Here is a 57,671-nt window from a genome sequence, read left to right as displayed (position 1 = left end):
ATACCTTGCTGCAGTTGGGCACCACCACGAACCGGATCAACCTTAAGCAATATGTGCAAACTATCATCTACAATTATGCCTAGCATCATGCCCATTACCACCGCACTGCCTAAGCTTAAGTGTTGGCCAAAAAGTTGCCATAGAGCAAATACCCATAATAGCGGAATGGCGTTAGCCAGCAGTGCTAGCACCATTAGATATCCACTGCGTTTTAACACTAGTACCACCAAGGCCACTAACAAAAACGCCAAGCTAAAAGACAGCAACATTGCTTGGCCATTAGCTTGGTTAAACTTAGCAAAAATGAGGTTGCTGCTATAAGCCGGTGATAATTGGATTTGCTCAGCCGCCGCCCACTGTGCAACACGCTGCTCAAATTCAATAAGCTGGCGATTGCTTAAAGGCTGTAACCATACCGTGAGTAACTCTGCCTGTTTAGCTAGATCAAGCCCACTTTGCTGCACCGTAGACATACTCATAATTGCTGTTGGGTCTTGCGCAAACCAATCTAACCAATCATGTTTGCTATTTACTTGGCGAACTTCAGCTTGCTGATTTAAGTAGCCTTGCAATCGGCTTAATGGCTCTGAGCGAGCCAATGGATCATCGCTTTGTTCGCTGAGCTGATAACGCACACTATGTAAACCTAAAAACTGTTGCTGCAGTTTATCTCGGCTCAAAGAGAAGGCGTTCTCGGCTTTAAAGTAGTTCAAGGGGTCATCATCAAAGCGCAGCTGACTTACCGCCCCCCCCGCCACTAAGCTCACAACAAGTGCGGCCAGCAAAATAACGCGTCGATACTTAAGCAAAAGAGAAAAGTTAACGAATTTAGCGGGATGTTTTGTGTTTATATTTTCTGAACATGTAATGCCTTTTAGCCACCAAGGCAGCAGGGAGCAACAGGCCAAGCCATTAACTAACACTGAAAATGCCACCATTAAGCCAAAATCAGCAATCGGTGGTGAAGGGCTTAGATTCAATAATAAGAAACCTGCAGCGGTGGTTAACGCTCCCCAAAGCAAAGGCGAGAACTTGTGCTCTAAAGCGCCCAATATAGCCTGATAGCTATCATTGCTCTCTACTAACTGTTCTCGCCATGCAAAATATAAATGGCTGCAATAGGCCATGATGAGACTAATGATCACCAAGGGAATAAAAGCACTAATTGCCGCCAATTTTAAACCCAACCAACCACTTAGCCCCAAAGTAAGCAGCAAGCTAAATAGGGCGCAGCTGGCCATGGCAGCTAACCACCGCAGATTGCGAATAACCAAAGTAAATAGCAAGGTAAAACTGATGATCAGCGCAGGAGCAAACCAGCTCAAATCATGCTTCAATACTTTAAGATATTGCTGACTTAGCGCTAGCTCTCCAGCGTATTGATAAGAGATCCCTTCAGCTGCAAACTCTTGCAGCACAGTATCAAGCTGCGAGAAAAGCTCTGGTACAAGCTTCGCCTGTTCCGCAATATTTGGCGCTACATTTAAGCTAAGCAATACACTTAAGCCATCTTCGCTAACTAGCTGTTTTACTAGTGTGGGAGGTAAGGCCGATTGCAAGGCTAGATCGGTAGTTGGGCTAACAGCTTCGACTCCCTTAAGCAGCAGTAACTGCTGACTAATACTCTGAAGTAAAGCGAGTTGATTTGGGCTGGTCCAGCTTTGAGAGCCGATGAGCAAAACTTGAAGATTAGCAACAGCACCAAACTGCTGTTCAAATTTACTTAGAGCAATAAGCTCTGGATCATTCTTAGAGAAATAGGCTTGAATGCTGGGTTGCAAGTTGAGTTTGGGTAAGCCCATTAAGGCAACGATTAGCAGCAACAGCCAGCCAAATTTCACCCAAGCATGTTGCATGCTTAGGATAAACATTGAGGCCTTGGTTTGTTGCATAGTCCGCCTTTTATTAACTAAAAAAATACTGCCTTTTTAACTAGACCAAGCAACACGCAATTTATTTTCAATAAAAATGAATCAGTTACAAAAAAATCTATTCCCAGCGCGCGTCTTGCTCAGACATTTCAAACGCTATCGCCTCTCCTTTGGCCGTTAATTGCAGCACAGCCTTAGGAGAGCCATCGCTATTTAGCTTAAGCAAACCAATGCCGGAAGCATTAAGTAAGCGCTCACCACGTGCAGCATTTTCTGGTCGATGAGGCACAATGCGCATTCGTCTTCGACGAGTAAACCAGTTAAGTGGTGAGCGAGGTGAATATAGCCAGCGATTAATCCGATCTAAGGTATTAAGCAAGCCTTCGGGAAATTGGTTTTTTATGCCGCTGCTAGTGATTTGCCAAATATCGGGCCCCCCTTCTCTGCCACGCAGTTGAATTTGATAAGCAAAAGAGTAATGCACATCACCAGACAAAATCACAAAGTGCTGTGGCGTTTTCGGGTGACGAAATAAGTTTAATAACGCGTTTGCCGAACCTGGATGCGCCATCCAGTTTTCTGCATCTACCAGCAGTGGTTTTCCTGCCAAGGTAAATAGGCGCTGAATCACTTCAATAAGCTTTACCCCAAACATCGGAGCAGGGGAAACTAATATAACGGCATCTAGCCCAATCAATTGCTGCTGTAAATCGGTAAGGGCTTCCCAATCCATCAAACCCGACGGTGAATTAAGGTTACGCTCCGAGCGCCAGCGGTGAGTTCTAGTATCCAACACCAGTAACTTAGGTTCGGTATCCCAATGGTAATGCCACTGGGGGTAGCTAAGTAGTGTATCGATCAGCGCTATGTGTTGCTGACCACCAGGAGCCAACAAGCTCGCTTGTAGTTCGCCCATCAACTTCGCTGAAAAGTTGTCTGGTGCATTGCCCCAGCCTTGGCACAGAAAGTAGGCCGCTAAAGCGTTGCCAATAATACGTTTAGAAAACGGATGACCGTAGGCACTTTGCTCCCAAGCTGCGGTTAAATTCCAATCGTCGGTGACATCATGGTCATCAAACATCATTGCGCAAGGCAAATGCGCCATTAAGCGCTGCACTTTAGCTAAACCTGCAACAAAGCCTTCAAGGGTTTCGCGCTGCTTAACAAACTCGTCCAGTTGCTCCAAACCTAATGAGTCTGGCGGGCTCATATCCAGTTTCGACCAAGCGCTGGGTGACCACACTAACAAGTACATGGCAAGCATTTCGGCTAAAGAGATTAAATGATTGTTAGCATGATCAGAGGTGAAAATAGGTTTCTTTACCGCGCTAAATAAGGCTTTATTGGCTGCCAGTTCTACTCCCTCTTTAGGCAATAGCTCTTGGCGAGACAAATAATGCCCTTGAGCATGAAGCTGTTCACTAGCGGCTAGTTTACTGTCTTGAAAAGGCTCATTCGCCAAACCTAAACGGGCAACTAACTGGTGAATAGCGACTAGCATGGGAGTAGCAACGTCGTCGGCATATACTTGATCGCCACTTAGCATTAGCAAACTTGGCCAGTTATCTAACCCTTGTTCCGCTAGCCAAGCATCTGCTCTTACCAAACCATCGCCACTAGCAAAGTGCGGTTTACGGCATGAGCCATGTAGCATTTGCTTTACCTTATTAGGAACCACAAAGCCTGGTAAATTGTGCGGTGGATACACCAATTCAGGTGCCCAATCTCGCCACGTTAAAGGCTCCGATTCACCAGCTTTAATAAGACCTAAATCGTAGCTAACCCAAGTATCGACGGGCAAAGCCGATTTAAGCTCTAGATCTATTAAGTAATAATAAAGATGCTCACCAGCACAAATGCATTGGCTAGTTTGCATGATTTGCTGATGATCAAACAACTGTGGCGGCTTGCCCTTCGCTTGCAAGGTAAGTTGTAGTTCTACAGCTTGCGAGGTGGCAATCCACATGCTCAGCTTAGTAGTGCTGATTTGTCTTAAGATTGGGCCGGCTAATACCAGTGCTAAATTTTCTTCACTCATATCAAAAGTATACAAGCGCTTAGAGAAAAGACCATTACGCTTTATTTAGATATTTTATTGGTTTCCAAGTGAGCATATTAAGGCTAGCTTTAAAACCAACAAGGAAAACAAGTTTTGAGGCATTATGGCAGCGTATTTGTTGGGACAAGTTAACATTAAAGACCCTACTCTTTGGCAACAATATGTTAAGGCTGTGGGCGAGTCGTTAACTCCTTATAAAGCCAAGGTATTGCTACGCGGTCAATGGCATAAGCAACTGGTGGGTTCTAGCCAATTTGAGCAAAGCGTGGTGATCGAATTTGACAGTGTTGAACAACTAGAGAGTTGGTACCATTCGCCTACTTATCAATCGCTTGTACCTCTGCGCGATAGAGCCGCAGAGGTACATATTAGTAGTTACAGCAACTAAGGTTTAGGCAAACATATCCGACAGTGAAGCTATGTCATTAGACTTTTTAGCAAGCTCGCTACTACTGCTTTTAAGTTCACTCGCATGATGTTTGGTTTCTTGACTGAGTTGGCTGATTTTAGCTACATTTTCCGAAATATTGGCACTCACCACAGACTGTTGCTCGGCAGCCACAGATATAGTGGCAGAAACGTCATGCACCTCATTCATCATGTTAGAAATGTCAGCCACCAATTCTGAACTACGACTTGCGGTTAGCAAGCACTGCTCAGCTTGGCCACTACTCTGCGTCATTCTGTCTTCCCAAGATGCTAAGCTATTTTGCATTTTATCCACCGATTGCTCGATTAAACTTGTGGCTTGATGGGTGCGATTAGAGAGCGCCCTTACCTCATCGGCAACCACCGAAAAACCTCTGCCCTTCTCCCCCGCTCTTGCCGCTTCAATGGCTGCATTTAAAGCTAGCAGGTTAGTTTGATAAGCAATGCCTTGGATTTCTTCCATCACCTTAGCAATACCATCGGCATCATCGGTTAGCTCTTTGGCTAAGTTTGCCGCTTGTTTTACATCCTCAGACAAGGTTTCTACCTGCTGACGCGTTTCACTCATATTGATTTGAGTTTGCTCGCAGTGTTTTTGAGTTTCACCCACTTTATCAGTAGCGGTTACCGTGGAATTACTGATCTCTGACGCGGTCATCGACATTTGATGAATGGCCGCAGATAACTGCTCTAATTCTACAGTTTCAATATCGACAGCCTTACTGGTGGTGATAGAAATGGTAGCGAGCTCTTTGGAAAGGATCTGTAAACGCTTGGTTGAATCTGCCGTGCGACCAAGTATGGTTTTAATTCTTGCTTCCAATAAACCAATATGGAAACGAGCGACATCGAACAGTTCGGTGCCTTCATAGATATAACGGCTAGGGCTATCAAACGACTGCTTAAGCTTATTGAGCTTCCATGGCGTTGTGACTAACTCATTAAAATTAAGAAAAAATAAACTGGCCACAAACAGCAATTCTAGCAAAGCATAACGACTGTCTATATTCATAGACACCCAAAGTAAGCCCATCAGCAAAATAATGGCAGACGCCCATACCCTTGTTACCCTGCCACTCCATAGTGGTTCAATATGTTTACCATTATTTAGCTTATGGTAAATCATCTCTGCTCGCTGTTTGTGTTCTGAATTTGGCGACACTCTCACCGATTGGTAACCAATATGCTGGCCTTCCTCATAGAGCGGCGTAACGTAAGCATCTACCCAATAATAGCGACCGTCTTTGCAGCGGTTCTTTACCATGCCTCGCCACGCTTCACCCGCTTTAAGCTTCTTCCATAAATCGGCAAAAGCGGCCTTGGGCATATCTGGGTGGCGAACAATATTGTGGTGTTGCCCCAACAACTCTTCATATGAGTAACCGGCCACCTCACAAAAGGCCTCGTTTGCATAAGTGATATCACCTTGAAGGTCAGTTGTTGAGACCAGTTGCAGCGATTTATCAAAAGTAACTTCTTGATTAAGTGTTGCCATAGCACTATTACCAAAATTAACTATAGATAATATAAATAATAGCTGTATTACTTAATCCTAGCGCTAAAAAGCCAGCATTAACTCACCTTTAAGTAACATATAGATCAATTAGACATTTGCATTCAATAACTTAAAAACCACAAAAATCTTTAGAAAAATTGCCGAACAAGCCGCTAAAGCCAAACAAGACTGCTGTCTTCGAGTAAAGTGGCCAATAATCAAACAAAGTTAAAAAATATTGTATAACTACCACTTTATGGTTGCTTATCTGGTTTAAGTAAAAACTCTGATTAATCAGCGGAATATAAGCGATCGATTGAAGAAACAGCCAAAATGAAATCCTTTTCAATCACAAAACTAAGATATTTACTTGATGAATACCTCAATTTATTCACTTTAAAGACTATTTTTTATTCGAGCGGCGTTATGGTCGCGCAACAAATGACCAATAAGAGTCATTTAACATTGGCTAACAGCTTGATATGCCTATGGCTATCACAATATAAACTCGAATAAGGAAATGACATGAACAAGGTAGTACTCCTTGGTTTGTTAACGGCCTCCCTTTCTGCTCAAGCAGAATGGGAGTTCCGTGGCACGCCAAATGGCTGGCAAACCACCGCCATGGATCAGGTATCTAGTACAGAATTTCAAACCTGCCAAACCTTTGGCAATAACGACCCACGTTTTAAAATTGACCGTTGGGGCAATTGGCAAGAAGCCTACCCTAACCAAGACTACCGCGTATCGGCCGGTAGCCACCAGATTACTTTTTACAGCGACAGCAAAAATATCGACGTAGTATCGGTAGCAAACTGTGATAGTAACCAAGCGCCAACTGCTGTTATCTCACCAGCAAATGCGCAAACTGTAGATGCTGGCACTAGCATCACCTTCTCGGCCAGTGGCTCTAGCGACAGCGATGGAAGCATTGCTAGCTACTCGTGGAGCACTGGTGAAACCACTGAAACAATTAGTGTTACCTTTACCCAGAGCGACACCGTTACCTTACAAGTAACCGACAACCAAGGTGCAGTGAGCAATACCGCCAGTGTAGACATTACCGTTGCAGGCGAAGAGCCGCCGGTATGGTGTTTCCGCGGCACGCCAAATGGTTGGGGCCAAACAGCAATGGTACGCGACGCGGCCAGCGGCTTATACACACTGACTCAAGCCTTTACGGGAGAAGAAAGCCCAGCACGCTTTAAAGTTGCCGCTTGTTCAGATAACGGTAGCTGGGGTGAAAACTACCCTAACCAAGATTTCCAAGTAGATGACAATACTAACTACAACATCAGTTTTGATGCTTCAAGCAAAGCCATCACCGCTGACGTAGTGATTATTGAAACTAAGCCTGAGTTAACGGTAAGCCCTAACAGCAGCGATTTTAGCACCGACACACTAGCGGTAACATTAAGCTACAAAGGTGAAAACGTTACTGATAGCACCTACCAACTAAGCACTACTGGTGGCACCCAAGGTGTAAGCTTTAACAATGGCGACATCATCAATATTGGTGGCGAGCTGGCTGTGGGTGAATCCCTTGAGTTACAAGTATTTGTAGCCAATGCTCAAGGTTCGGTTAGTCAAACTTATACCTACAACAAGATTGCAGCGCCTGAAACTGGCTTTACCGTTTATCTAAACACGCCAGCAGAATGGACGCCGTCTATTCACCACTGGGATGCACTTCCAGCTGGTTCTGAGCCAGATACTGGCTGGCCTGGTGATGCAATGACTGCTCTAGGTGAAAACTGGCATGAGTTTAAGTTTGAGAACAGCGATTCAAGCAAACTAATCTTTAGCAACCAAGGCAATAGCCAAACGGAAGATCTATTCCGCGATAAAGATGGCTGTTACACCATTAGCACTCAGAGTTGGACAGATACCTGTGACTTACCAAGCAATGATGCCAACGTAAGCATAGATCCTGCAGTAAGCACTTTCTGGACTAACGAAGTAAGCATTACCTTAGGTGCTACTGGTGATGATGTTACCGGTGGTTTATACACTACCGATGGTAGCGATCCGGTAAACGGTATTGCGTATAGTGATGGCGAAACCATTTCGGTAGGCAGCAACTTAGCCATTGGTGAGTCTCTACAACTATGTTTATATGCAGAGAACGCTAACAGCAACGCTAACAAATGTTTCACTATTACTAAAGTTGAGCAGCCTACAGCATCTGATTTCACATGGGACAACGCCAACGTTTACTTCGTTATTACCGACCGTTTTAACGATGGTAACTCAAGCAATAACAACTCTTATGGTCGCCCAAGTGTTGATGCCACAGGCAAAAACATTGGTACTTTCCATGGTGGTGATATTGCCGGCTTAACCGCTAAATTGGATGAAGGCTACTTCACCGATCTTGGTATTAACGCCATTTGGTTAACTGCACCTTACGAACAAGCTCATGGCTTTGTAGGCGGCGGCAGCGACGGAGACTTTGCTCACTACGCTTACCACGGTTACTACGTGCAAGATTACACCAACCTTGATGCCAATATGGGAACACCTGCAGAGTTTAAAGCCTTTGTAGATAAAGCGCATAGCCAAGGCATTCGTGTTGTTATGGATGTGGTAATGAACCACGCAGGTTACAACACCCTAAAAGACATGGATGAGTTTAACTACGGCTCTGATACTGCCGGTCCAAATTGGACACCAAGCAATGGTCAAAACTGGTTCGGCTACCATGATTTCATCAACTACGATGGCGATGAGAACCTATGGTTGAACTGGTGGGGTAAAGATTGGATACGTGTAGGTTTACCTGGCTACGACGGTTGTGGCGGTGACGACTTAACGAAGTGTTTAGCCTTCTTGCCAGACTTTAAAACCGAGTCAACTCAACAAGTGGGTATTCCTCCGTTCTTAGCCAACAAATCTACCTTTGGTCAAGGCTACCTAAGTAACTACCAAGCCCAAGGTACTAAGCGTGTTCGCGATTGGATTACTGAGTGGTTAGTGCAATATGTACGTGACTACGGTATTGATGGTTTCCGTGTAGATACCGCTAAACACGTAACTAACGACCACTGGGCTTACTTAATCAGCGAGTCAAAAGCTGCATTAAGCGAGTGGCGTGCTAACAACCCAGATGCACCGGGTGCAGATTGGAACGATGAGTTTTGGGCAACTGCTGAAGTATTTGGCCATGGCTTTAACCAGTCTAACTACCATACCGATGGTGGCTTCGATTCTGTGATTAACTTTAGTTTCAAAAACACAGTTAATGGCATGATTTCTAGCACCGACACCATGCTAAGTGAGTTTGCAAACTACGCTAGTCAAGTTAACAGCTCTAGCGATTGGAACTCACTAAGCTACATCTCTAGCCACGATACTGGCGCGGTGTTCTACAACGGCGACGACAACCGCCAGAAACGTGCGGGTACTGCATTGTTGCTACTACCTGGTGGTGTGCAAGTGTTCTACGGTGATGAACTTGGCCGAGTAAATGGCGATGGTGGCTCAGATGCCGACCAAGGCAGCCGTTCAAGTATTGATTGGAACAAAGCGGGTAACAGCGTTCACCAACACTGGCAAAAAGTGGGTCAATTCCGTCGTGACAACCCAGCAGTAGGTGCCGGCCAACACATTGCTGTTAGTCAGTCTAACGGCAAAGCTTTTGCACGTACTTGGACTAACCCAGTATCGGGTGAAAGCAACAATGTTGTTGTAGTGGTAGATGGCTCAGGCACAGTGTCTGTAAATGTTGCTGGCTACTTCGACAACGGCAGCAGCGTGCGCAACGCTTACACTGGCTCTATTGCCACCGTAAGTAATGGCACTGTTAGCTTTGATGCGGGCAGCGAAGGGCTGATCTTAATCGAAGCAATGTAATCCAATAGCCTTTTATATCCTTTGCCGCTCAAGCAATTGAGCGGCCTTTTTGTTTCTGCGGCTGGGTATAATATGCTCATCAATCAAAGCTAGCCTCTTAAAAGCACTCAATACGTTTCCATAAAAAATTAACTGCTTTACCAAATCAACATCATTATGGACAAAAATGACCATAATAATTGGAGAGTTCGCCACTGTTTCTTCAAATCAGATCCTCGTAAGATGCGCCTATCTAAACAAGCTTAGCGAGGACTAACCCCATGTCTCACCCAATTATTAACGATTTAAATAGCCGCTACACCGCTAAAAAATATGATGCATCAAAGCGTATTTCAGCCGAAGACATGACGGTAATTAAAGAAGCCATTCGTTTATCGGCTTCTTCAATTAACTCTCAGCCTTGGAAGTTTATTGTTATAGAAAGCGACGCTGCTAAGCAGCGCTTCCACGATAGTTTTGCCAACATGCATCAGTTTAATCAACCACATGCAAAAGAAGCGTCTCATATCATTTTGTTTGCTCACAATCCCAACTTCACCAAAGATGATTACCGTAAAGTTGTAGACGTAGAAGTAAGCTCTGGTCACTTGCCCGCCGACATGTATGATGCCATGCTTAATGGAGGATTCAGCTTTGCCGAAGCCAATACTGATGAAACCGGCTTTAACGGCAATTGGACCAAGGCACAAACTTACATTGCGTTAGGCAACACCTTGCATGTTTTGGCGCGTTTAGGCATAGCTTCAACCCCAATGGAGGGCGTGGACTCGGCGCTAATTGGCGAGATATTCGAGCAAGAGCTTGATGGCCATGTTTGCCACTTTGCCTTAGCGCTGGGCTACCACCTAGACGGCGAAGACTACAACTACGGCTTACCAAAGGCACGCCTGCCAGAACAAGATGTAATTACCGTTTTATAATGTTTGGCTGGGGAAGCACAAAGCGTGCTTCCCCAATTTGACAGACACTAAGCTTTACCACTACATTTGCCCTCTCAAGCTAAACAGTATTTATAGTAAATGCTGTTTAGCCATCAATAGCGACACATTTAGAGGACATCTCATGCCAAGAGCAAGCGCACGCCACATTCTGGTAGATACCGAGCAACAATGTTTAGATCTAAAAGCACAAATTGAAGGCGGAGCCGCATTTACCGATATCGCCAAGCAGCATTCTAACTGCCCATCTGGCGCAAATGGCGGCGAGTTAGGTGAGTTTAATAAAGGCGATATGGTGCCAGAGTTTGATACAGTGGTGTTTAATGAAGCGCTAAATACTGTGCATGGCCCTGTGAAAACGCAGTTTGGTTATCACTTGCTAGAAGTCACTAGCCGTAGTTAATGTGCGCTAGTTAGGCACTGTAAGTTAGTGCCTAACTTTATTACTTCCAACCTTGCTGCCAATGGCTGCGATCTTTTAACTCTCGCCAATCAATCTCAAAATCTTGCTGGTTGTAAACCGCTTGAATCACGCAGCGCTGCACCGTTTGTAAGTCATCAAACTCTAGCTCTGTCACAATAAAGTGTTTTTGCTTGTTCACTACCGCTTGTTTAGTCCATTTACTATTCAGTAAGCGTTTCGGATTTATTTGATTTTTCATACTCGGTCCCACCATTCCTTACATCTCCGGCTCCAATCCAATATTAATGCTTACTAGGCAGGTGATGATTTAGATCATCAAGGGGTGACTTTTCAGTTTTCAAGCACTGCAACTAAAGCCTCATTTGCTGATATACTTAGTCCAACTAAGTTTTATCGTGAGAGCCACCATGTTAGATAATTTAAACATTCCAGAAGGCATCGAAAAAGAGCCTGAACTTCCAGTTCCATCAATGGAAGAGCAAAAGCTTATTGTAGCGGAGCTAAAGCGCCTAGAAGAAGCCGGTGAATTGACCCCAGAAATTCTAGAAGAATTTATGACAGGTAAGCGCAAGCCTGAATAAAACACATCTAAGGTAGAGCATTGCTCTACCTTTATTATTTACTTACCAATGGCGTAATTTGCCAAATGGAACTCTAAAACCAAAGGAAGCGATCCAATTATCCGGGGTAACCACAGTCTCGGCGGTTAGTGCAAATCCAATATACCTACTGTTAAAGTACTTGGAAATTCGAACAGGAATGCCATAGCTATCACTTTCTAAGGTTTTCCAATTTTCACCATCGTAATGGTCGGTAGACACTGAGAGTTTAGCTAGTCCCGTTTCGACTAAAAACTCATACTTGCCTGGATAAAAAAACTTACCAATCATTAATCGAGTAGAACTGTAATTTTCTCCACCATCTTTTCGTTCACATATTAATTGACAGCCTTCATCATTACCGCCCAACACTCCTAAAGAAATAGTGTAATTAGAATGACTATAGTAAAGATCTGCAGCCACACTACTGCCAGGTCGTCCTAATGAAAACCCGGGCTCTAACCAAAGGTAATGCTGTTGCTCTACTGCGCTTTGTTCTTCTGCTTGTAGAGGATTTATTGCTACGCAAGACAATAAAGCCAAAAAACTTATTTTTTTCATCTCTTCCCTTAGCTGTACAACTAATCCTTTATTGGATTTTTATTAGCAAACTTGCAGGCGCATTAAATCATATAAAAAACATATGCATACAAAATAATATTGAGTTTGTGAACCAGCTATTGACAAATCAAACCATATGATAAAACTAAAAAATCCAGCAACATGGGCGTTGCTGGATTTTTGTTAATAGCATTAATTATGCCTTTGCTTGGACCTATGAGGAACTAAGGACTTAGCTCACCTTGTTAAAGCTTAATTGCATTCCAAACTTACACCCGGTTGCTTATAACTTAAGGCAAAACCTAACTTACCTAAGCGGCCTTTTTTCGAGCCGCAAACCAGCTGCTGTAGCGTTTTATCACTGTTATTGTCCCAGGCCGCCTTTTGCCCTAGCTGTTTAGCGGTTCTGCCGCTACTGGCAATAGCTTGTTCTGGGGCATACGCTAGCATTTGCTTAGCAACTTCTTCTATTTTGCTTAAATAGTATGCCTGCTCAAATAAGCGCTGTTCATCTACAGAGATGCTTTTAGCTAGCTCATAACCCCAATGAAACTCTAGAAAGTTAATCGCTTCGGCCTGCTTTTTCACCCAGCTAATATCACGCGCGAAATAAACTAGAGCTCTAAAAGCTTGGTTGGCTAAAGAATCCTGCCCGAGTGTAGTCGGCATGTTTAAATAAGAAATAGCTTCGCCAGTGGCGGTAAACTGCCAACTATTGTTAGTTTGTGCCAAGCGCTGCCAAAACAGCGACATAGCTTGCTCGATGGAATCACTCTCGCTCGCTGACCAATTTTCTTGAATTTTAATCAGCACCGGCATTTGTGCCCCACCATTCTCCATATCGATAAAAGTCGAGAAGGTATGGTGGCCATCGGTTAAATATAAGTGACCATCGGGTCCTACAATGGCGGTTTTCATCTCTGCAGCTTCGCTACCAATTGCCAAGGGGCAGTTAAAGCTTCCCGGCTTTAATGGAGAAGACTGCTCGCTCCACTTAACCTTTTTTTCACCAGCACCGTAAGACTCACAAATTTCTTCATACATCTTTTTGGGCTCAGCTTGGTAGCGGCCAAGTTTATAATTTACTTGGTCATAACCAATCAAAGCTTGGGTTGGGCGTAAATCTCCAACCTTTGCCCAACGAAGCTCACCCTTAGCAAAGGTTAAAGGGCTAGCATTAAGGTCACTGTTTATTGCACTTAAGTAATCAATATTTTCTGCTTGGGCAGAAAACCCTATTAGGCCAGCGGAAATACACAGCCCCAGAGCCGAGGTTTTAACTCTTTTTAAAGCTTTAAAAATCACTACACTTCCTCATTAAAACTGTTGAATTAATCCACGGAGCCACGCCATTGGCGCCCCGTGGCTAATGCTTATTTATTGATTAAGGCTAGCTCTACATCTTGCTGCGCAATCATCCACCAGCGTCCACCATATTGGCTGTCGTAGCCAACTAGGGGTTGGTCACTACAGCTGGTAATACGTGCCGGAGGGTTAGTTAAGTAGTCTTCATCCCATGGCAAATCGAGCACACACTCAGATGCCGCTACCGCTTGCCATTCACCGTCGGCTTTCCAAGCAAGGTTTAAGTTCTCTGCCTGTGCCAAGTTCTCGGTGGTGAACTCAATGCCATATGGATCAGCAATGATCTGTTCTACATCCCAAGCCTGAGTTGCATAACTTGGTAAATCGACCACTGGTTGCTTAGCCGTTCCATCGGGTTGCGAGCCGGGCTGGCCGGCTATGGTGCGAATATCAACTTCACCGCCGTAGGCATTTTGATAAACCCCACCATGCACTTGGGTACCACTCACTAGCAACACGTCAGAAACTGTAGCGGCCTCTTTCGGCATCCAACTCAAAGTGAGGTGTTTTTTCATGTCGATGGTGGTGGCAGGTAGCACTACATGGCCAGTTTCTGCGCCAGACTCATCAGGTTGAATTGAATCGTAATTAGGCACTACTCGGTTATTACCATTTAAATTTACATCCCAAGAAGAATGTTTGGTAAATAAGAACTGGTAGCTTAAACGCATCATGTCGTTCATGCTTTCGGCACGGTTAAAGCCTGCCGTATACCCCATGGTTCGTTCGGTGGTGTCTACCCGGTTAAAGGTATTGTTTGTGCCGCCTAACAGCTTGGCCGTACTTTGGTCATCAGCCACACAGGAAGCGGTTTTGTATTCAACAATATGGTTAAGAGTTGGGCGCTGATCATCGGGTATCGAGTTTGGATAGATCAATGACTCACAACGATTAGAGCTGCGGCTAAAGCTGTCCATTAAGGTCCAATTAGGCTCAAGCAATTCTTTAGGGCCATCACTGTTGGCCTTAATGGTATGAGGCGCCGAATAAGCGCGGTAATCGACTCTAGAACCATCAAAATGTAACATTGCGGCGTTGGCATCGTAATGCTCCGAGCCATTGCTCATGCTATCCATTTTGTGTTGAATCACATCTTGAATCAGCTCGCGTTCGCCATAACGGTATTCATAACCCTTGTAAGAAGCATTGCCACTGACAATTTGGGTATAAGATGGCATACGGTAATTACCACCACTAGGGGTAGATGCCAACGGTTCGGCATTGCGCCCACCAGGATCATTAGAACCTAATACCCGTGCATGCACTTGCGAGCGCTGATACATGTGCTCGTGTCCTTGCACCCAAATTACATCTTTTTCGGCAAATAACTCTCGGATCTCTTTATGAATATCAAACAGGCGATTGTCATCTTTAGTGCCCTGTACAATTTGCTCACGAGTTTGCCCATACTTAGCGCCAATTAAGCCGTCATGGCTAGCAATGACTACATGTTCAAACTCACCTTCATGCTCTGCAACTACATCTTTAATCCAACCAAAGGCAATCGGTAGGTTGTAATATGCAAGGCCAATTACCAATACGTTTTCACGAATAATGTAATAGTTAAGCCACTCGGCACTAGGCATGTGAACAGCGTCTTCAGGAATGTAGTGACGCATGTTTTCAATCCATTCTACCGTGTAAGCCCAGCTGGTTTCGTGATTGCCCATTACTGGCAAAAACTCCATGCCAGCTTCACGGTACTTCTCAGCAACCTCTCGCCACTCTGCCCATTCTTTGGTTGAACCGTGATTGGTTAAATCACCTACCGGAATAACCAAATCAACGCCATGTGCTTGGTGCTTAGCTAACACTGCTTCCATGGGGTGTTGCGCAACTTCCCAACCATTGCCTTGGGTATCAGGTAGCAGACCAATAGACAGCGGTGCCGGTACAATTGGGCTTGAAGTATCTTGGTCATTATTACTATCACTGTTACAAGCACTAAGTAGTACGCTCACTGCCGCAGCGCACAAAGTAGCGCGAAACACTGATTTAGTTGAATTTGGCATTAGATAATGTCCCCATATCGCCAGTTGTCTAGTTGATTTGGCGGAGGATACTGAATTCAAAATATGACATTAAGATTTCATTTTTATTAATTAAAGCAATTACTAAAATTAAGTGCTAGCCGTAATATTTATTTAATAATTGACCTCTATAACGCTGCCTTATTGTTATTAAAACCTCTTGTTAAAGGCTAATTACATGACCTTTCGCCAATTACTTTTAGTTACTTTTAGCGCAGGCCTAGCACTTACCGTCCAAGCCAAAGAGCTACCACCTCAAGCTGCAGAAATGATGTTTGAACTTAACGAAGCAGCAGCATGCATGGCAGCCGCAAAACACTTAAAAAACCACGCACGGGTGGCGGTACATCAACAAGATTACCAAGCTTTAGTGGCCGAATATCAAGTACCTAGTGAGCTAGCCAACTCTGTAAGGCAGTTAAACCATCGTCAATACTTAAACTTTAGTGAGCGTTACGACCAACGTTATCCAGACTTAGATAAGCATAAAGCCCTAACCTCTGCTTATACCCACCGCTGCTACTTTATGAATGAACATGAAACTCGCCGGGCCGCAGCCTTACATGCATTAAGCAACAACGATTAAGCTAACAGCCTGCCTAAGGTACTAATTTGCTTTAGGCTTTTTCTAGCTATGCCGCATTTAGCGCAATTTCTGCTCCTCAATTAATTGCCAAGTGCTTACACTTAAATAACTCAGTTATGCCCAAGCCAAATAGGCTGTAATATTTGACTAAGTGCTAAGGTCTAAATACTAGAACCAAACCACCAACAGATTTCATCAGCCACCAGTAATGTGGCGAAAGGATGCCGATGAGAAACATAGTCACTAGCCTAACTCTAATAGTTCTCAGCTTTTCGAGCCTTGCCAATTCAAGTTTTAGCTATCAGCTAAGTCTCAGTCAGCCCGACGGCAGCCCCGCTGCCAATGTGGTGGTTTATCTGGAGCCACAAGGCCATCAACTCAAGCAGATAAACCAGCAAACAGTGGTTATTGGCCAACGAGATAAAGCCTTTGTTCCCTATATCAGCGTTGCGCAACGTGGCAGCCAAGTCGATTTTAATAATGACGACAACATTACTCACCACATCTATTCTGCTGCCGGTGATAATAAGTTTTCATTTCAAATCAAGTCGGGGGAGACCCACCGCAAACATGACTTCGACCACAGCGGCGTGGTACCTATGGGCTGTAATATCCATGATTGGATGGGCGCATATTTGTTATTGGTTGATACGCCTTTGTTTAACAAAACCGATGCCCAAGGAATGGTTAAATTTACTGATGTGCCAGCGGGAGACTACCAACTGGTTGTGTGGCATCCAGAGCTTAAAACAGCTAACCAGCAACTTAGCCAAAAGCTAAACATTAATAACGATGGTAAGCTAGCACTTAGCTTGCCCAACGCTTTAGAAGATGAAGAACTAGAACAGCAAAATCCGGATGATTTTGATTTTCTCTCAGAGTACTAATTGGCAGGAGCGCCGATGAAAAGCATAAAGACCAAAATACTACTGCTGATAGTATCGCTATTGTTACTGCTTCAAGCGATCTCATTTTGGTCTACCTATGACTCCTTAAGGCTGAAAGAAAAATTAGCCATCGACTCGCAGCTAAGCAAAGCTAACGCTCTATTTCAAAGTGAGTTTAATCGCCGAGGATTTTACCTAAGCAGCTTTGCCGAAACCGTCACCAACGATTACGGATTAAAAAGTGTATTTGGTGAAGACAAACGCAGCGTAGCGATTGCCCTGCACAATCATGGTAAGCGCATCAATGCAGACCTCTCCATGGTAGTTACGCCTTCAGGCATGATTGAACTGCAATTGGTAAATAGCCAACAAGCAAATCAAAACCCTAAAGTAGTAAGAGGTGAACAACAAGGCCAAACTTTTGCCTTTATGCCGGCCTTACAACAAAACCAACTGCCTCCTTATTACGCTATTGGCAACCAACTTTACCAACTACACCTTTCAGCGATAAAAAGTGGTCCAGCGATTATTGGTTGGGTCGGTTTTGGTTACGAAATTGGCCCCTCCTTGGCAGAAAGCTTTTTAAGCCAAACCGGCTTGCAAACCGACTTTATCCTAGAGCAACAGCAAACATGGTCTTTGTTGGGCTCAAGTAATCCCGATGCCAATGTTGCTAGCGCTAAAGCCTTACTAAGCCAAACCGACAGTGATGTGATTGCTCTGCACCAACAATTTAGCGTAGCGGGTGAAGGTGCTTTTTATGTCGTGCTGCATAGCTCTAGAGACAACCTAGTGGCAGTGATTCAGCAAAGTTGGGTGCAAATTTTACTGCTAACGGCACTCACGCTGTTCTGTTCGATGATAGCGGCTTACCTGATTGCTGATGACATTACCCGGCCAATTAAACTGCTGGTGAAACAAGCTAAGCGGCTAGCCGCTGGTGATTATCAAACACCGGTATCGATAAACGACAGAACCGAGCTTGGCCAACTAGCCAGCGAATTTAATAACATGCAAGAACAGGTGCTCAGTCGTGAACAGGCCATTAACCATCGCTTAAACCACGATCCTCTTACCGAGTTACCCAATCGCAACTGGCTGGCCAATAAACTTACTCAACTTACAGCAGACAGCAAACAGTCCTTTGCTATGTTCCACTTAAACATTTGTCGCCTAAAACAAGTGAACGATACCTTAGGCCACCAAGCTGGCGACCAGCTGATTAAAGAAGCGGGCAAACGCCTAAGCGCACTAAAAAGTGAACACTACCTGTGCCACATCGGTGCCGACGAATTTATTGTATTACTGCCAAATGTAACCCGAGACAACGTACAACAACATTTGCAGCTTATTAGTATGCAAATGCACGAAGGCTGTAATTTTCAAGATATGCATCTACAGCTGCAAACGCATGTGGGTGTAGCCTTATTTCCAGAGCATGGCCAAAACCCGCAGGAGTTACTACAAAAAGCAGATGCGGCCTTAAATCACTGTCGAGAAGCGCGCAGCCATTGTTACATCTACGACCCAAGTGCCGATACCAATACCGTTGAACGTTTAAGCCTAATTAACGATCTTAAAAAGGCCATTCAAAATAACCAGCTCACCCTGCACTACCAGCCAAAGTTTAGCTTTGCCGCTAACAGAATCACCCATGTAGAAGCCTTAGTACGTTGGCAACACCCAGAGTTAGGCATGGTTCCACCCGATGCATTTATCGAAATTGCTGAACATACTGGGCAAATTAACCCGCTCACTCGCTGGGTCTTTCTAGAAGCCTTATCGCAAAGCTTGGCTTGGAAAGTTAAAGGTGTCGACGTCAACATAGCGATAAACATCTCTGGCGAAAACCTAAAAGACGATAGCTTTTATAGCTTCATTTGCCAGAATATCGAAAACAAACAACTAGCAGCGGAATCCTTCACGTTAGAAGTCACAGAGAGCGCGTTAGTTGACGACCCTGAAACGGCGATAGCCTTGCTGGCTCGTTTTAAAAAACGTGGCTTTAAATTGTCTATTGATGACTACGGCACCGGTTACTCGTCCCTTGCTCAGTTAAAACGCCTACCGGTGCATGAGCTCAAAATTGATAAATCTTTTGTACAAAAGCTCGCCATTGATGCCGACGATGCCATTATTGTGAAGTCGACCATTGAGCTAGCGCACAACATGGGCTTAAGTGTAGTAGCAGAGGGTATTGAAGATATCGAGAGCTTGCGTTGGCTGGAAAAAGCCAAGTGCAATTTAGCTCAAGGCTACTTTATTAGTCGCCCAAAACCCGCTAAAGAATTGTATGAATTACTCGCTCAGGAGAGCATCGAGTTTGCCGAATAAGGGAATTATTTTCAGCATCTGTTTGATGCTAACAGCTACGCTAAACACCACCAAGGCTGCGGAATATAGCGCCAGAGGGATCCTCGATTTACGCGCTAGCCATGTAGATAGTAGTGACAGCTATGTAAAAGGTGGCCATGGTAAATTTGGCTACTCTGATGGAAGCCAACTTTCTGTTGCTCAAGCAGGCTTAGATTTAAGCGCTCACTGGGATAACGGCTTCTCTGGCAAACTGGTTTTAAATGGCTGGCTCGATCATGAAGATAGTGCGCTAGGCTTTACTGAGGCTTTTTTTAGTTATAAAGGTCTACCCTCAGAGAGTGGCCTTCGCTGGTCGGGCCGAGCGGGCATTATGTATCCGAGTATTTCCTTAGAAAACACCGCCACCGCCTGGGCAACGCCTTATACTTTAAACGCCTCCACGCTTAACACTTGGGTTGGAGAAGAAATTCGCACCACCGGCATCGAAGCCAAACTAGAGCGCTTAGGTAAATTCTCTAACTCCCAACACAACTTGTCACTAAGCGGCATGCTGTTTGTGGCCAACGACCCAGCTGGAGCCTTATTAGCTTGGCACGGCTGGACCAGTAGCTCGAGACAAACCCTATGGGGGGGAACTCGCCCGTTCCCCGAACCATTGCAACCCGCATTAGCCGATCAAACCCGCCGTTCAAACCCATTTAAAGAAATAGATCATCGCCCCGGCTTTCATACTAACTTGGACTGGAGCATCAGACGCCATGCCCTGTTTAGAGTGGGATACTACGATAACCTGGCTAAACCTTACTTAATTGATGGTGGCGACTACGCGTGGCGAACCCGCTTTGCTCACTTAGGTGGAAAATGGCGGATAAACAAGCAGTGGCAACTATTGTGGCAATACATGAACGGCTCAACCTTGATGCAATCGCTCGATCGCCAAGATGCTGTAAAGATGGACTTTGCCAATGGTTTTGCCATGCTCACCCACAACTTTAAAAAGAAGCACCGAGTGAGCCTGCGGGCAGAAGCCTTTGAAAACATCGACCGCGACAACACTCCCTTGGATGACAATAACGAGCGCGGTAAAGGCCTTACCTTCGCCTACCAATATAGGTTAAACAAAAACTGGTTTATAGGTGGCGAATACCAATGGCTAAGCAGCCAACGGCCGCAGCGCGCCTTGCACGGGCTAGAAGCAGACACCAACGAACAACTATTCCAGTTAGCTGCCCGTTATTTCTTTAGTGCTATTTAGCCAGAGCAACTACGCACTTCTCACTGATTATCAAAAATAAATTGAAAGTGATTTAATCGCAGCTGTGTTTTTCCTATAGCTAAACTCTACTACACTGAGTTATCTGGATTTTCGCCCTAATGGAGCCACCAATGAAAGCTGTAGCCTACCAACAAGCGCTAGCAATTAGTGAAGACTTATCACTGCAAGATATTGAGCTGCCAAAGCCTAACGCCAGTGGCAAAGACTTATTAATAAAAGTTGAAGCCATCTCTGTAAACCCTGTTGATACTAAAATTCGCGCCAATGTCTCCGCCGAACAAGGCCAATGGAAAGTAATCGGTTGGGATGCAGTAGGCACTGTGGAGCAAGTTGGCGACCAAGCCCAGCTTTTCAAGGTAGGTGACAAAGTCTGGTATGCCGGTGACTTAACTCGCGCTGGCAGCAATGCAGAATACCAGCTGGTAGATGAGCGCATAGTTAGCTTAGCGCCAACTAGCATTCCAGCAGCAAATGCGGCCGCCTTGCCTCTCACTGCACTAACCGCGTGGGAAATGCTATTCGACCGCTTGCAAGTGAGCAAAACTGAGCCAAAGTCTATTTTAATCATTGGTGCCGCTGGCGGCGTAGGCTCAATCATGGTTCAACTGGTAAAACAGCTCACCAAGCTTAAGGTTATTGCCACCGCCTCTCGTCCCGAAACCCAGGCTTGGTTAAAAGAATTGGGGGCCGACCAAATTATTAATCACCGCAATCCTTTAAGTGAAGAGTTAGCCGAGCAAAACAACATCGACTACGTGGTGAGCTTAAACAATACCGACGAACATATGGCCGAGATTGTTAAGGTTATTAAGCCACAAGGAAAGTTTGGGTTAATTGATGACCCAGCTGAGTTAGATGTAAAACTGCTCAAGCTAAAAAGTATCTCGCTACATTGGGAGTTTATGTACACCCGCTCGATGTTCCAAACCGAGGACATGATTAAACAGCATGAGTTACTCAGCGAAGTGGCCACGCTCATTGATCAAGGGAAGATTAAAAGTACCTTAGGTGAACACTTTGGCCAAATAAATGCCGACAACCTCAAACAAGCTCACGCCTTTATCGAGTCGCAAAAAGCTAAAGGAAAAATTGTGTTGGAAGGGTTTTAGCCAATTCAACACCCAAGCTAGATGAACACCCTAGGTTTTTCATCTAGCTTGTTTTCCATTTATCACTTCTATACAAACAACGACTTTACACTTCTTTACCCTAGCTTTACCTAACTAAAGACTGGCCTTTTTATACTTGTTACCAAAGGATGAGTAAGGCCGAATCATGCGTAAAACAACTGCAACTATAATGCTGCTCTTAGCCGCCATTACCGGATTATGGCTACAAGCAGAACCCAACCTGTTTTCTTCAGATAACTTCTTTCAATGGCGTTCAGCGCTCATTCAGTACAGCGGCATGTTAGCCGTGGGCTTAATGAGTATTACCATGCTTTTGGCCTTACGCTTACCTTTTATCGAATGGCTGACCAAGGGCTTAGACAAATCCTACCGTTTGCACAAACACCTCGGCATCGCCTCGGTATTAGTAGCAGTGGTGCATTGGCTACTGGCGATTATTCCTAAGCAACTTGTAAGAGCGGGAATACTAGACAAACCCGTTAGAGGCACTGGTCCCAATAATTCCGATTCGCTATATGCGCTGGTGCGCCCTTTACGCGGACTGGCTGAACAAGTAGGCGAAGTAGCCTTTTACAGCTTTGTAGTGCTAGCAATTGTCGCTTTAGTGGGGGTGATTAGGTACAAAGGGTTTCGTTACTCGCACAAACTCATGTCGCTAGCATTTTTAGCCATTGCCTTTCACTCAGTGATTTTAATCAAACATAGCTATTGGCCTTACCCCATAACGTATGCCTGTTTAGCGTTAATTTGGGTGGGCAGTGTTGCTGCGGTATATAGTTTGTTTGGCCGTATTGGTAAAACTAAGCAGCACACCGCCACAGTGGCTAACTTTAGATTTCTACCCCAAGATAAAGTTGTTGATTTACGCCTAAGCGTGCCCAACTGGCATGGTCACAATAGTGGGCAATTTGCGTTTATTGGTTTTCCGGGTGAGGAACCACACCCCTTTACCATTGCATCAACTAATACCGGCACTGGTCACGTGCGCTTCCTGATAAAAGAGCTAGGTGATTTTACCGCCAACCTAAAAAGCCGCCTTAACATCGGCCAAGAGCTAAAAGTAGAAGGCCCCTACGGTAATTTTGATTTTGATGATTCGGCACCGCAATTATGGATTGCCGGAGGCATAGGTATAGCGGCTTTCACGGCCATTTTACAACAACGTCAAACCATGAATAATCCGCCTAAGGCGACCCTGTATTACTGCAGTGAAACCTTAGAACCCAAGTTAATTGAAGAGCTACAGCAGCTCTCTTCGAGCAGTCAGGTGGAGTTAAGAATTATCGACAACAGCCGCCAAGATTTATTAAGCGCAGAGCAATTGGTAAACGAAGTTGAAGACTTAATGCAACGTAAGATTTGGTTTTGTGGACCCGTTGCATTCTCTAGTAACTTACAACAACAACTGGCTCACTTCGGCTACCCACTTAAGCATTTTCACAGCGAACTGTTTGAACTACGCTAAGGCAACAATTTACAGCGTGATTACAGAAAGCTAGCTAAGCATTACCGAAGTAGCCCATCAACTGGGTTATAAACACCAAGCCAACTTTAGCCGAGCGATTAAAGACAAGCTAGGAGTAAGCCCTAAGGCACTTTGGGTTTTGGCCAAAAAGCCCAACCCCTAGCTTTGCTAATTTGCTTTAAAACCAAAAGCTGTATAAATAACCTGCGCCAATGGCCATACCAATAATTACCAGTAAGAACGCTGCAATCATCTGATTTTTAAAGATGGATTTAAGCAATATCACTTCGGTCAAACTTGCCCCAGCGCTGCCTATAATCAGCGCCATTACCGCCCCTAAACTCATGCCTTTTGCCGCTAAAGCGGCACTTAAAGGAATTACCGCTTCAGCACGAATGTACAAAGGAATACCAATAACAGCCGCTACAGGCACCGCTAATGGGTTATCTTTGCTAGCAAATTGGGCAATCAACTCACTTGGCATAAAGCCATAAATCAACGAGCCAACTGCAATACCGCCAATTAAGTAAGGCAATACCTTTTTAAAATCCAGCCAAGTACTGTCCCAAATTTTCAACCACTTGTTGCGCTCTACCGCGGGCTTGCCTGAACAAGAAGAACCACATTTTTTGGCTTCTGGCTCAAGATAAGACTCTGCTTTTACGTACTTTTCAAACCCTAGCTTCTCTAACAAATACCCAGCAACTACCGATACCCCCATGGCAATGGCAAAGTAAAACACACTCACTTTCCAGCCAAAAGTTACCGCAAACAAACCAATAATTATCGGGTTAAGCAATGGGCTGGCAAACAGGAATACCATCATGGTGCCAAATCCCGCTCTAGCGCGTAATAAGCCCTTTAAAAAAGGAATGGTTGAACAAGAGCAAAACGGTGTTATTGCTCCCAAAAAGCCCGCCACGATATAACCCGAACCATTTTTAGCACTCAAAATACGTTGGATTTTTTGTGGCGGTATATACAGCTGCAATACCCCAACCAAGTAGCTAATAGCTAAAAACAACAAGGTTAACTCTACCGCTAGAAAGCCAAACATATTTAAGGCCTGCCAAGCCATTTCACTATTTATGTTAAACATTAAATTAATTCCAAATTTCTAGATTATTCGAAATATATACTTGAGCATTGGAAAAAACAAGATATTTCTAGTAATATCGAAATATACGTTTGAAGAGAACCCTCTATGAATACTGAAAGCATCGCTAAAGCCCTAAAAGAACTGGGCCACCCTACTCGCCTAAGCATTTACCGTAGTGTTGTAAGGGCGGGCTACAGCGGTATCGCAGTAGGCGGATTACAAGAAAAGTTGGCCATTCCAGGCTCAACCTTGTCGCATCACATATCCAGCTTGGTATCTGCAGGCTTGCTTAGCCAGCGCAGGGAAGGACGAACACTGTATTGCGTTGCTGAGTTTGAATGCCTGCAAACGGTAATTAGTTTTTTACAAGACGAATGCTGTGCCGACGAACAAACTGCCAATAACTGATTAAGAAACTTTAACACCAAGAGTTTGAACTACACTTAGTCCATTCAAGCACTCTGTTCACTCTATGTTAAAACCCTTGGTATTTGCGCTAATTGTTGCTCACTTTACCCTTAGTCAGGCGGTAGCTTCGAGCTCGCCGATTAGGTTTATTACTGTAAATGAACCACCCGCCAGCTACCTAGATGAAGATGGCCAAATTCAAGGCTATGTGGTTGATATTGTTTATTCTCTAGCGAAACGTTTAAACATTGATGCCAAGCTAGAAATGGTACCTGAAGCACGCGCATTAAAAACTGCTTACCATAACCACAACATCATGGTGTTTTCCTTTAGCCGTAACGCTGAGCGCGATCAAAAGCTCAATTGGATTGGACCGGTTCTTATTAAAACATGGGGTTTGTATGGCTTAAAAAGCAATCCAAACACCTATGAAAAGCTAACCGATTACCCAACTATTGGCGTGGCAAACGGTGATATTCGCCACGAATGGCTTGCCCAAAAAGGATTAAGCAACTTATCGGTAAACAGTAGCCATAAGCTAAACATCCAATTGTTAGCTAGAAAACGAATTAGCACTATTGCTTATGAGAGTGCCGGTTTACAGATTGTTGCCAGTGAACTTGGCTTAGACCCCAGTAGCTTTATTTTACTTAGAGAGCTCAAACAGCAAGCTGTGTATATTGCGATGTCTAAGCAGTTTAACAACGCAGAGCAATGGCAACAGGCTTTTAAGGACATGCAAGCGGAAGGAGTACTGCAGCAGATAGCCACAAAGTGGCGCCAAAAAATCAAACATGAACACAATATAAATGCCCAACTCAACAACGGTATTCTAATGCTTAAATAATAGTGAATACCCAATACGGCATCAGCTGCAGCCTTTTATACTTGCTTAAATATCATTCAAAATTTATTTGCTAAATGTGATTTATCCCAGCACTCAAACCAATACCAGCAGCAAACATTCCAGCCTTACCCCTCTTTTATTGATTCTTTTACCAAAAAAATGTGATTAGTGACAACATAATCAATTACCAATGAAACTCACTAAAGCCTTGCTTCAGCAGATTTCTGGAATCGCGCAATAAGCTCAACTACGTTCCTTAATTAACTCAACAATCATTACGGAAGTGAGTAGTCGTAGTTATTTGAGCTTTACCAAGGTTGAAAACTATAACAAACAGCCTTGATAACGGTAGGTTGCGCGCTGGCTTCAAGCTGGTGTTCATTCCACTCACAACAAAAGGGAATAACATGACTAACAAGCTAATATTTTCATTATGTCTACTAGGAACCAGCCAAGCATTTGCGCATGGTTTAATCGTAGATCCACCATCACGAAATGCGCTGTGTGGCTTAACAGAAAAACCTGATCAAGCTAGCAGCGCTCATTGTATTGACGCTTTTGAAAATGACCCACAAGGTGGCTATAAGTTTATGAGTGTACTCACTCATACCGAAGGCCGCGCAGTGGTTTCGCCGCTGCCCAACAATGTATGTGGTTTTGACAGCGAAACATGGCAGGGTACAGCAACTCCATGGGATGTAGCCACAAGCTGGCCAGGGCAAGCTGCTCAAGCAGGCCCTTTAGACATAACGTGGAACATTCAATGGGGAAACCACTTCTCTGATACCCGTGAATTTCATTACTGGATAACTAAACCTGGCTTTGTATTTGACCCAAGCAAAGCTTTAACATGGGATGATTTTGAGGCAGAGCCCTTCTGTGTTTTGCCCTACGATGATAGCCAACCTAATGCCAATCCAGCGGTAGTCGCAAATAAAGAGGCGGTGACCTTTACCACCACTTGTACCCTGCCTGAGCGTAGTGGTCACCAAGTGATCTATGGCGAATGGGGCCGCAACTCTTGGACCTATGAGCGCTTCCATGGCTGTATTGATTTAGCTTACTCCGAAGATACCTTGGGAACGCCAATAGCCACTCCACAACAAGTTTCCACTCCCCAAGATACGCCCGTTAGCATAACCTTAAGTGGCAGCGATACCGGTGGAGAAATTACAAGCTATCAAATACTTAGTCAGCCAATCAATGGTACTTTAAGCGGTACGCCGCCCACTTTAAGCTACACACCAGCAGAGGGTTTTGTTGGCACCGACAACTTTAGCTTTAGCGTAACCGACAACGAAGCACTAGAATCCACCCCAGCGCTAGTGAGTATTGACGTTAAGTCCACCGCCAACACCGCGCCTATAGCCAGCTTTGATGCAAGCAGCCAAGGCTTGACTGCCAGCTTCGACGCTAGCGGCTCTAGCGATGCAGAAAACGATACCCTTAGTTATCAATGGGACTTTGGTGATGGTTATACAGCCACTGGCGTGACTGCTAATCACGAATATGAAGCAGCCGGTAGCTACGCAGTTGTGCTCACTGTGTCAGATGGCTTGTTAGAAACCAGCAGTAACCAAGAGCTGGTAATTACTGCACTACCGCCAAGCCAAGCAGGTTGTGAGTACGTAATTGTTGACCAATGGGGATCAGGCTTTAACGCAGAAGTTCGCATTATCAACACTGGTGAGCAAGCGATTAACGGTTGGCAAGTAACTTGGGCCTATAGCGATGGCAGTAGCATTACCCAACTTTGGAATGGCGTGCTTTCTGGTGACGGTCCTTACACAGTAAGCAACGCAGCTTGGAATGCCAAAGTAGAACCTGGCGAGACTGTCAGTTTTGGTTTCCAAGGCAGTAGCAATGGAAGCTCAGAAGTACCTGTATTAACGGGAGATATCTGCCAATAGACCAATACTTTTAAACGACAAAGCCAGCATAGTGCTGGCTTTGGTTTTGACGTTTACAGATAAGGAAAACTTTAGTTGCCAACACCACCAACATTGGCGGCATCGTTGGCTGTCACCACTGGCCACTTCTCAAAACTCGCTAGATGCTTCTGCACCGCTGCTTGAGCTGGACCAAATGCCCACATTTTTTCACCCATCCACTTAATATACATTCCTGACTCTTCAGCGGCTCGCTCATAAGGGTCACGACGTAGGTTAAATAACAGAGGCGCGTTTAGCTCTTCTTTTGGTCCACTCCAGCCTTGGTTTTGCACAACGAAGTGTGCTTTCCAATCACCTACCCTCACAGCCTGTAACTTGTCTCGTTCATAGTAGATGATATGTTCGCGATTCGACGGTTTGTTCTCAATTAACATATCTAGCTGATTGTAACCGTCTAAATGGGCTTTGAAGCCCTCAAAGCCTTCTAACATTTGCTGTTTTAAATCCTCTGGCCCACCAGCTGCGCTAACCAATGTAGGCAACCAATCCATTCCATCAAACATGCCATTATGGACTTTTCCCGCTGGAATCTTGCCTGGCCAACTCACCAATAGCGGCGCTCTAACTCCCCCCTCCCAAGTGGTACCTTTTTCCCCATGGTAAGGGGTCATTCCACCATCGGGCCAAGTCATAATTTCTGGACCATTATCGGCGGTAAACATCACAATGGTATTATCAGCAACGCCTAGTTCTTCGAGTTTTGCGAGCATTTCACCAACGTGATCGTCTAAGTCTTTCATCACTACTTCTTGCAAGCCCCAGCCATTTTGACCCAGCATTGCTTCATATTCTGGTGAAAGGTGTGTCCAAACATGACCTCGAGACGGGCAATACCAAGTAAAAAATGGTTCATCTGCTTTCACAGCTCGCTCAATAAAATCAATGGCATGTTTGTTTACTTCATCGTCGAGAGTCTGCATACGCTTTTTAGTTAACGGGCCATCATCTTCTATGGTTTGATTACCTTTCCCATCTGACTTAGCGTAAATAACATTGCGCGGAGCAAACTGCTCAAAAGCAGGATCTTTTGGCCAATCTGGATCTTCGGTATATTCCATCGCATTAAGGTGATACAACCAGCCCCAGTACTCATCAAAACCGTGCATGGTAGGCAAAAACTCATCACGATCACCCAAATGATTTTTGCCAAATTGCCCGGTGCGATAGCCCATGGTTTTTAGCAGCTCTGGCAGCGTAGGAGTATCCGGGTTTAACCCAACCGGCCCACCAGGTAAACCCACCGAATGTAAACCAGTGCGCACAGGAAACTGCCCGGTAAGAAAGGCTGAGCGCCCAGCAGTACAAGAAGGTTGAGCATAGTAATCGGTGAGCAACATGCCTTTTTCGGCAATACTATCAATATTCGGCGTTTCACTGCTCATTACGCCGCGGTGGTAGGCACTTAAATTTGAGATTCCTACATCGTCGGTAAAAATAACAAAAATATTAGGTTTATCTGGCTTGGCGTAAGCTAAAGACATAAAGCCTAAACCAAGTATTAACGCCAAAGTAGCCAAAATCCTTTTCATAGTTAGTCCTTAATATTGTGTCGCTTAATGAGCGTCGCGCTCAGCCTAAAATGCCAACAACCCAAACAGCAGCAAATACCTAGAGAGGCAACCGCTCTAGCTAATGTAGAGTTAATGATTTTTTACTCGGTAGTTACTGTAAAGGTAGGAAAGATTCGCTTTACGTCAACTTAGTAGGTGCAAACAAAAGAGGAAAGCTACTTATTAGAACAATAAATGTCTTCGAATAGGGCGAAGACCAATGAAATAATCGCTGTGCGTGCTTTAGTTAAGCGCTCCAGCAAACCTAGTAGCGGACAAACTCCCTTATTCAAAAGCTAAGTTTTTGTAATAAAACTGCTTATCCCGCTCACTAATTTCACGTAATACTTTACAGGGGTTACCCACTGCCACCACGTTAGCGGGAATATCTTTGGTCACCACACTGCCCGCCCCTATAACGCTATTTTCTCCAATCGAAATCCCCGGCAATACCACCGAATTAGCACCAATCCACACATTACTGGCAATATGAATAGCCACATTAAATTGAGCAGCCTGCTTTCTCGGTTCTGGGTTTATTGGGTGACCGGCTGTTGCCAAGGTGACATTCGGGCCAATCATGGTGTAGTCACCAATGTAGATATGCGTATCGTCTACTAAGGTGAGGTTAAAATTGGCATAAACCTTATTACCTAAGTGAGTATGCTTTCCCCAGTTGGCCTGCAATGGCGGCTCTATCATGCAATCTTCGCCCACTTCAGCAAAAATTTGTTTAAGTAACTTAGCACGTCGTTCTATTTCGGAAGGCCGACTATGGTTGTAATCGTAAATCACTTCTTGGCATTGGGTTTGCTCTGCAAAAGTAGCGTCATCAAAATAGTAAATTTGTTGCGAATGTTTTTTATCTACTTGCGCCATATTACAACTACCTTTCAGCTTGAAATGAATACCTGTCTACGAGCAGCACTGTAGCAATATACAAGGCCGTAAACTTAGCGCGAGTTCAAAATAAAACAGCCTGCTTAACCCGGCAAGGCCTCCGCTAAATCTAATAAGGAGGTGATAGTAACGGTGGGTGCTAGCTCCCAGGGGTCAAACACCACAGTTGGCGACCGTTGTACCCATGCAGCCTGCCAACCTGACGAAACCGCACCAGTAACATCAAAGGAATTAGAAGAAACCAACCAAGTATCCTTGGCTTGGCTTTGAGTTTTATTAAGAAAATGCTGGTAAACCGCTGGATCAGGTTTGAAACTTTTTACCTCATCAACACTAACCACTGCACTAAAAAATGGCCGGATCTCAGCAGTTTCTAGTAACAGTTCAACTGCAGCTTGCTGACCGTTAGAGAAAGCATAAAGCCTAAAACCCGCGTGTTGTAAGCCTGCTAAGGCTTGTTTTGCATCGGGATGAGCGGGCAATACTTTGTAAATAGCCAACAAACTCTGCTTTTGTTGCCCAGTGAGTGGCACCTGAAACACTTGGCAGCAATAGTCCAAGGCTTGCGCGGTACACAAGGCAAAGTTTTGGTAGTTTTGCATTAAGCCTCGGCGAAACGAATACTCTAATTGCTTATCTCGCCAAGCTTGTGAAAAAGGCGCGGCCTGCTCGCCCATATATTCGCGCAGTTTATTTAGAACACCTTGGGTGTCGATAAGGGTGCCATAAACATCAAAAGCCAGTGTTGTTGCCATCAAACTCACTCCCCTCAAAATTGCAGAATAACAAAACAAAGCCATAGTGTTTTGAACCCATCAACAAAAATCGCCAATTGTTTTATGTTTAACGGGGGTCTGTTGATCTTTGGCCGCTAAAATTTTGTTCGAGTAAACCTGTTTAAGAACTTCGATAACATGGGGGTTAACTTCAATACATCGGCGCTGGGCTATGCATTGATGAAAAGGAAATAGCCAAGATCCGCGCCAGATAAACGTAAACCCAGAGCCCCTGCCCTGGGTTTGGTTAAATCAATTAGTAAGTTCGCTTAATAAGCTAACGTTGCGCGCCAAAAACTTGAGTCCAATAAATGCCATAACTGCTGCTGGCATTTTCGGCCTTTGCGGCGCCTAACTCGGTGTAGTTCGCATTCATGATATTGGCGCAATGGCCACTGCTTTCAAGCCAACCATTCATTGCAGCCTCTACCGAGCGCTGCCCAGCGGCAATGTTTTCTCCCACATAGGACCAACTGTAACCCTGAGCACTAGCTCGAGTAGCAGAGCTTGAGCCATCTAAGCCTGTGTGAGAAAAGAAGTCATAGTTAGCCATGTTGTTAGAGTGTTCTTCAGCGGCCAATTGCAAAGACAGGTTCGAGCTTAAAGGCGCAACGGCTGGGTAAAATGTACTGCCACAATTACGGCCTTCACCGCGAGCTTCATTAACTAAGCGCAGCATACTGGCTTGTAATGAATTATCTACCGGTTCACTAGGGTCTGGATCAACCGGCTCATTGGGCTCTGGTTCTGTTGGTTCTGTTGGCTCAACTGGGTTGACCGGAGTCACCTCTTCATCCGACTGAGGTTCTGGCGAATCGCTTGAGCCTCCGCAGCCACTAAGTGCAAGTAACAACAACCAAGACAAAGGTAATACTTTAGAGAAATACATCTACAAACCTATAAGATGAGGAAGCGAACATCGCCAAAAAACTGAACAGCTCTATTCGCTAAAGCTTAATTAAAACCATGCTTTACGCTCATTTGAACGGAAAACCACTAAATTTGTAGTATCTTCATAACAAGTTACAAGTGCACTAAATGCACACTAAATAGATAGTACAAATCCATAAATAACATGCACTTAGACTAACACCTGCAGAGATGATTAATCAAAGAATTATCATTAACAGTACCTGCCGCACCAAGTTTATCCGCTAACTAAGTGAGCTTATATCTACCTCAAACAAAGGGTGGGGTTTGTTTAAAACAAAGTTCTGCCAAACCTGTTGATACACTTCTCGCTGATTTGGAAAAGGCACCAAGTCACAGGCTTCTTGCAAGCTACACCAGCGAAATTCACTATGCTCATGGTTCAACACTACCGCCTGCTCAGCCGGGCAAAACACCACAAATACCGGAATAATTTGCATCACGTTTACATTAGCTTCAAAAAACTGCTCAAGAATTTGGCCGTTATATAGCTGTTTCACCTCAATTTGGGTTTCTTCGTTAAACTCTCGAATTATCGCCTGCCAGGCTTTTTCATCCCCTTCAATATGCCCCGCTACATGGCACCAATAATTGCCCTTGGTTCGCTTCATAAGCAACATTTTGGTTTCACCGTCGATTTGCGACAAAGCCACGCCAGCCACTATCGAAGTATTCAAAGGGATCATGGTAATTTCCTATGGTAAAAGAAAAACTAAGCAGCCAAACACTCGCCAGATTAAACTGAATATCAAGCAGATACGTAAACTAATTTATTCGCCACCAATATTGGAAAGCAAAAATGCGACTAGGGCTGTTTATTTTCGATAACGATTGTAGAGTGCAAGACAACCCTGCACTTAAACAACTCGCGGGGCAAGTTGACCAGCTCATTTGCGTTTACATAAACCAAACCACTAGCCCCTTTGTGCAACACTTCAGTCAAACCAAGGTAAGCTTGGCCAAACAGGCCTACTTAAACCAGACCTTAAGTGAACTCAATCTTAGCTTAAATCAACTTGGCCAACAGTTGTTTATCGAACATGGTCATTTTGAGCAGCAAGTCGCCCTTTACATTCAACACTATCGCATCACCGATATTGGCAGAAGTGTGCACCCAGGCAGTGACGAAGCCAAGCAATGGCTTGCCCTGCAGCTTGCCTATCCGCAGATCCGCTTTCACTCCGCCAGCAGCAACAGCTTATTTGAGCAACAGCAATTACCTTTTGATTTAAGCAACTTACCAACAAGCTTCACGCCCTTTCGTAAGCAAGTAGAAGAGCTTGCGATAGCAGAGCCCTTACCCACCTTATATCAGCTACCTAAAGTGCCAAGTAACTTAAGCCCTGCACCGCTAATTAAACTGCAAGAACATCATTCAAGCGATTTTCAAGCAGGTGAGCAAGCAGCTTGTAATCATCTTGAGCATTACTTTTCAACCACTGCTGCAAGCCACTACAAACAAACCCGTAACGCCCTAAGCGGCGAGCTGTTCTCAACTGGCTTTTCGCCGTTTCTCGCCCATGGCGCTGTTAGCCCTAAGCAAGTTTTACAGGCTTTACGTAATTACGAGGCAAATCACGGCGCTAATGAATCCAGCTATTGGATTTACTTTGAACTGCTTTGGCGCGAGTACTTTTATTGGTATGCCCGCGCGCATAGCAGCAAGCTGTTTAGTTTTTCTGGGGTTAACGGCAAAACCTTACATACCAGCTTTTACGCCCAGCGCTTTAAGCAATGGTGCGAGGGCAATACGGCCTACCCTTTGGTAAATGCGCTAATGCATCAACTAAACAGCAGCGGATGGATGTCGAATCGAGGCCGACAAGCTGTCGCTAGCTGCCTAGTAAACGAACTGCAAGTAGACTGGCGCTATGGCGCGGCCTACTTTGAACAACGCTTGATTGATTACGATGTGGCTAGTAACTGGGGGAATTGGCAATACATTGCAGGAGTAGGTGCAGACCCACTTGGTGGTCGCCACTTCGACATCGATAAACAAAGCAAAATGTTTGACCCAAATAAGCAATTTATTAAACGTTGGCAGGGAGAGCTAGGCAGTTTACCAAGCGACCATACCAACATGGTTGACTGGCCAGTTTAGCCACCGACATAAAACTAACAAAAATAGTTCATCTATGGTTCATCTAAACTCTCTAGTGTTTAGAGTTTTCTATCTAAACGGAGTTAGTAAAGATGAATTTTCGCAAGGAATGGTTAGCCCTTCTTCCCCTTAGTGTTGCTTTAGTTGCCTGTAATGACGACGACAGTACCCCAAGCCCTCAGCCACTTAGCATTAACGTACTGCATATCAACGATCACCACTCTCATTTACAAGCTGATAGCGGTATAGACTTAAACCTAGCGGGCGAAGCAACTCGAGTTTCGGTAGGCGGTTTTCCAAAAGTTGTTGCGAAAATCAATGAACTGGCCGCAAGTAAAGACAATGTATTAAAACTGCACGCGGGTGACGCAATTACCGGCGATCTTTACTACACCCTATTTAAAGGCGAAGCCGATGCAGCCTTAATGAACGAAGTGTGTTTTGACGCTTTCGCTTTAGGTAATCACGAATTTGATGGCGGCGATGCTGGCTTAAAAACCTTCTTAGAGTTTTTATATAGCCCAACTTGCCAAACCCAAGTATTGGCTGCCAACGTAGAGCCTGAAGTTGGTGTATCGCCGCTTGCACCAACTACCCGTTGGGATTACTTCCAGCCATACATGATTAAGTCATTTGGCGATGCCAAGGTGGGTATAATCGGTATCGACATTGCCACTAAAACTAAAAACTCTTCAAGCCCTGATGCCACCACTCAGTTTCATGATGAAACCAGCACGGCGCAAATGTACATCGATGAGCTAAAAGAAAAAGGCGTTAACAACATCATTTTGTTAACTCACTATCAGTACAAAAACGACCTAGAACTAGCCGCAAAACTTACCGATGTAGATGTGATCATTGGTGGTGACTCACACACCCTATTAGGTGACTTTGAAGATCTAGGCCTAAACAGTGCAGGTGATTACCCAACCATGGTAAGCAACTTAGATGGCGACCCAGTATGTGTTGCCCAAGCTTGGCAATACTCAGCTGTAGTGGGTGATTTAGCTGTTACCTTCGATGGCAACGGCCAGTTAGAAAGCTGTGCAGGTACCCCTCACCTATTGCTAGCAGACAGCTTTATGCGCAAAGACACTAACGGTGACCGCGTTGAGCTTACCGGTGCAACTCGCACTGCAGTTACCGACGCGGTAGCCGCCAACCCTAACTTATCGATTGTTACAGCCGACGCTAATGCTACAGATTTACTAGCTGTTTATGCCGAAGAAGTGGACGTGCTAAAACAATCAGTAGTAGGCGACGTGGCACAAAACCTATGCTTTGAGCGCATTCCGGGCCAAGGCCGTAGCACCTTGTGTGATGTATCGGCCACCAGCGCTAATGGTTCAGATATTTCAAACCTTGTAGCTCAAGCCTTTTTGGAGCAAGCCATACGTGGCGACGTAGCCATTCAAAATGCCGGCGGCGTACGTAACGACGTACCACAAGGCGATTACACCATTGGCGATGCCTACACCTTACTGCCTTTCGCGAATACCTTGGTTTACTTGGAAATGACTGGTGCAGAAATTAAAACGGTACTTAACGAAGCTGTAGATTACTCGCTAGATCCAGAAGGCTCTACTGGCGCTTACCCTTACGCTGCTGGTTTACGTTACAAGGTGGATATGTCACAAGCTGCTGGCTCTCGTTTATACGACGTAGAAGTTAAAGCGAAAGGCACCACCGATTGGATAGCCTTGGCCGATAGTGACAGCTTCACAGTGGTAACCAACAACTACATTGCTGGCGGCCGTGATGGATACTTTAGCTTTGCCGACATCTCTGCTGATGAGAGTAAATTTGAAGATAGCTTCCTAGACTACGCGCAATCATTTGTTGATTACGTAGAACGTAATGGAACCATCGACAAGCTGCCGCTAGAAAGCTACAGCACCCAAATGTTCTACGATACCGATGGCAACCTGCAAAACTAAGGCTTAACCAAACTAAATTTAAAAGCCCGCTACTTAGCGGGCTTTTTATTACCTTAGCGGCTTAACACTACAATAAACCAACGCTGGCTCTAGCCCTTAACAACAATCGCTAGCAACAAGCCACTAAGTACTCAGCTAAATAATCCATCAATACACGGATTTTTTTGTTGTGCTGAACATCCCTATGACACACCAAATACACCGGTAAAGCCGGTAGTTCAAAGCCCAATTCAATTTCGATTAAACCGGCCGCCTCAGCCAAACGTTTGTGGGTAACCGTTATGCCTGCGTGTTGCTTGGCCAGCTCAAGCTGCAGGGGCAAAAAGTCGGTTCGCAGCAAAAATTGTTCGTTTTTGATGTTCATGCCTAACTGGCGCGCACCCACTTCAAACTGCGGATCGCGGTCATAACCCAGCACCCTATGGCTAAATAAACTGCTTTGATCCTTTGGCACACCGTGTTTTGCCAAATACTCTGAACTGGCGTAAAAGCCTAAAGGGATATCAGACACTTTGCGGCATAACAAATCTAACTGCGTAGGCGGAAACATTCTAATCGCCACATCGGCATCACGTTTATCTAGGTTGCTGGCGCTGTTGCTCACTTCAATTTCTAAGGAAACCTCTGAGTAGGTTTCCATAAAACGAGGCATTATTTGAGGCAGGTAATACAAAGCCACTAGTTCGTTAGCAGCTAGGCGCACTCTGCCAGTTAAGGTTTGGGTTTGACCCGCAGCTAAGCGCTGCAGCCGCTCGGCACTACTTTGCATGTTCTGACACTCTTCCAACATGCTTTGACCAAACAAAGTAAGGCTTAAACCTTGAGTACTACGGTCGAATAAGGGCTGGCCAAGTTGCTGCTCCATTGCCTGCAGCTGCCTGCTTAAAGTGGGCTGCGATACCCTGAGGAGTTGTGCAGCCTTACTCAAACTCCCTTGCTGAGCAATACCAAGAAAGTACTGCCACCATTGCCAGTTATCGCTATTCATATATGCATATCCATTAGCAGATTTATGCCATTCACTATCTGATTATGAATTGTACAATTTAATTATCAAGACAAAAAAAGGAAACAGGCATCATGAAAACAGCACTAATACTGGGTATAAATGGCAACTTTGGCTTAGAGATGGCTTTAGCTTTAAGCAAGGCTGGTTGGTCGATTAAAGCGCTAGTTAGAGACCCGAATAAAGTTCCCTCATCCGTAGAGGCGAAACTGATTGTGGGCGATGCATTTAAGCAACAACAAGTAATGGCCGCTGCTCAGGGCGTAGATTTAATCGTTTACGCTTTAAACCCGCCTTATCACCGCTGGCAACAACAAGCCTTGTCACTGTTAGAGCCTTGCTTACAAGTGGCGGAGCAACTTGGCTTACCCGTTTTGTTTCCCGGTAACGTGTACAACTTTAACCCACAAGCCAGTTTGATTGACGAAAATCAAGCAATGCACCCGCCCAGTGAGAAAGGGCAAATACGGGTAAAAATGGAGCAACGTTTAAAACAAGCCAGTGAGAATGGCGCAAAAGTTACCATTGTTCGAGCCGGCGATTTTATTGGCCCACACACCCATTTAAGCTGGGTGAGCACCATGGTTAAACATAAAAAAGATCGCTACCAAGTTGCCTTTCCTCACAACCAAGAACATGTTCACTTTTGGTCTTACTTGCCCGACTTATGCGCCAATACCGTCCAGCTGCTAGAACAAAGCCAAGCAGACTTTGAAGTTTGGCACGACCCAGGCCTAGCACTCAGCCGAAAAGACTGGCAACAGGCCTTTGCTAGTAATGGCACCAATATAAAAAGCACAAACCTCGCGTGGTGGGGATTTTCGATAATTGCACCTTTTGTGCCGATGCTAAAAGAAGTATTGAAGATGCGTTATCTCTGGCAGCAACCGGTTATTTTAGATGGCAATAAAATGCGCCAAGCCTTGCAAAAAAGCTATCAAAGCACCCCGCTTAGCCAATTTTTACAACAACTTAAACTTAACTAGGCTCGATAAACTTGAGCGCAAACTTAGCTGCTCAAGCATATTAGGCGCTAATCACAGCTCTCTTGTTGTTGCACCTGATGTTGACGATTTTGCGGGTTAAAACTAAATAAATAACAGCCACCACTAGCCGCCCTTAAACGGATATTGTCGCCATCAATATCGCCAATACCGTTACGGCTATTATCTCCCCAGTTGCGCCCCCACAAAGGCTGGCCATTTACTTCAAACTTATATTGGTAACGGCCTTTTTGCAGCTTTAGCTTAACTTGCCAAAGGCCGTTTTCACTTAAAGCCATTGGTAAACTGCCATCCCAGCCATTCATATCCCCACGCAAATACAAGCTGTTTAAGGCAATGGCGCTTGGCACTAGCACTGTGGTAGGTGCAACTACCTTACCAGGGTAACCCGCCACCAAGCTTGCTTGTTGTTCTCCCAGATAGAGCACCGTTACACTCTCTGCCGGTAGTTGTTCCAGTTGATAGCTAGCCGCGCCTGCCAAAGCCTCTCGGCGCTTTTGCTCTGGCTCTCCCAAAACAGGCGATAAGCGATAATCTTGATGAGTACTTAAAGCGCTTACTTGCGCCATATTAAGCTGTGCTCGACTCGGGGTTTTATTGGTATTAATAAGCACCACCAGCGCCTGCTGCTGGGTCGCTAAGGCATAGGCAAACACCTTGTCGCTATGGGTATCTAAAAAATGCAACGAAGCGTCACTAATAAAGGGGTGCTCGCGGCGTATCTTAAGTAGGCGTCGATATTGATTTAACAAGGAGTTTGGCAAAGCTAACTGCCGCTCTACATCTTGCCAATTAAACAAGCCACGCAGCTGCGCATCAGGTTGGTGCTCTCCCAACATACCTAGCTCATTACCATAAAAAATGAACGGCGTAGCGCTACTTAGTAACTGTAAAGTCGCGGCTTGCAACGCTTGATTCTCATTGCCCTTATATACAGTCATCGGTCTAGAAAGGTAACTGTCGTGGTTACTTAAAAATGCCGCCGTTTGATAACCAGACGGATAATCTTGAGTTTGCTGCAGATGTAAGTTGCGCAAGCCTTGATCATTACCGCGTTTAATCGCACCGGGAATTTGCCAAGCAAAGGCAAAATCAAAGCCCATATGAATTTGATCGTGGCCATTACCAAAGTACTTCGACACAATTTCGGAAGGTCGCCAAGTTTCGGCGATTAGCACTTTGCCTTGCTCATAGCTGTCGGCAATGGCTCGATACTCGCGCAATATTTGGAAGGTTTCAGGCCGGTCAGCCTGTTTGCCTGGGCCGTCTTCAATTAAATAAGGAGCGCCGTCAATTCTGGCACCATCAAAACCGAAATCGAACCAATATTTTAATACTTCCTCCAGTGCTTGGCGTACTTGAGGGTTATGCAAGTTTAAATCGGCAATTTCGCTGCTTTGAAAATAGCTATAAAAATAGCTATTGCCATGAGCTTTCCAAACATCTTGCCAACTGCCTCCCCCCCATGCGGCTTGCCACTGAGTAGAGGGTTGTTTATCCCACACATACCAATCGCGCTTGTCGCCGCCATTAGCAGAGTTAATAAACCAAGGATGTTTTATCGAGGTATAAGCCGGTACAAAATCAAACAGCACTTTTACCCCGCGGCTATGGGCCAAGTCTATCAATTGCTTAAGATCAGCCTTATCACCAAACACTGGATTAACTTGGTAATAATCCACCACGTCATAGCCATGAATATTATCTAAGGGATCTTCAGAACTTCGCGCACTAAGGTAAAAAGGCGAAAGCAAAATGGCATCTACTTCCAGATCCTTCCCCGCATTGGCCTGGCCATCATTTAGATAGTCGAAGCGCTGAATAATGCCCTGAATGTCACCAACCTCATGCTGCTGGTGAGAGGCCGCAAAAGACTTAAGCCAGATATGATAAAAACTGGCCGAGCGATACCAGTCTTTCGCTTCAGCAGAATATAAGCCCTGACTGAACAGCAAACCTAGCAAGATAAAAAACAAACGTAACACCAGCCATTCCCCCACCGTAAAAACAATTAGCATAGCTTCATCTTCCGATAGTTTGGGTGAGCAAACGCTTTATTTTGAGCAAAGCCAGCAGCAATCCATAAGCAAGGTTCAAGGTGGTGAAGCAGAAACTCCATTTGCCAGCACATATATAATGAGGATCTTATTGAAGTCCCAGCTTAGGCCCAAGTAGCTAAACGCTCTGCGGCTTAGCTCCTTACTGAGTCCTAGCAAGCTTTTGGACATAAACGAGTTTGGCTTTACGGAACATAATCTACCCATCAGATAACTTTTGGTATCCCAAAATGCAATCAAGCACCGCTGAACACTGTGCCTGATTTGGAAGTAATTGGACATTTCTGTGTATGAAGGTATTAAGCGAACAGCTCATTTTATTCAACCATAGCGATAACTTATGCGTTGAATGGCCGTATCTGCGAGAACAGTTCGAACTAAGCTACCATCAGAGACAGGCTTGTTCTACAATTTTGTCAGTATGTGTTCATGGATGGGGGGTGTATGCGTCTACATGGGCGATGGAGGATACGGAAATTTAGTGACTCACTACTAATTGTACAGGTTTTTGAGTCTTGGAATGAATTAGCCTTTCTGCAGTTCAGTAAAGAGCTAGAAGAACAAATTAATACAATGAACGTACAGAAGTGGGCATACATTGGCGATGCAAGAGATTGGGGCTTAGCGGTACCTGACTCACAAACACCGCTAGAAGAGCTATATTTAGGGGTTAAAGGCTTGGTATGTAATGTCTCTGTTGTATCTACATCACTACAGCAAACAGTGATGGAAAAAATGAAAAGCCCAGAAAATTCTACAGTTGCCCCGCACTATTTTGCATCATCAATTACTGAAACACTGGATATCCTAGAAAGGCACGATATTTATGTCGATAGAGACGCTGTTGATGAATGGTTTGAACAAGGAAGATCCGCATAGTGACAAAAAACAAGATCTGAGTCGTTGGCGTAGAATCCAAATGTGGAAGTCCGCGAAAAATGTTAATAGCTGAACGATTCTGGGAGTTTTCTGCCACGACCTCTCTGCTGGTAACCATGAACAAAAGTACTGTAATTTCAGTGGCACGATTTGCCACTGAGTAATTGCGTTAACACCGAATGGTGCATAAACGAGTTACAACAGCCCCCCAAAAACACACAGCAACTTACAAGATAAGTGGCTAGCTCTAATAAATAGAAAGCCCGCTACTTAGCGGGCTTTTTGTTGTTTATAGCTCAGGGTATCGGCTAGCCGTTTAAAGTAACGGTATCAGGGAACCAGTGCGACCACACCATCCAGAATAAGCCGTTATGAGTAGGTAACTGTTCTCCTTCTCCATCTACCAAGTAGGCAAAGTCATGTTCGCTATTGTATTTAATGCTTAAGGTTTGGCCGTTCACTTCAAAGGTTTCACCAGCAAAAGTACGCGCGTCATCAATGCTAAAAGCAAACTGGAAGTCTCCACCATCGTAACCATAAATCAGCTCTTTTTGATTGTATCGTTTATCGTCTAGGCGCAGTGTAGGAAACGCAGCTTCATCTTCTCTCGTTTTATCAAATTGAACATCTAAAGCATCTTGGAAAGCGGTATTGATCATCTTGTCTAGTAAACGGTCATAGTGGTAAATAAACACCTGACCATTAGGGTATAACTCACGAGCTGCAGCCCACGACATTAAAGTATTTGGAACTTGTTTTGGTTTGTGGTCGGTAAACTCTGACTCCATAGTAATTTGCTGAAGAAAAACATCGTTTTTGGTGTCTTTAAAAATCAGATTGTTATGTGTTTGAATCGATACGTTTAAGTCAGACTCGCCTAAACCGTAGTCGGCTTCAATCACTACCGGCAAGTTAGATAAGCCACAAAAAGTCATGGTGTAATCGGTGCCGTCTACGTTCCAACCTGCAATATGGGGGATTTGTAGATGCTCACGTGGGAACATGCGCACGTCGTCACCAACTTGCACCACATACATTACTTGGTCATCAGGTAACACAGTATCGGCGTAACTTACGTCGTAATATTCAGCGTTATGCTGCTTTGAAGGAAACACTGTTTGAGTTGCATAGTTGCTGCACCAAATACCCAGCGCAACTAGGCCTGAACACACCGTCATTATTGAACGTGGCCAAATTTGGGCTCTACGATTAAGCACAACTAAACCGATCATCATGAGTATATTGATTACTGCCACCAATACTCGATGCTCTAGCAGCCAAACGACTACAGCCCTGTCGGTGCCAAACTTTTGCCCCGGTTCGGTTACCCCTACTGCCGAGCCGACGCTGACAATAACAATCAATAAGGCCAAGCTATAAAAAAGTGCTTTTAAGGTTGTTCTATTCATGTTGTTTACCCTTCTTTAAACATCACTGGCACAACGCCGTAAATTTATTGCCAATATAGCGAGTCAAATTTACTGCTTGTTACCTCGAGTGATTGCCTTAGCAATAGACTGGGCTACAAAAACTTGAGTTACGCGTTTACTGGCTTAACTAATTTTCATAGCTAGCTTATCGCCACCGGTAAATAAGAGTAACAGGGCACAGAGCAACCTATAGTTTCAACAAATGGAACAATGGATGGATTTTTAGTGATGTATATAAGCTTAATTATGAAACTAGCCGTTTGATTACAAAGCTCATTAAACGTGGAATAGTTCTGTAAGAGGAATGGGCGACGTACCCAATAGAACAATTGCAGCGACGAAATACCTAAACCTAGCGCCAAACAAACTACGCCAACTCCCTGAACACAATAGGAATGGCGCAATTATTTGGCTGTTACCTAACGCTCAAGCTAAGGTATTTAAACTAAAGTCGTTTCTATGAGAATTGTTTTATCGGTTAACGGTTCTTATAGTTACCCTAGATCTTTTAACGCCAATACTTGCCAGCATTTTTATGCTGTTCGCAAATAATCAGTTAAGGAACAGTAATGACTACAGAATTTATACCACCAAAAGTTTGGACTATGGACAGCGAAAGTGGTGGTCAGTGGGCAAGCATTAATCGACCCGATTCAGGCGCACGGCATGAGAAAAGCCTAGCTGTGGGCGCCAACCCTTTGCAGTTGCACTCGTTAGCGACGCCTAACGGGCAAAAAGTAACGATTATGCTGGAAGAATTGCTGGCATTAGGCGTTAAAGAGGCAGAGTACGACGCCTACTTAATTAACATTGGTGAAGGCGACCAATTTTCCTCTGGCTTTGTGGACATAAACCCTAATTCTAAAATTCCGGCTTTAAGCGACCATTCCGGTGAGACACCTATTCGGGTATTTGAGTCGGGCGCTATTTTGCTCTACTTGGCCGAAAAGTTTGGCCACCTGCTGCCTAAAGACCTAGCCACTCGTACCGAAACCATGAATTGGCTATTTTGGTTGCAAGGTTCTGCTCCGTATCTAGGTGGCGGCTTTGGACATTTTTATGCGTACGCGCCAGAAAAATACGAGTACCCCATTAATCGCTTCACCATGGAAACCAAACGTCAGCTCGACGTATTGGATAAACGCCTCGCCAATAATCAGTATTTAGGTGGCAGCGAATATAGCATCGCTGATATTGCTACCTGGCCTTGGTATGGCAACGTTGTGCTTAACACGGTGTATGAAGCGGCAGAGTTTTTAGACGCAGCAAGCTACACCAACGTAATGCGCTGGGCTAAAGAGATAGAGCAACGCCCTGCAGTGCAACGTGGCCGTATTGTTAATCGAGTATGGGGCGAAGAATGGGAGCAATTAGCCGAGCGCCACAGCGCCGCAGATATTGATGCGGTATTAAGTAAAAAGCCTTAAGCTCAATTACCCAATAAAAAAGCACCCAAGGGTGCTTTTTCTGTTACCGAGATAAAACTGGCTTAATAATCTAGCGCCCATGCAAGAGCACTCGCATTGCCAATTAGGCTTTACGCTTACGAGAAACACCCAATCCGCATAAAGCCAAACCTAGCATCAATATTGAAGCAGGCTCTGGAACTGTTGCAGGTTCAACAATTGATACTTCTGAGCCGAAGCCAGCAACATTGGTTGGCGCATATGTACCAAAACGCTGGCTACCGTCAGAGAAAATAGCTAAGGCCGTCGCGCCAAAAAACTGATCGCCATTCAAACCAACTGCATCGGGATCACTTAAGAAATCAGTATCGACACCAAAGGTAAAAAACTCACCCGCGTCAAAATCAGTAAACGAGATGGTTAAAATGCTCGAGCCATTCAAGGCATTGTTAGTTGGGAAAATATGACCTACAGAAGAAGAGGCTCCTAATGTAAGTGGGCTGCTGCTCAAACCAGGGCTCGTATCGGTTGAGTCAAAGAAAGCACCAATTGGGCTTAAGTCCCAAGTTATCGAGGTGATTTTCTCACCCTCTGTAGAATCATTAAAAAACTGAAAAGCATTGTTGCTAGAAAAGGTGGTCCCCTCAATGATCAATCCGCTTGAAATTGGGGTGGCTTGTGCTGCAGCGCTAAATAAAAGCACGCTGATTAAACTGATTAACTTTTTCAAAGTCTGTCCTTAAGTTTTGAAAGTGGAAGTTAGTTGACTAAATTGTCACTCTGGCATCCATAAGCACAAATTAGACCAGTCCAGTAACCAGTTGATATTTATAAAAATATTTTATTACGAAGATTACATTCAGTTCCAGGATGTAAAATAAACTGACAGTTATATCAAATATAATCACTTTAAGTTCATAAGCTTAACTAAATTACTTAGGCCTAAGTCGCTAAAACAGGCTATTTGTTTGCAACAGCTTACTAACTACAAGTTTTCGCTATTTACCTAAAGTATTAAAGCCCAGTGCACTTGGGTAAACTTGCTGCAAAATAGCCTATTTAACAACAAAATCTAGCTTGTCATATTCAACTAAGCACTTCAGGCCTTTAGGGCATCAATATGCGCAGGCCCTATTGGCCGCACACCAGAAGGATTTAAAGCCTTAATCGAATAATATCCGCGAGTAATATGGTCGATATTCACCGTCTCAGCCACACCAGGAATGGCTAATATTCGCTGCATGTACGCTGATAACTTGGGGTAATCGGCAACTTGTTTGCGATTAGTTTTAAATAAACCGTAATAGGCGACATCGAAACGTATTAACGTTACAAAGGTGCGAATATCGGCTTCGGTAAGCGTATCCCCAACTAAGTATTGCTGCTTTGCTAGCCTTTGTTCCAGCTCTTCTAATACTTCAAATACCCCCTTTACCGCCTCTTCGTAAGCAGCTTGCGACTGAGTAAAGCCTGCTTTATATACGCCGTTATTAAACTGGTGATAAATTCGCGTATTTAGGGCATCAATCTCTTCACTATGCTGCTCTGGATAAAGGCGAATTTTAGAAGGTACTATCTGCTCAAAGGCGCTATCGAACATGCGCAGAATGTCAGCACTTTCGTTATTCACTATTACATTTTTCTGCGTGTCCCAGAGCACAGGCACGGTAGCTCTTCCGGTAAAGTTGGGATCAGCCTGAGTATAAATTTGGTGTAGGTAATTCGCAGAGAACAACGGGTCTTGCTCGGCCCCTTGGTAGCCGCCAAAACGCCAACCTTGCGGGCTTAAACTAGGGTTCAGCACCGTAACAGGGATCAACGCTTCTAAGCCTTTTAGCTTACGTGCAATCAGCGTGCGCGATGCCCAAGGGCAAATTAAGGCCACGTATAATCTGTAGCGCCCAGCTTCTGCTTTAAAACCACCCTCGCCAGTTGGGCCAGGGCTGCCATCAGCGGTTACCCAATGGCGGAATCCGGAAGTTTGCCTTACAAAACGCCCTTGTTCATCCGCCTTCTGCAAAGGCTGCCAGTCTTCCGTCCATACTCCATTTACTAACATAAGTGACTCCTGTTTAAACTTGATGAAAAACAAATGAGCGCATGGATAATGCGCCAAGATCAAAACCTTCGCTTACCATGCTTAGGTAATCGTTATTGTTAGCTGCGCCGGCAACCACAATAGCCGGTATATAGTGCTCTAAACTTGGGTTAGCCATGCGCATTAAACCGCCCATGACTGCTGGGTTGACTAAGTCAGAAAAATTTCGTTGCGCTAAGCGTTTAGCAAAAAACGCATCAAACTCTTCTGCCCAGTCATAAGGTTGAGAGGTGTGCTTTAGCGCTGCTAGATTATGTACAACATTGCCCGAGCCAATAATCATCACGCCTTCGCGACGCAACTCTGACAAGCTCCGGCCTAGGGCGAAGTGCCAACTCAAGCTTTGTGATACATCGATAGAGAGCTGAAATACCGGAACATCTGCTGCTGGATACATCCATTTCAATACCGACCATGCACCATGATCAAGCCCCCAGCTACTATCGGTTTGCAGCTGCTGTTCACTTAACAGCTCAGTGAGCTGCTGCGCCAACAAGGGGTTACCAATGGCAGGATAGCGCTCGGCAAATAAAGCCTCTGGAAAGCCATAAAAATCGTGAATGGTTTTAGGCTTGACGGAACTATCAACTAGGCTTACTCCGGGTGTCATCCAGTGAGCAGAAATCATCAATATTGCCTGTGGCCTAGTTAACGCTTGCCCAAGCTGCGACCAACTTTGGGTAAAGCGATTCTCCTCTAGGGCATTCATAGGATTGCCATGGCCAATAAACACCACCGGCATGGGCTGCGTTGTCGCATTAGCGCCAAGAATATCTAAGCATTGCAGAGTAGCCATCTCGCCTCTTTCTCCCTTCGGCCCCGTGCCATTTGGCTTGAGCAAAGCGTTAAACGGTAATGCAGCAATTATCAGCCTAAGAGATTCACCTCACAATGGAGAAGATATAGAATAACTATCCCCAATTTGTTCTTAATAGGTAATTAGCATGGACTTGATTGACGGCTTAAAGGCATTTGTTGCTACAGCGCAAACCGGTTCATTTACCGAAGCAGCAAAACGCTTAGGCGTATCCAACCGGCTCACCTCAAAATACGTAGCAGAATTAGAAACCAAGCTTGGCGCTCGCCTGTTGCAACGCACTACAAGAAAAGTGGGGCTTACGCCTTCGGGTCAGCAGCTACTTAATCGGGCCCCCGCCCTGTTGGACGAGTTTGATGATTTGCTGGCAGGCATCAACGAGGAAGCAACAAGCTTACACGGTACATTGCGCATAGCTGCGCCAGTAACTCTTGGCGAAATCTACATCCAAGGTTTAGTGAGCCGTTTCGCCGCTATCCATCCTGAGCTAAGTATCGACTTGCGCTTAAGCGATCAGCATGTAGATCTGGCAAGCGATGGTTTCGACCTCGCTTTTCGCGTTGGCACTCCCGACGTTTCTACTTTAAAAGCACGCAAGCTATTTGAATTTACCAGCCACTTGGTGGCCTCACCCGGCTACTTAACACTTAAAGGCACTCCGCTTAGCCCCGATGACTTAGATACTCACACTTGCATCATCGACACCAATAGGCGCAATGCCAATCGTTGGGTCTTTCGGCAAAACGGCCAAGAATATGCCTTTCATCCATCTAGAAACTTGATGGTGAATAGTGCCAATGTTGCTCGAGATTGGGCAGCAGAGGGCTGCGGTGTGGCACTGTGTCCAAACTTTGTTTTACATAAACAGTTGAGTGAAGGAAAACTGGTGCAGCTTTTAGATAATTACGACCTGCCAATGCATCCGCTTTATGCCGTTTACTTAGAAGGTAATGTGCTGCCTCGTAAGGTAAGGGCGCTGATAGATTTTGCGCTTGAAGATGTGCAGAACAACGATATTGTCACCCTCCCCGCGGCTTAGCGCAGAGAGAGTAATGATTTTAGATTAACTAAACCAATGGCGAGTGCGATTGGCAAACCATACCAAAGAGAGCATTACTGGCACTTCAACCAATACACCAACTACGGTGGCTAGCGCAGCACCAGAGTGCAAACCAAATAGCGATATGGCAACCGCTACTGCTAGCTCAAAAAAGTTAGAGGTGCCAATCATGCAAGCTGGGGCAGCAATGTTATGTGGCAAACGCATGCGCTTGGCTAACCAATAAGCCAGCGCAAAAATGCCATAGGTTTGAATAAGCAAAGGAATAGCGATAAGAACAATGGCTTCAGGCTTGGCTAATATTGTTTCCGATTGAAAGCCAAACAACAACACTACAGTGGCCAGCAAACCAATAATCGACCAAGGCTTCATAGTGGCCAAAAACTGATTTAACCTTGAATGGTCATTCTTTTTATCTAGCTTTTTACGGGTAATCGCCCCTGCTATAAGTGGCACTAATACGTACAATACCACCGACATTAACAAGGTATTCCAAGGTACCGTTATATCACTCACCCCAAGCAAAAAGCCGGCGATAGGCGCAAAGGCAAAGATCATAATTACGTCGTTAATCGAAACCTGCACTAAGGTATAATTAGCGTCGCCTTTGGTTAGCTGGCTCCACACAAATACCATCGCGGTACAGGGTGCTACACCAAGCAAGATCATGCCTGCGATATATTCAGTCGCGGTGCTTGGGTCTACCCAATCGGCGAAGATACCTTTAAAAAACAACCAACCTAGCAACGCCATGCTAAAGGGTTTAATCAGCCAATTAATCACAATGGTAAGCAGCAAACCTTTTGGTTTTTTACCCACATCTTTAATCGATGAGAAATCAATTTGCACCATCATCGGGTAAATCATTAGCCAAATAAGTAAGGCAATCACCAAATTAACATGTGCAAACTCAAGGCCAGCCACTACCGCAAATACCTCGGGCACTAGGCTGCCCGCAGCAATGCCAACAACAATGGCTAAACCTACCCATACTGTTAAATATCGTTCAAATAATCCCATTTTGTTACCTTCTTCCCCAGCTAGCTGTGAGGGTGAGTTCTGTGATCAATCCACTAGCAAAGCTGTTGTTTATTCGCTTCAAAGCGCGCTAACTCTGCTTGGTAGTAGTCTTTGTTATTGGCTTGAGTCTCGCGCAACACCCGTTCGGCCCAGCTTGGTAATTCAGGGTGTAATTGGTAATACACCCACTTACCGCGCCGCTGATCGAGCAATACTTGGCATTTGCGTAACTGCGCTAAATGGCGAGAAGTCTTTGGTTGATCAAGCTGCAAGGCTTGCATCAAATCACAGACACAAGCCTCACCAGCCTCGGCAATAATCATTAAGGCTTTTAGGCGAACATCATCAGCGAGGCATTTATAAAATAATTGAGGGTTCATCGTTCACATGCATTTATTTACATATGTGGTATTTTGCATGTGTTTATTTTTTTGTCAACGTTAAAACAAAAAAAACCGAGCCTAATGGCTCGGTGAAAACAACTAAAGTTGTGCTTAAGGAGTTGGAGTTAACTACCCAATTGATGGGCAGTTAATATTGCCGACAGTACCGATTGAGCGGTAACAGGGAACGGCATGTTGTGAATGGTTTCGCCCTCTGCGCACGATGCTTCGGCTACATTAAGCAACTTATCGCGATCAATCTCTTTAACTCCCATATCGTGCAGGTTAGTAGGCAAACCAATTGATTTACAGAACGCGATCACCTGATTAATTTCCTCTAAAGGTGCATTCTCCAACACCAATTGAGTGAGCGTACCAAAAGCAACCTTTTCACCGTGTAGTAAATGGTGACACTCTTCAAGCTTGGTTAATCCATTATGAATAGCGTGCGCTGCAGCTAAGCCTGAGCTTTCAAAGCCAATGCCACTTAAATAGGTATTGGCTTCAATAATGTTTTCTACGGCTTTAGTGCTTACCTTGTTCTCTACGGCCACTTTGGCTTTCAGGCCATCGGCCATTAGAGTTTCAAAACACAACTTAGCCAAAGCCTGTGCAGCGCGGGTTGGTGCGCCGCCTGCCATGGTTGTTTTACCCGAGGTCATATTGGCGCGCGCTTCAAACCAGGTAGACAAGGCATCGCCCATGCCGGCAACAATTAAGCGCACTGGTGCTGCGGCAATAATAGCGGTATCCATAATCACCATATTGGGATTAGAAGGAAATAGTAAGTACTCGCTAAACTCACCTTCTGGGGTGTAAATAACCGCTAAAGCACTGGTCGGTGCGTCGGTAGAAGCAATGGTTGGCACAATCACCACTGGCAGCTTCGAATAATAAGCAACAGCCTTAGCGGTATCTAGCGTTTTGCCGCCACCTATACCAATAATCACGTCCGCTTTTACCGAATCAGTTTTGTCGATTAAACGGTTAATTTCTTCTCGTGAACACTCGCCATTAAAAGTATCAAATTCAACAAGCTGTTCGTTAAAACTCGCTTCAACAGTGCCTTTGGTTAAGCCCATTACAAAATCATCGGCAATCACCAATGGCTGCATACCATAAGTAGCAACATACTCACCAATGTTAGCTAATGCTCCTTCGCCCTGAATGTATTTGCTGGGTGAAATAATAATCTTGTCCATGTTCATCTCCCTACTTCGATAATGATTCAAATACTTTTTCAACAGCGAATGCACCAGGGTCTTTTACCCCATTTAAGGTGTCGCTGTTTAAATAAGACGAGCGCCCAGCGTTTGCTTTAGTCATCGTTAGCGTGCTCTCTGCCCCTGCTTTTGCCGCCAGTACTCCAGCAGTAAAACCATCTTTCTTCCAGGCTTCAAAAGCCGGGAATAAAGCATCGATCATGGTTCTATCGCCTACTGCAGCGCCGCCGTAATGCATCATTCTGGCTAAGCCAGCTTGCAGGGCCGCTACTAAATCATCATTGCCAGCTAACTCTCGACCAGCCGCGGTAAAGAAGATAGACAGCAATACACCCGATGAGCCGCCCATTACCGTAGTTAACTGTTGGCCAATCACCGTCATCAGCAGCGCAGGCTCGTTTAAAGGCAATTGATTAGCGTCTAATTCGGCAAGCACCTTACGTGCGCCAGAGGCAAAGGTTGAACCGGTATCTCCATCGCCCACAATGGCATCGAGGTGGTTTAGTGCACTTTCGCTATCAATGATGGTGTTACACACAGTGCGTAAAGCGCTGGCCACTTCATCATTTTGCGAAGCGGCAAATTTAACGGTCGAAGACTGCGACTCACAGGCTGTTGTCACTAAAGGCTGCTTAGTGCTAACGCCAGGCCATGCACTTGTTTGGCTATCAGCAAACAAGGCGGCACGTTTAAGCTCGTCGAGCTTTAACATTGAGATAGAGAAGCCTTTCATATCGATGGCGGTCATCAGCGGTGCCGGGCCAATAAAGTATTCGGCGTTTTCACCCAGTGCAGACTCAACGACATCTTTTGCTACTACGTTCATCTCAATAGGAGATAGGCCGCCTAAGTTGTTAATCAGCACAGCGTGGCTATCGCTAGGGCACGCAGTTAGTAGCTTATCCGACATTATGCGCACCAACTCTTTACACTGGCTTAGGTCAATAGTTTCTATGCCTGCTTCACCATGAATCCCCAAACCTAACTCAGCTTTACCTTTTGCAATGCGCTCTTCAGTGTTATCACTGGGTAAGGTGCAACTCTGTAAGGCAATGCCAATGCTTGCCGTTGCATCAATGGTGTCTTGTGCCGCTTTGGTTACGGCGGCTAGATCTTCGCCTTGCTCGGCGACATAACCGGCAACTTTATGCACAAATAAAGTGCCTGCAATACCACGAGGTTTAGGGTTATCCGGAATGGAGATGTCATCGCTTACAATTACCATCTCTACCTTGCAGCCCATTTCTTTGGCCTTCTCGCAAGCAAGCCCAAAGTTAAGTCGATCGCCAGTATAATTCTTAATAATCACCAAGCAGCCAGCATCGCCGGTAACATGCAATATTGCATTAAGCACTGCGTCTACACTTGGGGCGGCAAACAAATCACCACACACCGCTGCAGTTAACATGCCCTTGCCAACAAAACCGGCATGTGCAGGTTCGTGGCCCGAGCCACCGCCACATATAATTGCCACTTTGTCTTTACGCCAATCTGATCGGGCAATAACTTTAATGTCATTGCCAAAATCTAAGCGGCTAAGGTTATTGTGTTGTTGGGTATATAAGGCTCCATCAATCGAGTCATTTACCCACGATTCTCTGTCATTAATCACTAAATCGGCCATGTAAAAAAACCTCCGTTATTTACTGCTAGTTACTAACTTCTTTAATGCCTTTGCTAGTGCCTTGTTGTTTAATCCGCGTTTCCCCTTGTGCTTACACTGTGCAACAAAGCATGTGTAGCAAAGCCCGCCTCGTTGGCTTTTATAGCCATGAACACAAAATGGAAACGTTTACATATAAAAGCAAGAAAACACTGTATTTAGCTTTTAAGGCATAGTGGAGCAAGTAATAAAGAAGCCGCTGCAAAAACGCCACAACGGCTAAGCAGTGCGTGAATAACAGTGACAACTCTATAACAGCTACATTTGGGGTTTAAAAACCAGCCAATTGGCAGTGCAACATTTCTGATGTTAATGTGTTCCTCTATAAAAAATAAATCAAGAGAACAAGTGTAAACGTTTACAAAAATGAGATGTGCGGCATAATTTAGTCGGTAAATAACTGCAAATAATGAAATGATTAGCTGAGGCTAACTAAGCGAGATAGTCGGCCACAGTTGGCACAAAGCTAAGTTTTAGTTAGCGCTATGCAGAGCTAAGTACTTCGCTGCTTCGTTTGCCAATCAGGGGCTATCCAAGTGCATGCCGTAGAAGGAGCAAGCGGTGGTTTTCCTAAAACAGAGTCCGCTATTTTCTCCGCCACCATAATGGTAGGGGCGTTAAGATTACCATTAGGAATAGTAGGAAATACTGAGGAATCAATCACCCGTAAGCCAGTAATGCCTTTTACTTGGCACTGGCTATTTACCACGGCCATTGGGTCATCATCACCGCCCATTTTACAACTGCACGAAGGGTGATAAGCACTTTCTACATTTTGCCTTACCCACGCATCTATCGCTTCATCCCTGTTAATATTAGCGCCGGGTTGAATCTCTTCGCCGCGATAATCATCCATGGCTGGCTGCGCCAAAATCTCTCGACTTAAACGAATACAGTCACGCCAGTCTTGCTTGTCTTGCTCGGTGCTAATGTAGTTAAACTGAATATTAGGTTTGGCATGAGGATCGGCCGAGCTAATCCACACTCGCCCTCTGCTTTGGGGTTTATTAGGCCCAACATGAACCTGAAAACCATGTCCACTAAAAGCAGCTTGGCCGTCGTAACGCATCGCGGCGGGTAAAAAGTGATATTGAATATTCGGCCATTTAAGTCCAGCCCGCGAGCGAATAAACGCGCAAGATTCAAAATGATTAGTTGCGCCTAAACCGTCTTTTCGCAATAGCCAACGCGCGCCAATCAAGCCTTTGCTAATTAGCCCTAACTTACTGTTAAGGGTTATCGGCTGGCGACAGGCATATTGAAAATACACTTCTAAGTGATCTTGCAGGTTTTCCCCCACACCTGGCAAATCTTGCACCAGCTCAACACCTGCATCTTTTAAAACGGCTTTCGGCCCAATGCCCGATAGCTGCAATAACTGCGGCGAACTTATAGAGCCTGCAGCCAGCAGCACTTCTTTGTTGATAAACAGCTTTTCTACTTGACCGGCTCGCTCAATTTCTACCCCAATAGCATGTTGGTCTTTAGTTAATACCTTGCGAGTAAGCACGCCCTTTAACAAGGTGAGGTTGCTGCGCTTAAGAGCACGGCGTAAGTAAGCGTTTGATGTTGAAGCGCGCACGCCTTTGTCTACGGTCATATGCATGGGACCAAAACCCTCTTGCTGGTAACCGTTGTAATCACTGGTTGTTGGGTAACCCGCTTGCTGGCCAGCATCGATAAAGGCTTGGTAAAGCGGGTTCAAGCTCATATTATTACCGCCACAGGTAGCCAGTGGGCCATCGCCCCCTCGGTAATCATCAGCGCCTTGTATCCACGACTCAGCCCGGCGAAAATAGGGCAAGCACTCTTGATAACTCCACCCCTGTGAGCCCTGCTCTGCCCATTCATCAAAGTCGCAAGCATGACCACGCACATACACCATGCCATTAATCGAAGAACTGCCACCAAGCACTCGCCCTCTTGGGCAATGCAAACGGCGATTATCGATACCCGGCTCTGGCTGGCTTTCAAACTGCCATGCATACTTTTTGCTATTCATGGGGTAAGACAAAGCGGTAGGCATTTGAATAAATATACTTTTGTCGCTGCCGCCCGCCTCAAGCAATAAAACCCTATGTTTACCGCAAGAACTTAAGCGGTCGGCTAATACACAACCCGCCGAGCCTGCGCCAACAATAATGTAATCGTAATTGGTGTTCATCTTATTCCCTGTTTGGCCAAACTAGCCTAAGCAATTGTTAGTGCTGAATGGCTTATTCGTAAGGGCTTTCTAAGTCACCTAACTCAATCATTACACTTTTGTTTTGGGTGTAGTGATTAAGCGTTTCTATGCCATTTTCTCGGCCAATGCCCGACTGTTTATAACCGCCTACGGGTATTTCTGCTGGAGAGCCGCCCCAGGTATTTACCCAGCAAATGCCGGCTTCTATTTGCGCAATAACTCGATGAGCACGCGATAAGTTTTGGGTGAACAAACCCGCGGCTAAGCCATATTGGGTAGCATTGGCACGCTTAACCACTTCATCTTCGTCACTAAAACGGAGAATCGACATTACTGGGCCAAAAATTTCATGCTTAACTTGCGGCATATCGTCGCTACAATCGGCAAAAATGGTGGGTTGCACAAAGTAACCTTTATCTAAGCCATTGCCCGTTTCACGCTGGCCACCACATAGTAAACGTGCGCCAGAAGCTTTTGCTGCTTCAATAAAACCCAGCACCTTCTCTAAATGATCACGTGAGATAAGCGCGCCAATTTGTGTCTCCGTATCACTTGGGTCACCCACTTTTAGCTTGCGTGTTCGATGGGTAATTTGCGCTACAAACTCATCGTAAATTGCATCATGCACAAACACCCGCGTACCGTGAGTACACACCTCTCCTTGGGTATAAAAGTTAGCTAGCATGGCTGCCGACACCGCGTTATTTAGCTTGGCATCGTCAAATACGATGAGAGGTGACTTACCACCCAGCTCCATAGTGATGTCTTTGAGCGTACCAGCAGCATCGGCCATTACCTTCTTACCGGTGCCAGATTCACCAGTAAACGAAACCTTGGCGATATCAGGATGACGCGACAGCATTTGCCCAACTCGGTAATCACCTTGCACCACGTTAAATACACCTTCAGGCACGCCAGCCTCGCTAAAGATCTCTGCCAATTTGAGTACAGACAAAGGGGTTTCTTCCGAAGGTTTAAACACCATGGCGTTGCCTGCCGCTAAGGCAGGGGCAGATTTCCACATGGCAATTTGAATGGGGTAGTTCCACGCGCCTATTCCGGCACATACACCTAAGGGTTCGCGGCGCGTATAAAAAAACTGACCGTGGCCTAAGTCTTGTTGCTGGCCTTGGATAGCAGCCGCCAAACCCGCGTAATACTCAATCACATCGGCACCAGTAACAATGTCTACTGCTATTGCTTCTTGAATGGGCTTGCCAGTGTCTTTCACTTCTAGCTCTGCCAGCTCGTCGTTACGTTCGCGTAATATGGCCACCGCTCGCATCATAATGCGGCCTCGCTCAGCGCCACTCATAGCCGCCCACAATTTAAAGCCTTGCTGCGCAGAGGCCACAGCGCGATCAACATCCTCGACAGAGGCCTGAGTAATTTCGGCTAACGTTTCGCCAGTGGCAGGGTTAGTCGTGATAAATGTATCCGCCGAAGAGCCTTCAAAGGCTTCACCATGGATATAAAGAGACTTCATTGTCATCAAAATGCCTTAGTCCTTAGCTGTTGTTGCTTAGTTAAAACTTAGCCTAAATAGGGAGCGAGTTGTTTTTCTAGGTAATCTGCTACCAGCTTTTGCGCATAATCAGCAGAAATACCCTCGGGATTAAGTGCCCCGCGCAGCCAAATACCGTCGATAAGTGCTGCTATGCCTTGGGCAACAAAAGCGGCTTGTTCGGCAGGTAAAATGTGTTTGAGTTCAAAACGAAGGTGCGACAATAAGCGGCGCTCATTCACGCGTTGCAAGCGATGTAAATCTTGGTCGTGCATAGCCTGCGCCCAAAATGCTAGCCAGGTTTTAACTACCTTGCCTTCTACTTGGTAGCCATCAAAATTGGCAGCAACAATCGCCTTAACCCTCGCTATTACATCGTTGGGCTCAACAGCTTGCAGATGCGCAATGGAAGCGGCAGATAACTTACGTAACACAGTACGCATAGTTTCTTCTAATAAGCCGTGTTTACCACCAAAATAATGATGAATAATGCCCGAAGACACACCTGCTTTTTTACTAATTAAAGTCACGCTTGCGCCCGACAAACCTACTTCGTTTATCACCGCCATAGTAGCTTCTACCAGCTGCGGTTTACGTATTTCAGGCATCCCTACCTTTGGCATAAGTGTCACTCAAATTTTATTAATTGAACATCCAATTAAAAATAAACTACAGCAATTCGAGGGTAAGTCAAAGATTAGACAATTTGATTTAAGTTCAACCTTCAATAAGCAATTGTTAAATTTAAGTTTTAGACCTCTTACTTTGTTGACACTTAATACCAATTACAACAGAATTACCACTAATGATTTATTTGTGATTAATGGATTAACCAATGAGCGATGACATTCTAATTTGCTTCAATAAAAGCAACTGCAGTAAACCGCCATGTGATACAAATGATAAAGAAGCTTTGTTGGCTTTTAGAAAAGATAACCCACATATCTTAAGTAATACCATTCCTCATGGAACGCCATTTGTAGTAAGACAAATGAAGCCAACGCAAGACCGTAAGCCTTGGCAACAGCTCTACCCTCAAAAGGCACGCCAGCTAAGAGAGCTCCGCTTACTTCCCCGCCAGCAACGAGTAAACATTGCAGACATGCTTAATCAGTTCGGCTCAGACTTAGTGACTGCAATGGCCGAATTTAACCAAGAGCATATCGCTCCTTTAGTATTTCACGATAAAATTGATCCAAGAAAAACAGGCAATCAAGCTGGGTACTCAGGAGCAGCTGCGACCGTGATTGAACAGAGGTTTAATACTTTTGGGGCAACGGCTGAGCGATATCAGAAAGCTTTAGAAGCAGTACGCAGAGGAAAGCTAGCTAAGCTCAGTAAAATCGAAATGACCAAGCTAGAGCAAGCCGCAAAAAGCATGCACGCGGAACTGACGAGAAAGTTTCACCGAGAGATCAACAAATACGCGAGTAAAGCCAGCTCTAGAGGTAACGCTTGGACCAGTGCTCAACGTGGCATAAATCAGGCTAAAAGCGCTCGTAGCTTCCAACCAATAAAGCTTTCCACCACCAAAGAATTTAACTTGATAAAAGGTTTTGCCAGCAAAACAAGCATGTTAGGTTATGGAGCATTAGCCATTGATGCTGGCGTTCGTGGTGCTGGTGTATATGACCAATACAAAGCAGGAGCAAACTGGCAGAAATCAGCAGCAGTTGAAACTGCAGCCTTCGGCTCTGCTGCTGCTGCTGGAATGGCTGTTGGTTCCGTTGTAACTTCAACACTTTTAGGTATCGCACTATTCTCAACACCAGTAGGTTGGGTTGTAGCAGTAGGAATTGGGGTAACAGCGGGATACGGTGCAGCTGTAACAGGTGACACTGTTGGCCGTTTCTTTGCAGAAAGTGCCTACAAACTGGGCTCGAGCATATAATGAATTCATTAAATTTTGAAGATTACCTTGCTATTGTCGGTTTTGTTATTTTTCTAAACTGGGGAATAGCAACAATAGTCTTTAGAAAAATATCTGTTAACCACTTGGACAACGAACTATTAAAGGAAGGTTTTGGCCCAGCTGAATGGGATAAAGGCTTCGGAACACGAATAATGACATACGCCTTAGTCATCGTTAAAAAAGAAGTAAAAAGCACGCCGATTGTCGATAAGAACGCAGTTAAAAGACATGCCAGAGCAAA

Annotated in this window: 49 protein-coding genes (2 of these 49 running past the window's edge); 23 read left to right on the top strand and 26 right to left on the bottom strand. The window is 45.0% G+C overall.

The annotated features are described in order from the left end of the window. On the bottom strand, positions 1 to 1,892 hold the 5' portion of the coding sequence (locus ACYFDN_RS07390) for an efflux RND transporter permease subunit (RefSeq protein WP_483510605.1). 214 nt of this gene lie to the left of the window's left edge; only the first 1,892 of its 2,106 coding nucleotides appear in the window; it begins with the start codon at positions 1,890 to 1,892; its stop codon lies beyond the left edge, outside the window. Between the two features lie 97 nt (positions 1,893 to 1,989). Next, positions 1,990 to 3,909 (bottom strand): alkaline phosphatase D family protein, encoded by a 1,920-nt coding sequence (locus ACYFDN_RS07385; protein WP_483510604.1) that lies wholly within the window; start codon positions 3,907 to 3,909, stop codon positions 1,990 to 1,992. A gap of 124 nt (positions 3,910 to 4,033) precedes the next feature. On the opposite strand from ACYFDN_RS07385, the gene ACYFDN_RS07380 reads away from it, so the two are divergent. After that, the gene (locus ACYFDN_RS07380; RefSeq protein ID WP_483510603.1) at positions 4,034 to 4,318 is read left to right on the top strand and encodes a DUF1330 domain-containing protein; all 285 of its coding nucleotides are present in this window, start codon (positions 4,034 to 4,036) and stop codon (positions 4,316 to 4,318) included. Positions 4,319 to 4,321: 3 nt separating this feature from the next. On the opposite strand, the gene ACYFDN_RS07375 is transcribed toward ACYFDN_RS07380, so the two are convergent. Next, positions 4,322 to 5,854 carry a methyl-accepting chemotaxis protein gene (locus ACYFDN_RS07375; RefSeq protein ID WP_483510602.1) on the bottom strand — a complete coding sequence of 511 codons (1,533 nt, stop codon included), beginning with the start codon at positions 5,852 to 5,854 and terminating at the stop codon, positions 4,322 to 4,324. Positions 5,855 to 6,379: 525 nt separating this feature from the next. On the opposite strand from ACYFDN_RS07375, the gene ACYFDN_RS07370 reads away from it, so the two are divergent. From ACYFDN_RS07370 to ACYFDN_RS07360, 3 genes are all read left to right on the top strand, one after another. Beyond that, on the top strand, positions 6,380 to 9,706 hold the full coding sequence (locus ACYFDN_RS07370) for an alpha-amylase family glycosyl hydrolase (protein WP_483510601.1): 3,327 nt from the start codon (positions 6,380 to 6,382) through the stop codon (positions 9,704 to 9,706). Positions 9,707 to 9,966: 260 nt separating this feature from the next. Further along, positions 9,967 to 10,626 (top strand): NAD(P)H-dependent oxidoreductase, encoded by a 660-nt coding sequence (locus ACYFDN_RS07365; protein ID WP_472590193.1) that lies wholly within the window; start codon positions 9,967 to 9,969, stop codon positions 10,624 to 10,626. Between the two features lie 142 nt (positions 10,627 to 10,768). Then, complete coding sequence (locus tag ACYFDN_RS07360) at positions 10,769 to 11,047, top strand: peptidylprolyl isomerase (protein ID WP_016400450.1); 279 nt, start codon at positions 10,769 to 10,771, stop codon at positions 11,045 to 11,047. A gap of 40 nt (positions 11,048 to 11,087) precedes the next feature. Here ACYFDN_RS07360 and ACYFDN_RS07355 read toward each other — a convergent pair whose 3' ends face one another. Further along, positions 11,088 to 11,306 carry a TIGR02450 family Trp-rich protein gene (locus ACYFDN_RS07355; RefSeq protein ID WP_483510600.1) on the bottom strand — a complete coding sequence of 73 codons (219 nt, stop codon included), beginning with the start codon at positions 11,304 to 11,306 and terminating at the stop codon, positions 11,088 to 11,090. Positions 11,307 to 11,475: 169 nt separating this feature from the next. Here ACYFDN_RS07355 and ACYFDN_RS07350 point away from each other — a divergent pair, with 169 nt between their 5' ends. Further along, on the top strand, positions 11,476 to 11,649 hold the full coding sequence (locus tag ACYFDN_RS07350; protein ID WP_016400452.1) for a restriction endonuclease subunit S domain-containing protein: 174 nt from the start codon (positions 11,476 to 11,478) through the stop codon (positions 11,647 to 11,649). 42 nt (positions 11,650 to 11,691) lie between these two features. Here ACYFDN_RS07350 and ACYFDN_RS07345 read toward each other — a convergent pair whose 3' ends face one another. From ACYFDN_RS07345 to ACYFDN_RS07335, 3 genes are all read right to left on the bottom strand, one after another. Next, complete coding sequence (locus tag ACYFDN_RS07345; RefSeq protein ID WP_406609414.1) at positions 11,692 to 12,228, bottom strand: hypothetical protein; 537 nt, start codon at positions 12,226 to 12,228, stop codon at positions 11,692 to 11,694. A gap of 252 nt (positions 12,229 to 12,480) precedes the next feature. Then, complete coding sequence (locus ACYFDN_RS07340; protein WP_483510599.1) at positions 12,481 to 13,533, bottom strand: ParB/Srx family N-terminal domain-containing protein; 1,053 nt, start codon at positions 13,531 to 13,533, stop codon at positions 12,481 to 12,483. 68 nt (positions 13,534 to 13,601) lie between these two features. Further along, positions 13,602 to 15,605 carry a metallophosphoesterase family protein gene (locus tag ACYFDN_RS07335; RefSeq protein ID WP_483510598.1) on the bottom strand — a complete coding sequence of 668 codons (2,004 nt, stop codon included), beginning with the start codon at positions 15,603 to 15,605 and terminating at the stop codon, positions 13,602 to 13,604. A gap of 196 nt (positions 15,606 to 15,801) precedes the next feature. On the opposite strand from ACYFDN_RS07335, the gene ACYFDN_RS07330 reads away from it, so the two are divergent. From ACYFDN_RS07330 to ACYFDN_RS07300, 7 genes are all read left to right on the top strand, one after another. Further along, positions 15,802 to 16,209: a hypothetical protein gene (locus ACYFDN_RS07330; RefSeq protein ID WP_483510597.1), complete on the top strand. Its 408-nt coding sequence runs from the start codon at positions 15,802 to 15,804 to the stop codon at positions 16,207 to 16,209. Between the two features lie 227 nt (positions 16,210 to 16,436). Continuing rightward, positions 16,437 to 17,096 (top strand): cupredoxin domain-containing protein, encoded by a 660-nt coding sequence (locus ACYFDN_RS07325; RefSeq protein WP_483510596.1) that lies wholly within the window; start codon positions 16,437 to 16,439, stop codon positions 17,094 to 17,096. Between the two features lie 15 nt (positions 17,097 to 17,111). Next, positions 17,112 to 19,430 (top strand): EAL domain-containing protein, encoded by a 2,319-nt coding sequence (locus ACYFDN_RS07320; protein WP_483510595.1) that lies wholly within the window; start codon positions 17,112 to 17,114, stop codon positions 19,428 to 19,430. Between the two features lie 25 nt (positions 19,431 to 19,455). After that, positions 19,456 to 20,667 (top strand): hypothetical protein, encoded by a 1,212-nt coding sequence (locus ACYFDN_RS07315; protein WP_483510594.1) that lies wholly within the window; start codon positions 19,456 to 19,458, stop codon positions 20,665 to 20,667. A gap of 131 nt (positions 20,668 to 20,798) precedes the next feature. After that, entirely contained in the window at positions 20,799 to 21,797 is a 999-nt protein-coding gene (locus tag ACYFDN_RS07310) for a zinc-binding alcohol dehydrogenase family protein (protein WP_472590182.1), read from the top strand. Positions 21,798 to 21,963: 166 nt separating this feature from the next. After that, a complete protein-coding gene (locus ACYFDN_RS07305) occupies positions 21,964 to 23,283 on the top strand; it encodes a ferredoxin reductase family protein (RefSeq protein ID WP_483510593.1) in 1,320 nt (439 codons plus the stop codon). A 40-nt stretch (positions 23,284 to 23,323) separates the two neighbouring features. Then, positions 23,324 to 23,446: a helix-turn-helix transcriptional regulator gene (locus ACYFDN_RS07300; RefSeq protein WP_483510784.1), complete on the top strand. Its 123-nt coding sequence runs from the start codon at positions 23,324 to 23,326 to the stop codon at positions 23,444 to 23,446. A 15-nt stretch (positions 23,447 to 23,461) separates the two neighbouring features. Here ACYFDN_RS07300 and ACYFDN_RS07295 read toward each other — a convergent pair whose 3' ends face one another. Further along, positions 23,462 to 24,382, bottom strand: a complete 921-nt coding sequence (locus ACYFDN_RS07295) for a permease (RefSeq protein ID WP_483510592.1) — start codon at positions 24,380 to 24,382, stop codon at positions 23,462 to 23,464. 105 nt (positions 24,383 to 24,487) lie between these two features. On the opposite strand from ACYFDN_RS07295, the gene ACYFDN_RS07290 reads away from it, so the two are divergent. The 3 genes from ACYFDN_RS07290 to ACYFDN_RS07280 all read left to right on the top strand — a co-directional run bounded on the left by ACYFDN_RS07290 (position 24,488) and on the right by ACYFDN_RS07280 (position 27,547). After that, positions 24,488 to 24,790 carry an ArsR/SmtB family transcription factor gene (locus ACYFDN_RS07290; RefSeq protein ID WP_016400465.1) on the top strand — a complete coding sequence of 101 codons (303 nt, stop codon included), beginning with the start codon at positions 24,488 to 24,490 and terminating at the stop codon, positions 24,788 to 24,790. 64 nt (positions 24,791 to 24,854) lie between these two features. Beyond that, on the top strand, positions 24,855 to 25,637 hold the full coding sequence (locus ACYFDN_RS07285) for a substrate-binding periplasmic protein (protein ID WP_483510591.1): 783 nt from the start codon (positions 24,855 to 24,857) through the stop codon (positions 25,635 to 25,637). Between the two features lie 407 nt (positions 25,638 to 26,044). Continuing rightward, positions 26,045 to 27,547, top strand: a complete 1,503-nt coding sequence (locus tag ACYFDN_RS07280) for a lytic polysaccharide monooxygenase (protein ID WP_483510590.1) — start codon at positions 26,045 to 26,047, stop codon at positions 27,545 to 27,547. A 71-nt stretch (positions 27,548 to 27,618) separates the two neighbouring features. On the opposite strand, the gene ACYFDN_RS07275 is transcribed toward ACYFDN_RS07280, so the two are convergent. The 5 genes from ACYFDN_RS07275 to ACYFDN_RS07255 form a co-directional block, all read right to left on the bottom strand. Next, positions 27,619 to 29,118, bottom strand: coding sequence for an arylsulfatase (locus ACYFDN_RS07275; RefSeq protein ID WP_483510589.1), 1,500 nt, complete (start codon positions 29,116 to 29,118; stop codon positions 27,619 to 27,621). A gap of 306 nt (positions 29,119 to 29,424) precedes the next feature. Further along, positions 29,425 to 30,018 carry a sugar O-acetyltransferase gene (locus tag ACYFDN_RS07270; RefSeq protein ID WP_483510588.1) on the bottom strand — a complete coding sequence of 198 codons (594 nt, stop codon included), beginning with the start codon at positions 30,016 to 30,018 and terminating at the stop codon, positions 29,425 to 29,427. Positions 30,019 to 30,122: 104 nt separating this feature from the next. Continuing rightward, positions 30,123 to 30,794 carry a haloacid dehalogenase type II gene (locus ACYFDN_RS07265; protein ID WP_483510587.1) on the bottom strand — a complete coding sequence of 224 codons (672 nt, stop codon included), beginning with the start codon at positions 30,792 to 30,794 and terminating at the stop codon, positions 30,123 to 30,125. A gap of 298 nt (positions 30,795 to 31,092) precedes the next feature. Next, positions 31,093 to 31,704: a CAP domain-containing protein gene (locus ACYFDN_RS07260; protein ID WP_483510586.1), complete on the bottom strand. Its 612-nt coding sequence runs from the start codon at positions 31,702 to 31,704 to the stop codon at positions 31,093 to 31,095. Between the two features lie 265 nt (positions 31,705 to 31,969). After that, positions 31,970 to 32,431, bottom strand: coding sequence for an NUDIX hydrolase (locus ACYFDN_RS07255; RefSeq protein ID WP_483510585.1), 462 nt, complete (start codon positions 32,429 to 32,431; stop codon positions 31,970 to 31,972). Positions 32,432 to 32,544: 113 nt separating this feature from the next. Here ACYFDN_RS07255 and ACYFDN_RS07250 point away from each other — a divergent pair, with 113 nt between their 5' ends. Continuing rightward, the gene (locus tag ACYFDN_RS07250; protein ID WP_483510584.1) at positions 32,545 to 33,846 is read left to right on the top strand and encodes a DASH family cryptochrome; all 1,302 of its coding nucleotides are present in this window, start codon (positions 32,545 to 32,547) and stop codon (positions 33,844 to 33,846) included. 92 nt (positions 33,847 to 33,938) lie between these two features. After that, complete coding sequence (nadN, locus tag ACYFDN_RS07245) at positions 33,939 to 35,783, top strand: NAD nucleotidase (RefSeq protein WP_483510583.1); 1,845 nt, start codon at positions 33,939 to 33,941, stop codon at positions 35,781 to 35,783. A 109-nt stretch (positions 35,784 to 35,892) separates the two neighbouring features. Here the strand turns inward: nadN and ACYFDN_RS07240 are convergent, their stop codons facing one another. Further along, complete coding sequence (locus ACYFDN_RS07240; protein ID WP_483510582.1) at positions 35,893 to 36,771, bottom strand: LysR family transcriptional regulator; 879 nt, start codon at positions 36,769 to 36,771, stop codon at positions 35,893 to 35,895. A 92-nt stretch (positions 36,772 to 36,863) separates the two neighbouring features. Between ACYFDN_RS07240 and ACYFDN_RS07235 the strand changes: the two genes are divergently transcribed. Beyond that, entirely contained in the window at positions 36,864 to 37,775 is a 912-nt protein-coding gene (locus ACYFDN_RS07235; RefSeq protein ID WP_483510581.1) for an NAD(P)H-binding protein, read from the top strand. Between the two features lie 47 nt (positions 37,776 to 37,822). Here the strand turns inward: ACYFDN_RS07235 and ACYFDN_RS07230 are convergent, their stop codons facing one another. Then, a complete protein-coding gene (locus tag ACYFDN_RS07230) occupies positions 37,823 to 39,811 on the bottom strand; it encodes an alpha-amylase family glycosyl hydrolase (RefSeq protein ID WP_483510580.1) in 1,989 nt (662 codons plus the stop codon). A gap of 612 nt (positions 39,812 to 40,423) precedes the next feature. On the opposite strand from ACYFDN_RS07230, the gene ACYFDN_RS07225 reads away from it, so the two are divergent. Further along, on the top strand, positions 40,424 to 40,729 hold the full coding sequence (locus ACYFDN_RS07225; protein WP_483510579.1) for a hypothetical protein: 306 nt from the start codon (positions 40,424 to 40,426) through the stop codon (positions 40,727 to 40,729). Between the two features lie 308 nt (positions 40,730 to 41,037). Here ACYFDN_RS07225 and ACYFDN_RS07220 read toward each other — a convergent pair whose 3' ends face one another. Continuing rightward, positions 41,038 to 42,138, bottom strand: a complete 1,101-nt coding sequence (locus tag ACYFDN_RS07220) for a DUF3179 domain-containing (seleno)protein (protein ID WP_483510578.1) — start codon at positions 42,136 to 42,138, stop codon at positions 41,038 to 41,040. 590 nt (positions 42,139 to 42,728) lie between these two features. Here ACYFDN_RS07220 and yghU point away from each other — a divergent pair. After that, entirely contained in the window at positions 42,729 to 43,586 is an 858-nt protein-coding gene (gene yghU / locus ACYFDN_RS07215; RefSeq protein WP_483510577.1) for a glutathione-dependent disulfide-bond oxidoreductase, read from the top strand. Positions 43,587 to 43,689: 103 nt separating this feature from the next. Here yghU and ACYFDN_RS07210 read toward each other — a convergent pair whose 3' ends face one another. The 3 genes from ACYFDN_RS07210 to ygiD all read right to left on the bottom strand — a co-directional run bounded on the left by ACYFDN_RS07210 (position 43,690) and on the right by ygiD (position 46,459). Beyond that, entirely contained in the window at positions 43,690 to 44,295 is a 606-nt protein-coding gene (locus ACYFDN_RS07210) for a PEP-CTERM sorting domain-containing protein (RefSeq protein WP_483510576.1), read from the bottom strand. A gap of 369 nt (positions 44,296 to 44,664) precedes the next feature. After that, the gene (locus ACYFDN_RS07205; protein WP_483510575.1) at positions 44,665 to 45,624 is read right to left on the bottom strand and encodes a glutathione S-transferase family protein; all 960 of its coding nucleotides are present in this window, start codon (positions 45,622 to 45,624) and stop codon (positions 44,665 to 44,667) included. A gap of 13 nt (positions 45,625 to 45,637) precedes the next feature. Beyond that, a complete protein-coding gene (ygiD, locus tag ACYFDN_RS07200) occupies positions 45,638 to 46,459 on the bottom strand; it encodes a 4,5-DOPA-extradiol-dioxygenase (RefSeq protein ID WP_483510574.1) in 822 nt (273 codons plus the stop codon). A 148-nt stretch (positions 46,460 to 46,607) separates the two neighbouring features. On the opposite strand from ygiD, the gene ACYFDN_RS07195 reads away from it, so the two are divergent. Continuing rightward, a complete protein-coding gene (locus tag ACYFDN_RS07195; protein WP_483510573.1) occupies positions 46,608 to 47,519 on the top strand; it encodes a LysR family transcriptional regulator in 912 nt (303 codons plus the stop codon). A 24-nt stretch (positions 47,520 to 47,543) separates the two neighbouring features. On the opposite strand, the gene arsB is transcribed toward ACYFDN_RS07195, so the two are convergent. From arsB to betI, 7 genes are all read right to left on the bottom strand, one after another. Further along, entirely contained in the window at positions 47,544 to 48,560 is a 1,017-nt protein-coding gene (gene arsB, locus ACYFDN_RS07190) for an ACR3 family arsenite efflux transporter (RefSeq protein ID WP_483510572.1), read from the bottom strand. A 53-nt stretch (positions 48,561 to 48,613) separates the two neighbouring features. Then, positions 48,614 to 48,940, bottom strand: a complete 327-nt coding sequence (locus tag ACYFDN_RS07185; RefSeq protein ID WP_016400497.1) for a metalloregulator ArsR/SmtB family transcription factor — start codon at positions 48,938 to 48,940, stop codon at positions 48,614 to 48,616. 128 nt (positions 48,941 to 49,068) lie between these two features. Continuing rightward, complete coding sequence (locus tag ACYFDN_RS07180) at positions 49,069 to 50,145, bottom strand: glycerol dehydrogenase (protein WP_483510571.1); 1,077 nt, start codon at positions 50,143 to 50,145, stop codon at positions 49,069 to 49,071. Positions 50,146 to 50,155: 10 nt separating this feature from the next. Continuing rightward, positions 50,156 to 51,790, bottom strand: a complete 1,635-nt coding sequence (locus ACYFDN_RS07175) for a dihydroxyacetone kinase subunit DhaK (protein WP_483510570.1) — start codon at positions 51,788 to 51,790, stop codon at positions 50,156 to 50,158. 532 nt (positions 51,791 to 52,322) lie between these two features. Further along, positions 52,323 to 53,993, bottom strand: coding sequence for a choline dehydrogenase (betA, locus tag ACYFDN_RS07170; protein WP_483510569.1), 1,671 nt, complete (start codon positions 53,991 to 53,993; stop codon positions 52,323 to 52,325). Positions 53,994 to 54,045: 52 nt separating this feature from the next. Further along, positions 54,046 to 55,500, bottom strand: coding sequence for a betaine-aldehyde dehydrogenase (betB, locus tag ACYFDN_RS07165; RefSeq protein ID WP_483510783.1), 1,455 nt, complete (start codon positions 55,498 to 55,500; stop codon positions 54,046 to 54,048). Between the two features lie 47 nt (positions 55,501 to 55,547). Then, complete coding sequence (gene betI, locus ACYFDN_RS07160) at positions 55,548 to 56,141, bottom strand: transcriptional regulator BetI (RefSeq protein ID WP_483510568.1); 594 nt, start codon at positions 56,139 to 56,141, stop codon at positions 55,548 to 55,550. A 212-nt stretch (positions 56,142 to 56,353) separates the two neighbouring features. Between betI and ACYFDN_RS07155 the strand changes: the two genes are divergently transcribed. Further along, entirely contained in the window at positions 56,354 to 57,409 is a 1,056-nt protein-coding gene (locus tag ACYFDN_RS07155) for a hypothetical protein (RefSeq protein ID WP_483510566.1), read from the top strand. Next, positions 57,409 to 57,671, top strand: the 5' portion of a protein-coding gene (locus tag ACYFDN_RS07150; protein WP_483510564.1) for a hypothetical protein. 85 nt of this gene lie beyond the right edge of the window; 263 of the gene's 348 nt are visible here — the first part of the coding sequence; it begins with the start codon at positions 57,409 to 57,411; the stop codon falls past the right edge of the window. The genes ACYFDN_RS07155 and ACYFDN_RS07150 overlap by 1 nt, the downstream gene beginning before the upstream one ends.

The sequence above is a fragment of the Agarivorans sp. D1326 genome, from assembly GCF_056958115.1.
This window is presented reverse-complemented; position numbering and strand designations above follow the sequence as displayed.

Bases quoted from the DNA above. Each gene is read 5' to 3' on its own strand.
- ACYFDN_RS07330 (WP_483510597.1), top strand. From the start codon at position 15,802: ATGACCTTTCGCCAATTACTTTTAGTTACTTTTAGCGCAGGCCTAGCA.
- ACYFDN_RS07155 (WP_483510566.1), top strand. From the start codon at position 56,354: ATGAGCGATGACATTCTAATTTGCTTCAATAAAAGCAACTGCAGTAAA.
- ACYFDN_RS07220 (WP_483510578.1), bottom strand. From the start codon at position 42,138: ATGAATAGAACAACCTTAAAAGCACTTTTTTATAGCTTGGCCTTATTG.
- ACYFDN_RS07230 (WP_483510580.1), bottom strand. From the start codon at position 39,811: ATGCTAATTGTTTTTACGGTGGGGGAATGGCTGGTGTTACGTTTGTTT.
- ACYFDN_RS07250 (WP_483510584.1), top strand. From the start codon at position 32,545: ATGCGACTAGGGCTGTTTATTTTCGATAACGATTGTAGAGTGCAAGAC.
- betI (WP_483510568.1), bottom strand. From the start codon at position 56,141: ATGCCAAAGGTAGGGATGCCTGAAATACGTAAACCGCAGCTGGTAGAA.
- betB (WP_483510783.1), bottom strand. From the start codon at position 55,500: ATGAAGTCTCTTTATATCCATGGTGAAGCCTTTGAAGGCTCTTCGGCG.
- ACYFDN_RS07280 (WP_483510590.1), top strand. From the start codon at position 26,045: ATGACTAACAAGCTAATATTTTCATTATGTCTACTAGGAACCAGCCAA.
- ACYFDN_RS07370 (WP_483510601.1), top strand. From the start codon at position 6,380: ATGAACAAGGTAGTACTCCTTGGTTTGTTAACGGCCTCCCTTTCTGCT.
- ACYFDN_RS07320 (WP_483510595.1), top strand. From the start codon at position 17,112: ATGAAAAGCATAAAGACCAAAATACTACTGCTGATAGTATCGCTATTG.
- arsB (WP_483510572.1), bottom strand. From the start codon at position 48,560: ATGGGATTATTTGAACGATATTTAACAGTATGGGTAGGTTTAGCCATT.
- ACYFDN_RS07265 (WP_483510587.1), bottom strand. From the start codon at position 30,794: ATGGCAACAACACTGGCTTTTGATGTTTATGGCACCCTTATCGACACC.
- nadN (WP_483510583.1), top strand. From the start codon at position 33,939: ATGAATTTTCGCAAGGAATGGTTAGCCCTTCTTCCCCTTAGTGTTGCT.
- ACYFDN_RS07375 (WP_483510602.1), bottom strand. From the start codon at position 5,854: ATGGCAACACTTAATCAAGAAGTTACTTTTGATAAATCGCTGCAACTG.
- ACYFDN_RS07260 (WP_483510586.1), bottom strand. From the start codon at position 31,704: ATGTATTTCTCTAAAGTATTACCTTTGTCTTGGTTGTTGTTACTTGCA.
- ACYFDN_RS07325 (WP_483510596.1), top strand. From the start codon at position 16,437: ATGAGAAACATAGTCACTAGCCTAACTCTAATAGTTCTCAGCTTTTCG.
- ygiD (WP_483510574.1), bottom strand. From the start codon at position 46,459: ATGGCTACTCTGCAATGCTTAGATATTCTTGGCGCTAATGCGACAACG.
- ACYFDN_RS07310 (WP_472590182.1), top strand. From the start codon at position 20,799: ATGAAAGCTGTAGCCTACCAACAAGCGCTAGCAATTAGTGAAGACTTA.
- ACYFDN_RS07315 (WP_483510594.1), top strand. From the start codon at position 19,456: ATGCTAACAGCTACGCTAAACACCACCAAGGCTGCGGAATATAGCGCC.
- ACYFDN_RS07335 (WP_483510598.1), bottom strand. From the start codon at position 15,605: ATGCCAAATTCAACTAAATCAGTGTTTCGCGCTACTTTGTGCGCTGCG.
- ACYFDN_RS07180 (WP_483510571.1), bottom strand. From the start codon at position 50,145: ATGGACAAGATTATTATTTCACCCAGCAAATACATTCAGGGCGAAGGA.
- ACYFDN_RS07365 (WP_472590193.1), top strand. From the start codon at position 9,967: ATGTCTCACCCAATTATTAACGATTTAAATAGCCGCTACACCGCTAAA.
- ACYFDN_RS07255 (WP_483510585.1), bottom strand. From the start codon at position 32,431: ATGATCCCTTTGAATACTTCGATAGTGGCTGGCGTGGCTTTGTCGCAA.
- ACYFDN_RS07385 (WP_483510604.1), bottom strand. From the start codon at position 3,909: ATGAGTGAAGAAAATTTAGCACTGGTATTAGCCGGCCCAATCTTAAGA.
- ACYFDN_RS07175 (WP_483510570.1), bottom strand. From the start codon at position 51,790: ATGGCCGATTTAGTGATTAATGACAGAGAATCGTGGGTAAATGACTCG.
- ACYFDN_RS07345 (WP_406609414.1), bottom strand. From the start codon at position 12,228: ATGAAAAAAATAAGTTTTTTGGCTTTATTGTCTTGCGTAGCAATAAAT.
- ACYFDN_RS07350 (WP_016400452.1), top strand. From the start codon at position 11,476: ATGTTAGATAATTTAAACATTCCAGAAGGCATCGAAAAAGAGCCTGAA.
- ACYFDN_RS07195 (WP_483510573.1), top strand. From the start codon at position 46,608: ATGGACTTGATTGACGGCTTAAAGGCATTTGTTGCTACAGCGCAAACC.
- betA (WP_483510569.1), bottom strand. From the start codon at position 53,993: ATGAACACCAATTACGATTACATTATTGTTGGCGCAGGCTCGGCGGGT.
- ACYFDN_RS07295 (WP_483510592.1), bottom strand. From the start codon at position 24,382: ATGTTTAACATAAATAGTGAAATGGCTTGGCAGGCCTTAAATATGTTT.
- ACYFDN_RS07355 (WP_483510600.1), bottom strand. From the start codon at position 11,306: ATGAAAAATCAAATAAATCCGAAACGCTTACTGAATAGTAAATGGACT.
- ACYFDN_RS07225 (WP_483510579.1), top strand. From the start codon at position 40,424: ATGAACGTACAGAAGTGGGCATACATTGGCGATGCAAGAGATTGGGGC.
- ACYFDN_RS07285 (WP_483510591.1), top strand. From the start codon at position 24,855: ATGTTAAAACCCTTGGTATTTGCGCTAATTGTTGCTCACTTTACCCTT.
- ACYFDN_RS07305 (WP_483510593.1), top strand. From the start codon at position 21,964: ATGCGTAAAACAACTGCAACTATAATGCTGCTCTTAGCCGCCATTACC.
- ACYFDN_RS07240 (WP_483510582.1), bottom strand. From the start codon at position 36,771: ATGAATAGCGATAACTGGCAATGGTGGCAGTACTTTCTTGGTATTGCT.
- ACYFDN_RS07235 (WP_483510581.1), top strand. From the start codon at position 36,864: ATGAAAACAGCACTAATACTGGGTATAAATGGCAACTTTGGCTTAGAG.
- ACYFDN_RS07290 (WP_016400465.1), top strand. From the start codon at position 24,488: ATGAATACTGAAAGCATCGCTAAAGCCCTAAAAGAACTGGGCCACCCT.
- ACYFDN_RS07380 (WP_483510603.1), top strand. From the start codon at position 4,034: ATGGCAGCGTATTTGTTGGGACAAGTTAACATTAAAGACCCTACTCTT.
- ACYFDN_RS07185 (WP_016400497.1), bottom strand. From the start codon at position 48,940: ATGAACCCTCAATTATTTTATAAATGCCTCGCTGATGATGTTCGCCTA.
- ACYFDN_RS07205 (WP_483510575.1), bottom strand. From the start codon at position 45,624: ATGTTAGTAAATGGAGTATGGACGGAAGACTGGCAGCCTTTGCAGAAG.
- ACYFDN_RS07275 (WP_483510589.1), bottom strand. From the start codon at position 29,118: ATGAAAAGGATTTTGGCTACTTTGGCGTTAATACTTGGTTTAGGCTTT.
- ACYFDN_RS07270 (WP_483510588.1), bottom strand. From the start codon at position 30,018: ATGGCGCAAGTAGATAAAAAACATTCGCAACAAATTTACTATTTTGAT.
- ACYFDN_RS07360 (WP_016400450.1), top strand. From the start codon at position 10,769: ATGCCAAGAGCAAGCGCACGCCACATTCTGGTAGATACCGAGCAACAA.
- yghU (WP_483510577.1), top strand. From the start codon at position 42,729: ATGACTACAGAATTTATACCACCAAAAGTTTGGACTATGGACAGCGAA.